The 56,934-nt window shown below is 66.1% G+C and carries 51 protein-coding genes, 1 tRNA gene and 1 pseudogene (1 of these 53 only partly in view); 23 read left to right on the forward strand and 30 right to left on the reverse strand.

Going from position 1 to position 56,934, the window contains the following annotated elements; translation table 11 throughout:
• The 7 genes and pseudogenes from C6W92_RS11800 to C6W92_RS11835 form a co-directional block, all read right to left on the reverse strand.
• Window positions 1–283 (reverse strand): adenosylhomocysteinase (locus tag C6W92_RS11800; protein WP_164989225.1); only part of this gene is annotated, 283 nt, incomplete at its 3' end.
• 27 nt (window positions 284–310) lie between these two features.
• Window positions 311–1,501 (reverse strand): methionine adenosyltransferase, encoded by a 1,191-nt coding sequence (gene metK / locus C6W92_RS11805; RefSeq protein ID WP_129433413.1) that lies wholly within the window; start codon window positions 1,499–1,501, stop codon window positions 311–313.
• 60 nt (window positions 1,502–1,561) lie between these two features.
• Window positions 1,562–5,289, reverse strand: a pseudogene (gene metH / locus C6W92_RS11810) (methionine synthase).
• 11 nt (window positions 5,290–5,300) lie between these two features.
• Window positions 5,301–6,179 (reverse strand): methylenetetrahydrofolate reductase [NAD(P)H], encoded by an 879-nt coding sequence (gene metF, locus C6W92_RS11820; RefSeq protein WP_129433423.1) that lies wholly within the window; start codon window positions 6,177–6,179, stop codon window positions 5,301–5,303.
• A 74-nt stretch (window positions 6,180–6,253) separates the two neighbouring features.
• Complete coding sequence (locus C6W92_RS11825; RefSeq protein ID WP_129433426.1) at window positions 6,254–7,936, reverse strand: methyltransferase domain-containing protein; 1,683 nt, start codon at window positions 7,934–7,936, stop codon at window positions 6,254–6,256.
• 701 nt (window positions 7,937–8,637) lie between these two features.
• Entirely contained in the window at window positions 8,638–11,745 is a 3,108-nt protein-coding gene (locus C6W92_RS11830; protein ID WP_129433429.1) for an efflux RND transporter permease subunit, read from the reverse strand.
• 21 nt (window positions 11,746–11,766) lie between these two features.
• Window positions 11,767–12,843, reverse strand: a complete 1,077-nt coding sequence (locus C6W92_RS11835; protein ID WP_206735527.1) for an efflux RND transporter periplasmic adaptor subunit — start codon at window positions 12,841–12,843, stop codon at window positions 11,767–11,769.
• A 426-nt stretch (window positions 12,844–13,269) separates the two neighbouring features.
• Here C6W92_RS11835 and C6W92_RS11840 point away from each other — a divergent pair, with 426 nt between their 5' ends.
• Window positions 13,270–14,670 carry a hypothetical protein gene (locus C6W92_RS11840; protein ID WP_129433434.1) on the forward strand — a complete coding sequence of 467 codons (1,401 nt, stop codon included), beginning with the start codon at window positions 13,270–13,272 and terminating at the stop codon, window positions 14,668–14,670.
• A gap of 200 nt (window positions 14,671–14,870) precedes the next feature.
• On the opposite strand, the gene C6W92_RS11845 is transcribed toward C6W92_RS11840, so the two are convergent.
• Together C6W92_RS11845 and proS are read right to left on the reverse strand one after the other, a co-directional pair.
• A tRNA-Ala gene (locus C6W92_RS11845) sits at window positions 14,871–14,946 on the reverse strand.
• Between the two features lie 54 nt (window positions 14,947–15,000).
• Entirely contained in the window at window positions 15,001–16,356 is a 1,356-nt protein-coding gene (gene proS / locus C6W92_RS11850; RefSeq protein ID WP_129433437.1) for a proline--tRNA ligase, read from the reverse strand.
• Window positions 16,357–16,723: 367 nt separating this feature from the next.
• On the opposite strand from proS, the gene C6W92_RS11855 reads away from it, so the two are divergent.
• Genes C6W92_RS11855 through C6W92_RS11870 form a run of 4 tightly spaced genes read left to right on the forward strand, consistent with a single transcriptional unit; the run spans window position 16,724 to window position 22,310 of the window.
• Entirely contained in the window at window positions 16,724–17,803 is a 1,080-nt protein-coding gene (locus C6W92_RS11855; protein ID WP_129433440.1) for an AI-2E family transporter, read from the forward strand.
• A complete protein-coding gene (locus tag C6W92_RS11860) occupies window positions 17,800–18,477 on the forward strand; it encodes a DnaA/Hda family protein (protein WP_129433443.1) in 678 nt (225 codons plus the stop codon). Before C6W92_RS11855 ends, C6W92_RS11860 begins: the two co-directional genes overlap by 4 nt.
• 49 nt (window positions 18,478–18,526) lie before the next feature.
• A complete protein-coding gene (locus C6W92_RS11865; protein ID WP_129433446.1) occupies window positions 18,527–20,701 on the forward strand; it encodes an RNA degradosome polyphosphate kinase in 2,175 nt (724 codons plus the stop codon).
• A 58-nt stretch (window positions 20,702–20,759) separates the two neighbouring features.
• Window positions 20,760–22,310 (forward strand): Ppx/GppA family phosphatase, encoded by a 1,551-nt coding sequence (locus C6W92_RS11870; RefSeq protein ID WP_241691148.1) that lies wholly within the window; start codon window positions 20,760–20,762, stop codon window positions 22,308–22,310.
• Window positions 22,311–22,333: 23 nt separating this feature from the next.
• On the opposite strand, the gene C6W92_RS11875 is transcribed toward C6W92_RS11870, so the two are convergent.
• Window positions 22,334–22,993 (reverse strand): Fe2+-dependent dioxygenase, encoded by a 660-nt coding sequence (locus C6W92_RS11875; RefSeq protein WP_129433451.1) that lies wholly within the window; start codon window positions 22,991–22,993, stop codon window positions 22,334–22,336.
• 4 nt (window positions 22,994–22,997) lie between these two features.
• On the reverse strand, window positions 22,998–23,852 hold the full coding sequence (locus C6W92_RS11880) for a hypothetical protein (protein ID WP_129433454.1): 855 nt from the start codon (window positions 23,850–23,852) through the stop codon (window positions 22,998–23,000).
• A 175-nt stretch (window positions 23,853–24,027) separates the two neighbouring features.
• Between C6W92_RS11880 and C6W92_RS11885 the strand changes: the two genes are divergently transcribed.
• Complete coding sequence (locus tag C6W92_RS11885) at window positions 24,028–25,071, forward strand: aldo/keto reductase (protein ID WP_129433457.1); 1,044 nt, start codon at window positions 24,028–24,030, stop codon at window positions 25,069–25,071.
• A 61-nt stretch (window positions 25,072–25,132) separates the two neighbouring features.
• On the opposite strand, the gene C6W92_RS11890 is transcribed toward C6W92_RS11885, so the two are convergent.
• From C6W92_RS11890 to C6W92_RS11905, 4 genes are all read right to left on the reverse strand, one after another.
• Complete coding sequence (locus C6W92_RS11890) at window positions 25,133–25,999, reverse strand: DMT family transporter (protein ID WP_129433460.1); 867 nt, start codon at window positions 25,997–25,999, stop codon at window positions 25,133–25,135.
• A gap of 71 nt (window positions 26,000–26,070) precedes the next feature.
• Window positions 26,071–26,967, reverse strand: coding sequence for a cation diffusion facilitator family transporter (locus tag C6W92_RS11895; protein WP_129433463.1), 897 nt, complete (start codon window positions 26,965–26,967; stop codon window positions 26,071–26,073).
• Window positions 26,968–26,975: 8 nt separating this feature from the next.
• Complete coding sequence (locus C6W92_RS11900) at window positions 26,976–27,392, reverse strand: Fur family transcriptional regulator (protein ID WP_104017391.1); 417 nt, start codon at window positions 27,390–27,392, stop codon at window positions 26,976–26,978.
• A gap of 234 nt (window positions 27,393–27,626) precedes the next feature.
• A complete protein-coding gene (locus C6W92_RS11905; RefSeq protein WP_338066327.1) occupies window positions 27,627–27,965 on the reverse strand; it encodes an SMR family transporter in 339 nt (112 codons plus the stop codon).
• Between the two features lie 110 nt (window positions 27,966–28,075).
• Between C6W92_RS11905 and C6W92_RS11910 the strand changes: the two genes are divergently transcribed.
• The 6 genes from C6W92_RS11910 to C6W92_RS11935 all read left to right on the forward strand — a co-directional run bounded on the left by C6W92_RS11910 (window position 28,076) and on the right by C6W92_RS11935 (window position 35,075).
• On the forward strand, window positions 28,076–28,768 hold the full coding sequence (locus tag C6W92_RS11910; protein WP_129433466.1) for a M48 family metallopeptidase: 693 nt from the start codon (window positions 28,076–28,078) through the stop codon (window positions 28,766–28,768).
• Window positions 28,769–29,028: 260 nt separating this feature from the next.
• Window positions 29,029–30,345 (forward strand): glutamine synthetase family protein, encoded by a 1,317-nt coding sequence (locus C6W92_RS11915; RefSeq protein ID WP_129433469.1) that lies wholly within the window; start codon window positions 29,029–29,031, stop codon window positions 30,343–30,345.
• A gap of 49 nt (window positions 30,346–30,394) precedes the next feature.
• The gene (locus C6W92_RS11920) at window positions 30,395–31,072 is read left to right on the forward strand and encodes a type 1 glutamine amidotransferase (protein WP_129433472.1); all 678 of its coding nucleotides are present in this window, start codon (window positions 30,395–30,397) and stop codon (window positions 31,070–31,072) included.
• Between the two features lies 1 nt (window position 31,073).
• Window positions 31,074–32,441: a glutamine synthetase family protein gene (locus tag C6W92_RS11925; protein ID WP_129433474.1), complete on the forward strand. Its 1,368-nt coding sequence runs from the start codon at window positions 31,074–31,076 to the stop codon at window positions 32,439–32,441.
• Window positions 32,442–32,484: 43 nt separating this feature from the next.
• On the forward strand, window positions 32,485–33,789 hold the full coding sequence (locus C6W92_RS11930) for an FAD-binding oxidoreductase (RefSeq protein ID WP_129433477.1): 1,305 nt from the start codon (window positions 32,485–32,487) through the stop codon (window positions 33,787–33,789).
• Window positions 33,790–33,866: 77 nt separating this feature from the next.
• Window positions 33,867–35,075: an aminotransferase class I/II-fold pyridoxal phosphate-dependent enzyme gene (locus C6W92_RS11935; RefSeq protein WP_129433480.1), complete on the forward strand. Its 1,209-nt coding sequence runs from the start codon at window positions 33,867–33,869 to the stop codon at window positions 35,073–35,075.
• Window positions 35,076–35,140: 65 nt separating this feature from the next.
• Here C6W92_RS11935 and C6W92_RS11940 read toward each other — a convergent pair whose 3' ends face one another.
• The gene (locus C6W92_RS11940; RefSeq protein WP_129433483.1) at window positions 35,141–35,728 is read right to left on the reverse strand and encodes a YceI family protein; all 588 of its coding nucleotides are present in this window, start codon (window positions 35,726–35,728) and stop codon (window positions 35,141–35,143) included.
• Between the two features lie 130 nt (window positions 35,729–35,858).
• Entirely contained in the window at window positions 35,859–36,359 is a 501-nt protein-coding gene (locus C6W92_RS11945) for a hypothetical protein (protein WP_129433486.1), read from the reverse strand.
• Between the two features lie 230 nt (window positions 36,360–36,589).
• Here C6W92_RS11945 and rpsF point away from each other — a divergent pair, with 230 nt between their 5' ends.
• The 5 genes from rpsF (at window position 36,590) to C6W92_RS11970 (ending at window position 39,743) form a co-directional block, all read left to right on the forward strand.
• Window positions 36,590–36,943 carry a 30S ribosomal protein S6 gene (gene rpsF / locus C6W92_RS11950; protein ID WP_129433489.1) on the forward strand — a complete coding sequence of 118 codons (354 nt, stop codon included), beginning with the start codon at window positions 36,590–36,592 and terminating at the stop codon, window positions 36,941–36,943.
• 29 nt (window positions 36,944–36,972) lie between these two features.
• Window positions 36,973–37,200, forward strand: a complete 228-nt coding sequence (gene rpsR / locus C6W92_RS11955; RefSeq protein WP_104017380.1) for a 30S ribosomal protein S18 — start codon at window positions 36,973–36,975, stop codon at window positions 37,198–37,200.
• A gap of 12 nt (window positions 37,201–37,212) precedes the next feature.
• Complete coding sequence (gene rplI, locus C6W92_RS11960; protein ID WP_129433492.1) at window positions 37,213–37,821, forward strand: 50S ribosomal protein L9; 609 nt, start codon at window positions 37,213–37,215, stop codon at window positions 37,819–37,821.
• Window positions 37,822–38,106: 285 nt separating this feature from the next.
• Entirely contained in the window at window positions 38,107–38,829 is a 723-nt protein-coding gene (locus tag C6W92_RS11965; RefSeq protein WP_129433495.1) for an autoinducer binding domain-containing protein, read from the forward strand.
• A gap of 119 nt (window positions 38,830–38,948) precedes the next feature.
• The gene (locus C6W92_RS11970; RefSeq protein ID WP_129433498.1) at window positions 38,949–39,743 is read left to right on the forward strand and encodes an acyl-homoserine-lactone synthase; all 795 of its coding nucleotides are present in this window, start codon (window positions 38,949–38,951) and stop codon (window positions 39,741–39,743) included.
• Between the two features lie 121 nt (window positions 39,744–39,864).
• Here the strand turns inward: C6W92_RS11970 and tig are convergent, their stop codons facing one another.
• Together tig and C6W92_RS11980 are read right to left on the reverse strand one after the other, a co-directional pair.
• Window positions 39,865–41,196, reverse strand: a complete 1,332-nt coding sequence (gene tig / locus C6W92_RS11975) for a trigger factor (RefSeq protein ID WP_129433501.1) — start codon at window positions 41,194–41,196, stop codon at window positions 39,865–39,867.
• Between the two features lie 127 nt (window positions 41,197–41,323).
• A complete protein-coding gene (locus C6W92_RS11980; RefSeq protein WP_129433504.1) occupies window positions 41,324–42,070 on the reverse strand; it encodes a glutathione S-transferase family protein in 747 nt (248 codons plus the stop codon).
• Between the two features lie 292 nt (window positions 42,071–42,362).
• Here C6W92_RS11980 and C6W92_RS11985 point away from each other — a divergent pair, with 292 nt between their 5' ends.
• Entirely contained in the window at window positions 42,363–42,839 is a 477-nt protein-coding gene (locus C6W92_RS11985; RefSeq protein ID WP_164989226.1) for a GNAT family N-acetyltransferase, read from the forward strand.
• 96 nt (window positions 42,840–42,935) lie between these two features.
• Here C6W92_RS11985 and rpsI read toward each other — a convergent pair whose 3' ends face one another.
• Window positions 42,936–43,427 carry a 30S ribosomal protein S9 gene (gene rpsI / locus C6W92_RS11990; RefSeq protein ID WP_104017374.1) on the reverse strand — a complete coding sequence of 164 codons (492 nt, stop codon included), beginning with the start codon at window positions 43,425–43,427 and terminating at the stop codon, window positions 42,936–42,938.
• Window positions 43,427–43,891 (reverse strand): 50S ribosomal protein L13, encoded by a 465-nt coding sequence (gene rplM, locus C6W92_RS11995; RefSeq protein WP_129433510.1) that lies wholly within the window; start codon window positions 43,889–43,891, stop codon window positions 43,427–43,429. The genes rpsI and rplM overlap by 1 nt, the downstream gene beginning before the upstream one ends.
• A gap of 374 nt (window positions 43,892–44,265) precedes the next feature.
• Here rplM and speD point away from each other — a divergent pair, with 374 nt between their 5' ends.
• Together speD and speE are read left to right on the forward strand one after the other, a co-directional pair.
• Complete coding sequence (speD, locus tag C6W92_RS12000; RefSeq protein WP_129433513.1) at window positions 44,266–44,790, forward strand: adenosylmethionine decarboxylase; 525 nt, start codon at window positions 44,266–44,268, stop codon at window positions 44,788–44,790.
• Entirely contained in the window at window positions 44,787–45,632 is an 846-nt protein-coding gene (gene speE, locus C6W92_RS12005; RefSeq protein WP_129433516.1) for a polyamine aminopropyltransferase, read from the forward strand. The genes speD and speE overlap by 4 nt, the downstream gene beginning before the upstream one ends.
• On the opposite strand, the gene C6W92_RS12010 is transcribed toward speE, so the two are convergent.
• The 3 genes from C6W92_RS12010 to C6W92_RS12020 are packed head-to-tail and all read right to left on the reverse strand — an operon-like array spanning window position 45,608 to window position 46,999.
• Window positions 45,608–46,030 (reverse strand): hypothetical protein, encoded by a 423-nt coding sequence (locus tag C6W92_RS12010; protein ID WP_347232798.1) that lies wholly within the window; start codon window positions 46,028–46,030, stop codon window positions 45,608–45,610. The two genes, speE and C6W92_RS12010, sit on opposite strands and share 25 nt — an antisense overlap.
• A gap of 51 nt (window positions 46,031–46,081) precedes the next feature.
• Window positions 46,082–46,336 (reverse strand): hypothetical protein, encoded by a 255-nt coding sequence (locus tag C6W92_RS12015; protein ID WP_129433519.1) that lies wholly within the window; start codon window positions 46,334–46,336, stop codon window positions 46,082–46,084.
• Window positions 46,337–46,345: 9 nt separating this feature from the next.
• The gene (locus C6W92_RS12020; RefSeq protein WP_129433522.1) at window positions 46,346–46,999 is read right to left on the reverse strand and encodes an alpha/beta hydrolase; all 654 of its coding nucleotides are present in this window, start codon (window positions 46,997–46,999) and stop codon (window positions 46,346–46,348) included.
• Window positions 47,000–47,166: 167 nt separating this feature from the next.
• Here C6W92_RS12020 and C6W92_RS12025 point away from each other — a divergent pair, with 167 nt between their 5' ends.
• Window positions 47,167–47,628, forward strand: coding sequence for an Rrf2 family transcriptional regulator (locus C6W92_RS12025; RefSeq protein WP_104017368.1), 462 nt, complete (start codon window positions 47,167–47,169; stop codon window positions 47,626–47,628).
• Window positions 47,629–47,693: 65 nt separating this feature from the next.
• Window positions 47,694–48,251 (forward strand): class I SAM-dependent methyltransferase, encoded by a 558-nt coding sequence (locus C6W92_RS12030; RefSeq protein ID WP_241691149.1) that lies wholly within the window; start codon window positions 47,694–47,696, stop codon window positions 48,249–48,251.
• Between the two features lie 117 nt (window positions 48,252–48,368).
• On the opposite strand, the gene rsmA is transcribed toward C6W92_RS12030, so the two are convergent.
• From rsmA to lptF, 6 genes are read right to left on the reverse strand one after another with little or no spacing between them, the layout of a single operon-like run.
• On the reverse strand, window positions 48,369–49,220 hold the full coding sequence (gene rsmA, locus C6W92_RS12035) for a 16S rRNA (adenine(1518)-N(6)/adenine(1519)-N(6))-dimethyltransferase RsmA (protein ID WP_129433525.1): 852 nt from the start codon (window positions 49,218–49,220) through the stop codon (window positions 48,369–48,371).
• A complete protein-coding gene (gene pdxA / locus C6W92_RS12040) occupies window positions 49,217–50,179 on the reverse strand; it encodes a 4-hydroxythreonine-4-phosphate dehydrogenase PdxA (RefSeq protein ID WP_129433527.1) in 963 nt (320 codons plus the stop codon). Before pdxA ends, rsmA begins: the two co-directional genes overlap by 4 nt.
• The gene (locus tag C6W92_RS12045; RefSeq protein WP_129433530.1) at window positions 50,176–51,426 is read right to left on the reverse strand and encodes a peptidylprolyl isomerase; all 1,251 of its coding nucleotides are present in this window, start codon (window positions 51,424–51,426) and stop codon (window positions 50,176–50,178) included. Before C6W92_RS12045 ends, pdxA begins: the two co-directional genes overlap by 4 nt.
• A gap of 5 nt (window positions 51,427–51,431) precedes the next feature.
• A complete protein-coding gene (gene lptD, locus C6W92_RS12050; protein WP_164989227.1) occupies window positions 51,432–53,615 on the reverse strand; it encodes an LPS assembly protein LptD in 2,184 nt (727 codons plus the stop codon).
• Window positions 53,615–54,766 carry an LPS export ABC transporter permease LptG gene (lptG, locus tag C6W92_RS12055; protein WP_347232797.1) on the reverse strand — a complete coding sequence of 384 codons (1,152 nt, stop codon included), beginning with the start codon at window positions 54,764–54,766 and terminating at the stop codon, window positions 53,615–53,617. Before lptG ends, lptD begins: the two co-directional genes overlap by 1 nt.
• Entirely contained in the window at window positions 54,703–55,839 is a 1,137-nt protein-coding gene (gene lptF / locus C6W92_RS12060) for an LPS export ABC transporter permease LptF (RefSeq protein WP_206735528.1), read from the reverse strand. Before lptF ends, lptG begins: the two co-directional genes overlap by 64 nt.
• Window positions 55,840–55,990: 151 nt before the next feature.
• Here lptF and C6W92_RS12065 point away from each other — a divergent pair, with 151 nt between their 5' ends.
• Window positions 55,991–56,934: the 5' portion of a leucyl aminopeptidase gene (locus tag C6W92_RS12065; protein WP_129433535.1), read on the forward strand. 526 nt of this gene lie beyond the right edge of the window; the window shows 944 of its 1,470 coding nt (coding positions 1–944); its start codon is at window positions 55,991–55,993; its stop codon lies off the right edge, out of view.

The raw sequence follows: 56,934 nt of genomic DNA on the forward strand, positions 1-56,934 counted from the left end.
CCGCGGCGTGATCCTGGGTGGAGAAGATGTTGCACGACGCCCAGCGCACGCTCGCGCCCAGCTCCACCAGCGTCTCGATCAGCACGGCGGTCTGAATGGTCATGTGCAGGCTGCCGGCGATCCGCGCCCCCTTGAGCGGCTTGTCCTCGCCATAGTCCGCGCGGAGCGCCATCAGACCCGGCATCTCGGTTTCGGCGATGTCGAGTTCCTTGCGGCCGTAATCGGCCAGAGAGATGTCGCGGACAGCATAGTCCGCGGCTGCGACGTTTTCTGGTTTGTTCATGGTGTCGTTCCTCGAATTCCGTTTGGGTTACTGCGCGGCCACGGTGGCGCCGAAGCTGCGGGCCAGCTCTTCGGCGAGGTCGGTTTTCTCCCATGAGAAGCCGCCGTCGTCGTCGGGATGCCGTCCGAAGTGACCGTAAGCTGCGCTGCGGGTATAGATGGGTCGCAGGAGTTGCAGGTGATCGCGGATGCCGCGCGGCGTCAGGCGGACCATCTCGCGCAGACGGCGCGACAAGTCGTCTTCCGAGACCTGCCCAGTGCCCAGCGTATCGACATAGAGCGCCACCGGTTCCGGCACGCCAATAGCATAGGCGAGCTGGATCTGGCATTTGTCGGCAAGGCCCGCGGCCACGACGTTCTTGGCGAGATAGCGCGCGACATAGGCTGCGGACCGGTCGACCTTGGTCGGGTCCTTGCCCGAAAACGCGCCGCCGCCGTGGGGCGCCGCGCCGCCGTAGGTGTCCACGATGATCTTGCGGCCGGTCAGCCCTGCGTCACCGTCGGGGCCGCCGATGACGAAGTTGCCGGTGGGGTTCACGATCAGCTTGTCGTCGGCGGGCAGATCCCAGCCTTCATCCTTGAAGACATCGGTGATGTAGGGCCTGACCATCTCGCGCACCTCGGCCTGGCTGAGGCCCTCAGCGTGCTGGGTCGAAACAACGACGGTATCCAGGCCCACGGGCTTGCCGTTCGCGTATTTCAGGGTCACCTGGCTCTTGGCGTCGGGGCCGAAGTTCGGCTGCTTGCCGGATTTCCGATCCTCGGCCATGTGGCGCAGGATGCGATGCGCGAACTGGATCGGCGCGGGCATCAGCTCGGCGGATTCATTGCAGGCATAGCCAAACATGATGCCCTGGTCGCCGGCGCCTTCCTCGCCCTTGTCGCCCTCGTCAACGCCCTGCGCGATGTCGGAGGACTGGGCGTGCAGGCGGCAGATGATCTCGACATTGCGCCAGGAGAACCCGGGCTGGTCGTAGCCGATGTCACGGATCGCATCGCGGGCGATCTCCTCGACATCCTTGAGCACAGCTTCGGGACCGCGCACCTCGCCGGCGATGGTCAGGTGGTCGGTGGTTGCCAGCGTCTCGCAGGCCACCCGGGAATGCGGGTCGGCGGCCAGGTAGGCATCCAGAATGGCGTCCGAAATCCGGTCGCAAGCCTTGTCGGGATGTCCCTCGGACACCGATTCACTGGTGAACAGCCAGGTCTTGTTGCTCATCTCGTTCCTTTCTCCACTGCTGTGGGGGTGGGTCGGTATTGGCAAGTGAACTTGCCGGGGTCAGGCGATCTTGCGATCCGCCCGTGACTTGTCGGGCCGATAGGCCAGACTGGGCGCCAGCCAGGCCTCGACCTCGGCGATCTCCATCTCCTTGCGCGCGGCATAGTCCGAAACCTGGTCCGGTCCGATCCGGCCGATCCCGAAATAGCGCGCCTCGGGGTGCGAAAAGTAGAGACCCGAGACCGCAGAGGCGGGCCACATCGCACAGGAGTCCGTCAGGTTGAGGCCGGTATGCGCGGGCGCATCCAGCAGGTCGAAAAGCGTGCGCTTCTCGGTGTGGTCGGGGCAAGCGGGATAGCCCGGCGCGGGGCGGATGCCGCGATATTGCTCCCGGATCAGCGCCGCGTTGTCGAGCCCCTCGCCCGGGGCGTAGCCCCAGAGGCTGCGGCGCACGCGGGCGTGCAGCGCCTCGGCAAAGGCCTCGGCCAACCGGTCGCCCAGGGCCTGCACCATGATCGAGTCATAGTCATTGCCCTCGGCCTTCAGCCGGTCGGCAATGTCGTGCACCTCCGGCCCGGTGGTGACGGCGAAACCGCCCACCCAGTCCGGCGTACCCTCGGGCGCGACGAAATCGGCCAGGCACATCTGCGTGGCGTCGCGGGTCTTGTTGCGCTGCTGGCGCAACTGCGGCATCCGCGCGCGCAGCTTGCCGCGCGTCTCGTCCGTCCAGACAAGGATGTCGTCGCCCCGGCTGTTGGCGGGCCAGAGCCCGACCACACCGCGCGGGGTGAACCAGCCTTCGGCCTCGATACGATCCAGCATGGCCTGCGCATTGTCGAAAAGTTCGCGCGCCGTCTCGCCCCTGTCGGGATCGTCGAGAATGGCGGGGAAGTTGCCCCTCATTTCCCAGGTGGAAAAGAACGGCGTCCAATCGATGTAGTCGCGCAGCGCGGCCACGTCGGTATCGTCGATCACGGTCAGGCCCGGGGTCTGCGGCGCGGGGGGGCTATAACTGTCCCAACCGCCGTCAAAGGCATCCGCCCGCGCCTGCACCAGCGGCGCGGTGGGCCGCTCGCCGGTGCGATCGTCGCCCGCCCGCATCTTCTCCTGACCTTCCGCGATCTCGGTCAGATACCCCGGCGCCGCCGCTTTCGACAACAGCTTGGACACCACGCCCACGGCCTTGGAGGCATCGTCCACATGGATCACCCCGTTTTCGTACTCCGGCGCGATCTTGAGAGCGGTGTGCTTCTTGGAGGTGGTCGCGCCCCCGATCAGCAGCGGCAGGTCCAGCCCCTGCCGGGTCATCTCTCCCGCCACCTCGACCATGCGGTCGAGCGAGGGGGTGATGAGGCCGGACAGCCCGATGATATCGGCCTTCTCTTCCCTGGCCTTGGCGATGATGTCCTCGGTCGGGACCATCACGCCCATGTCCACCACGTCGTAGTTGTTGCATTGCAGCACGACGCCGACGATGTTCTTGCCGATGTCGTGCACATCGCCCTTTACCGTGGCCATCAGCACCTTGCCCTTGGCTGAGGTGTCCCCCTGCAGGCGCTTTTCCTCTTCCATGTAGGGCAGCAGATGGGCCACGGCGGTCTTCATCACGCGGGCCGATTTCACCACCTGCGGCAGGAACATCTTGCCGGCGCCAAACAGATCGCCCACCACGTTCATTCCGTCCATCAGCGGCCCTTCGATCACATGAAGCGGCTTTTCCGCGCGCAGGCGGCATTCCTCGGTGTCTTCGACCACGAAATCCGTGATCCCGTGGACGAGCGCGTGTTCCAGCCGTTTTTCGACCGGGGCCTCGCGCCACTTCGGGTCTTCCTTCTTCGAGGCCTCGCCGGTGCCCTTGTACTTGTCCGCGATCTCCAGCAGCCGTTCGGTCGCATCGTCGCGGCGGTTGAACAGCACGTCCTCGACCCGCTCGCGCAGTTCCTCGGGAATGTCGTCATAGACAGTGATCTGGCCCGCGTTCACGATGGCCATGTTCATCCCCAGCGGGATCGCGTGATAGAGAAAGGCCGAGTGCATCGCCTCGCGCACCGCGTTGTTGCCACGGAAGCTGAATGAAACGTTCGACAGCCCGCCCGAAATATGGGTGTCCGGCATGTCCGCCTTGATCAGCTTGATCGCGTCGAAAAAGGCGTTGGCGTAGTCGTTGTGATCCTCGATCCCCGTCGCAACGGCAAAGATGTTGGGATCGAAGATGATGTCCCAGGGCTGGAAGTCCGCCTTCTGCGTCAGCAGGTCGTAGGAGCGGCGGCATATCTCGTACTTGTGCTGTGCGGTCTCGGCCTGACCGTTCTCGTCAAAGGCCATGACCACCGCGGCCGCACCGTGGCGGCGGATCGTGCGGGCCTGTTCCAGGAAAGCCGCCTCGCCCTCCTTGAGCGAGATTGAGTTGACCACCGCGCGGCCCTGGACGCATTTCAGCCCGGCCTCGATCACCTCGAACTTGGAACTGTCGAGCATCACCGGCACACGGCTGATGTCGGGCTCGGAGGCGATCAGGTTGAGGAAGGTGACCATCGCCCGTTCCGAATCGAGCAAACCCTCGTCCATGTTCACGTCGATGATCTGGGCGCCGTTCTCGACCTGGCTGCGCGCCACGTCGAGCGCGGTGGCATAGTCGCCCTCCATGATCAGCTTCTTGAACCGGGCCGAGCCGGTGACGTTTGTGCGCTCGCCGATATTGATGAAATTGGCAACACCGCTCATGCTGCATCCTCCTTGCTAGCGCCGGGGGCCTCGAACATCTCCAACCCCGACAGGCGCATCCGCCGCACCGTTTCGGGGACCGCGCGCGGGGCCTTGCCGGCGACGGCCTCGGCGATGGCGCGGATGTGATCGGGCGTGGTGCCGCAGCAACCACCCACAATGTTCACCAGCCCCGCATCGGCCCATTCACCCAGATGCGCAGCCGTTTCCTCGGGCGTCTCGTCATAGCCGCCCATCTCGTTGGGCAGGCCCGCGTTGGGATAGGCGCTGATGCGCGTGTCCGCGACCTCGGAGAGCGTGCGCACGTGCTGGCGCATCTCGCCCGCGCCAAGGGCACAATTGAGCCCGACCGAGAAGGGACGCGCATGGCTCATGGAGACCCAGAACGCCTCGGGCGTCTGGCCCGTCAACGTGCGCCCGGATCGGTCGGTGATGGTGCCGGAGATCATCAGCGGCGGCACGTCCAGCCCTTCGTCTTTCAGGCTGTCTATGGCAAAGAGCGCGGCCTTGGCGTTGAGCGTGTCAAAGATCGTCTCGACCAGCAGCACATCGACCCCCGTCTTGATCAGGGCCCGCGCGGCTTCGCCATAGGCGCGTGCCAGATCGTCAAAGGTCACGGCGCGATAGCCCGGGTCGTTCACGTCCGGGCTGAGGCTGGCGGTCTGGTTGGTCGGGCCGATGCCGCCGGCAACCCAACGCGGGCGGTCGGGTGTGGACATGGCGTCAGCCGCTTCGCGAGCAAGGCGCACGCTCTCGGCGTTCATCTCGGTGACAAGGCTTTCCATACCGTAATCGGCCTGGCTGATCGCATTGGCGCCAAAGGTGTTGGTGCACAGGAGGTCCGCGCCCGCCTCGAGAAAGGCGATGTGAATGTCGCGGATCATCCCGGGCTGGGTCAGGCTCAGCAATTCGCTGTTGCCGCCCACGTCGGTTTTCCAGTCGGCGAAGCGCTCTCCGCGGTAGACGCCCTCGTCGGGCTTGTGCTGCTGGATCATGGTGCCCATGGCACCGTCCAGTACCAAGATGCGGCGGGCGGCATGGGCGACGATGTTGGACTCTGTCATCTCGACTCTCCTCAGGCGGCGCTCTCGGACGGGATCGCCGGCGTAATCCCGAGCGCGCGGCAGACCGCCAGGCTGACCTCGGGTCGATTGAGCGTATAAAAATGGAACTCGGACAGCCCCGCCTCCATCAGAAGGCGGCATTGTTCCGTGGCGACGCTGGTGGCGACCATGGCGCGGGTCTCGGGCGCGTCGTCCAGCCCCTCGAACATCCGCGCCAGCCAGTCCGGCACCGTCGCGCCGCACATCGCCGAGAACCGCTTGAGGCCGGCGAAATTGGTCACCGGCATGATCCCCGGCACGATCGGCGCGGTGATGCCCGCGGCACGGGCCCGATCGACGAAGCGCAGGATCACCTCGGTGTCGAAGGTGTATTGTGTGATCGCCCGGGCCGCACCCGCATCCAGCTTGCGCTTGAGATGGTCAAGATCGGCCGCGACGCTGGCGGCCTCGGGGTGAACCTCCGGGTAGGCGGCCACCGAGATATCGAAATCCGCCACCCGGCGCAGCCCCGCCACCAGCTCGGCGGCGTCACCATAGCCGTCGGGGGCGAGGCGCTGTCCCTCGGGCAGGTCGCCGCGCAGGGCCACGATGCGGGAGACGCCCTCTTCGTGCAGGCCCCGGGCCAGCCGGTCGATCTCGTCCCGGCTCGCACCCACGCAGGTCAGGTGATGGGCCACCGGACGCCCGGTGCGGTCTCTGACCATATCCACCACGCGGGCGGTGCGGTCGCGGGTGCTGCCGCCCGCGCCATAGGTCACCGAGAAATAGGCCGGTTCGGCACTGGCCAGTTGATCGACAACTCGCGTCAACGTCGCTTCGCCAGCGTCGGTCTTTGGCGGGAAAAGCTCGAAGGACACAAAGGCGGGGGGATCGGGATAGGGCCCGGTCATGCAGGCTCTCCAGTTATGAGGGCAGAATGGTGAGGCAGGGGCCGGGGCGCGCGGCGTCGCCCCGGCGCGGCGCATCACGCCGGCTTGCGGAAGTGCTGGACGCCCCAGGCGAGGTGGCCGTCATCGGCGGCCTTCACCCAGTTCTCCAGCCCCACAGCCATCTTGTCGAGATACTCCGCCGAGGCCCCGGCCTCGCGCAGTTTATCGTAGTTCGCCAGCAGTTCCTCGCGAACACGGTAATAGTGCGTGCGCAGGTCGCTGACCGCGTCCTCCTGTTCCACCGTCTCGAAACCGAGCGCCTCGGCCGCCTCTCGGTAGAACTGGGGCGATCCCAGGTCGTTAAGTTGCAGACGGTCATAGACCGGTTGCAGCACTGCGGGATCTGCATCGTCGGCCTGCATCGGATCGGTGAAGATCAGGTGCCCGCCGGGCTTGAGCACGCGCCACGCCTCGGCCAGAACCTTGGCGCGCAGGTCGGAATGCAGGAAGGCGTCCTGGCTCCAGACCACGTCGCAGCTGGCGTCGGCCTCTGGCACGTCCTCGAACACGCCGTGGCGTACCGTGATCTTGCCGGTCAGCTTGGCGGCGCGGATCTTGCCCAGGTTGTACTCGTTCTGCGTCTCGGAAATGTTGAGGCAGACCGCCTCGCAGCCGGTCTTGCGCACAAGCGTGCGCATGGCGCCGCCATAGCCCGAACCCATGTCCAGCACCCGGGCCGACGCATCCAGCGGCGGGAGCCGGTCGATCATCGACTCAATGGTGCGGTCCGAGGCGGTGCGGATGTCAGGCGTTTCAGCATAGCGGCCGATATGCAGGTCCTCGCCGCCCCAGATGGTGGAGTAGAAAGTGTCGGCGTCGTCGCTGTCGTAGTAATCCTCGGTGATGTCGCGGATATCGGTCCCGGCGGTCTCACCACCGCCCCAGCGTGCCAGGTGCAGCGCCGATTTTTCCGCGACATGGATGTAGAAGTCGGGATCGTCCTCGGCATAGGTTTCCTGAAAATCGCCATAGGTGCGGACCCGCTCGAACCCGGCCTCGCGGAACAGGCGGCGCATGTAGTCCTTGCGGATCGGGCAAAGGTTGAGCGTGTATTCCGACCCGTCGGGGAAGGAATAGCGCATCCGCACCAGCCCGTCGTCGATATGGTCAGGCTCGGCCGTCACCTTGTCGCCGCAGTAGTAATACTTGTGCTTGCTCGAAAACCCGTGGTCGAGCATCGCATCATAGTTGCGCTGGTCGAGGATGAGGATGCCGTCGTGCTTGAGCGCGGCGTAGAACTCGGCCAAGGCGCGGCGGCGGTCGGACTCCTCGTAGAGATGGGTGAAGGAGTTGCCCAGACAGACGATCGCGTCGTACTTGCCGTTGATATCGCGGTTGAGCCAGCGCCAGTCGGCCTGTGCGGTCTTGAGGATCAGCCCGCGGCGGCGTCCGTTCTCGAAGGACTTGGCCACCATCGAGGCCGCCCCGTCCGAAGCGGTCACATCAAAGCCCGCCTCGGTCAGCCGGACCGAGTGAAAGCCGGTGCCGCAGGCCACGTCGAGCACCCGTTCCTTGCCCCGGGCGCGCAGGATGTCGATGAAGAACTGTCCCTCGCTCTCGGCGCGGCCCGCCCAGTCGATCAACTCGTCCCACTTGTCGACGAAGGTCCTGACATATTCCTTGCGGTAATGGTCGGTCTCGCGATCGGCCAGCGGATCGTCGCTGTAGACCTGATCGGTCATGGTCAGCTCAGCGTTTTCGGCCATCATGTTGCTCATTTCTGTCTCCGTTCCAAACTGTCCCGTCACCGGCGATGCGAATGCTCGCCGGTCGCGCAATATCACTGCGCGAGCCCCGAAAGGCGGCACTGACTTCTTTGCCCACTTCGATGTTCACCGCGGCCAGCGTGATCGCGCTGCGGGCGGCAATGTGGTCAGGTCCAGGTTCTGCGCGGGTCGGTGCCAAGCGGGTCGCCGGCTCGGCTCCGACACAAGGCGTCAGAGTGCTGCCCGATATGCAACGCGACCTTCACGAACAAATTGCGACCATACAACCCCCATTTGCGACATTTTTTCTAATATGCTGATTCAAATAGGGAAAGACCGATTAGGCGGGATTCTCCGCTGCGAAATGCACCGCCGACGACATCGGGTGCCACGGTCATAATTCACCCATATGAAGGGCGAGGAGAACCGCGGGCTGCGCGCATTGGACCGTTGGGCATGACGAAATGAAATGGACCCGGCTCGTTCAGGCCGCGTCCGTGCCTAACTTGTCCTCAATCGCCGCGGTGGAGACTGGCAGGCTGACCAGTTCGGTCAGCTTAAGGATGCCCCCAATCCCTACAGCAGCGGGCTCGGAGAGCGGCAGCGGTCTGCCCACGGCCCTCGGGGCATCAAGCGCGACATTCACCTTGAGCCAGTGTCCGAACTTCGGCGGATCGCTCACCAATATTCGGATTGACTTGCCCCGCCCTCTCCTAGCTCTTCGTTCCCGTGGCACGTCGAAACAGGCGCGTCACGATCACGAAGAAGAGCGGTACGAAAATCACCCCCAGAACGGTGCCCGAGATCGTCCCGCTAAGCACGCCCGAGCCGATCGCGTTGCGCCCGCCCGAGCCCGCGCCCGAACTGAGCACCAGTGGCAGAACCCCGAGCGAGAAGGCCATCGAGGTCATGATGATCGGGCGGAAACGCTGCCGCGCGGCTGTGGCCACCGCGTCGATAACCCGTTCGCCGGCCTCGTGCCGTTCGCGGGCAAACTCCACGATCAGGATCGCGTTCTTGCCCGTCAGGCCGATGACGGTGAGCAGCCCAACCTGGAAAAACACCCCGTTCTCGAACCCGCCCAGCCACGCGCCGGTGAGCGCGCCGACGATGCCGATGGGCATGGCGAGCATGACGGCAAAGGGGATCGACCAGCTTTCGTAAAGCGCGGCCAGCGACAGGAACACCGCCGCGAGCGACAGCGCATAAAGCAACGGTGCCTGATTGCCCGAATCGCGCTCTTCCAGCGAAAGGCCGGTCCATGCCAGGTCGAACCCGGGGCCCAGCTCTGCGGCGAGCCGCTCCATCTCGGCCATCGCCTCGCCGGTCGAGACGCCGGGGGCGGGAGAGCCCTGCAACTGCACCGCGGGAATGCCGTTGTAGCGATAGAGCCCCTGCGCGCCGTAATCCCACCGACCTTCGGCGAAATTCGAGAACGGGACAAGCCCGCCGCTGGCATTGCGCACGCGCCATTTCTCGATATCGGTTGGGGTGGCGCGCGCCTCGGCCTCACCCTGCACATAGACCCGCTTGATCCGGCCTTGGTCGATGAAATCGTTTACATAGGTTCCGGCCCAGGCGATTTGCAGCAACTCGCCCACATCGGTAGGGGTCAGCCCCATCGCCCCGGCCTTGCGCCAGTCGATATCGAGGTTGAACTGTGCCGCGTCCTGCAGCCCGTTAGGCCGGACCGAGCCGATGAGATCGCTTTGCGCGGCCATGCCGAGCAGCCGGTTGCGCGCCGCCATCAGATCGGCGTGGCTCTGCCCGCCGCGCGCCTGCAGATAGAGATCGAAACCGGAGACGTTGCCCAGCTCGATCACCGAGGGCGGCACGACAGGAAAAACCTGCGCGTCGCGGATCTGACTAAACGCGCCAAAGGCCCGGCCCGCCAGCGCCTGCACGCTCTGCCCCGGTTCCGTCCGCTGGTCCCAGTCCTTGAGCTGCACGAAGGCAAGACCCATGTTCTGGCCGTTTCCAGAGAAGCTGAAACCGACGACGCCAAACATCGAGTCGACCACCTCGGATTCCTGTTCGAGGTAATAATCCTCCACCTTCTTGACCACGTCGAGCGTGCGCTCGGCGGTCGCCCCGGTCGGGGTCTGGATGAGGGTGAAAAGGATGCCCTGATCCTCCTCGGGCAAAAACCCGGTCGGCGTGCGCAAGAACATCAGCGCCATGCCAAGGGCCAGTGCCAGGTAAACGACGAATACCCGCACGGGGCGGCGTACCGACCAGCGCACCGTGCCGGCGTAGCCCGAGATCAGCCCATTGAAACCAGCGTTGAACCACGCGAACGGGCCGCGCCGTGCACCGTGCCCCTTGGGCTTTAGCAGCGAGGCGCATAGCGCGGGCGTCAGCGTGATCGCCACCACGACCGAGAGCGCCATGGCCGACACGATGGTGATCGCGAATTGCTGATAGATCACCCCCGTGGAGCCGGGAAAGAACGCCATCGGCACGAAAACCGCCGACAGCACCATCGCGATCCCCACCAGCGCACCGGTAATCTGGCCCATGGATTTATGCGTGGCCTCGCGCGGGGGCAGGCCCTCTTCCTCCATGATCCGCTCGACGTTTTCGACCACCACGATGGCATCATCCACAAGCAGACCAATGGCCAGCACCATCGCCAGCATTGTCAGTGTGTTGATCGAAAATCCCGCGACCGCCAGCACCCCGAACGTACCTAGAAGAACCACCGGCACCGCCAGCGTCGGGATCAGGGTTGCGCGCAGGTTCTGCAGGAACAGCAGCATCACGAGGAACACCAGACCGATCGCTTCGAACAGCGTCTTGACCACCTCCTTGATCGAGATTTCCACGAACGGCGTGGTGTCATAGGGGATCACGTAATCGACACCCTCGGGAAAGAAGCGGGCGAACTCGGCCATGCGTTTCTTGACCGCACGCGCCGTCTCGAGAGCGTTCGCGCCAGGTGCCAGCGTGATCGCCATGCCCGACGCGGGATCGGTGTTGAACCGCGCGGTCGTGGCATAATTCTGCGCGCCGATCTCGACGCGGGCCACATCGTCAAGCAGCACCAGGCCACCATCCGTTTCCGCGCGCAGCACGATCTGGCGGAAATCCTCGGGCGTATTCAGCAGCGATTGCGCGGTGATCGTGGCATTGAGCTGCTGTCCCTCCACCGTGGGCCGCGCACCGAATGCGCCCGCCGAGATCTGCGCGTTCTGCGCCGAGACCGCCGCCACCACGTCGGAGGGCGACATCCCGAAGGCGGCCAGCCTGGACGGGTCGAGCCAGATCCGCATCGCGTATTCCGAGCCGAACACCCGTACCGAGCCGACCCCCTCGACCCGGCTCAGCTCGTCAACGAGATTGGTGGACATGTAATCCGACAGATCGACCTGGTCGAGCGTGCCATCGGTCGAGATCATGCCCACGACCATCAGGAACCCGGCCGACGATTTCTCGACCGTGATGCCCTGCCGCTGCACGATCTCCGGCAGGAGCGGCGTGGCCTGGCCCAGCTTGTTCTGCACCTGCACCTGCGCGATATCGGCGTCGGTCCCGGTCTCGAAGGTGAGGGTGATCTCGGTATTGCCCTGCGAGGTCGAGCGCGACGAGAAGTAGCGCAGCCCGTCGAGCCCGGTCATCTGCTGCTCGATCATCTGCGTGACGGTATTGGCCACGGTCTCGGCAGAGGCGCCCGGGTAATTGGCGGACACGGTGACCGAGGGCGGCGCGATCTCGGGGTATTGCGCCACCGGCAGGAGCCGGATCGCCAGCACCCCGATCCCCATGATCAGGATCGAAATGACCCAGGCAAAGACCGGGCGGTCGATGAAGAAACGTGCCATGTGCCTGCGTCCCCTGCCCGGTTACTCTGCGCGGTCTTCGGGCGCAACGGTCGCCCCCGGCCCGGTTTTCTGAAAGCCCGCGACGACCAGCCTGTCGCCCGGGTCGAGCCCTTCGTCCACCACCCAGTTGCTGCCTTGGTCCTGCACGATCCCGAGCGGCGTCTCCTCGATCACGTTCTCTTCGTTCACGACCCATGCGGTCGGACGCCCGCGCCGGTCGCGCACCACGGCCTCCTGTGGCACGAGATACACCGCCTCTGCCACCTCGACCGGCATCTCAACCTGCACATACATGCCGGGCAAGAGAAGCAGCTCGGGATTGTCGAACTGCATGCGCAGCGTCACCACGCCGGTCTGCGGATCGACATTCGGTTCGGCGGCTTTCAAATGCCCGGTTTCGGAATACTCCGAGTCGTCGGCCAGAATGAGCCGCACCGTCGCATCAGCCCCGCGCAGCTCCTCTTCCGTCTCGCCGCGCCGCCAGCGGAGCAGATCGGCAGCGGACTGCGTTACATCCACGTAAACCGGGTCGATCCTGCGGATCACTGCCAGCGGCTGCGCCTGGCTTGCAGTGACCAGCGCGCCCTGCGAGGTCTGCGCCAGCCCAATTCGTCCCGAGAGGCGCGCCCGGATCGTGGTGCGCGACAGTTCGATCTCGGCAGAGTTGAGCTGCGCGCGAGCCAGCTCCAGCGCCGCATCGGCACTATCTCGTGTCGCCGTGGCCTCGTCGAGCGCCTGCTCGCTAGCCACGTTGCGTGCCCGCAATTCGACCAGACGCCGCTCCTCGCGTTCGGCAGCGCGCAACTGCGCCTCGGCCTGTGCCACGCTCGCGCGTGCCTGACGGACCGTTGCTTCGTAGGTCGCCCGGTCGATCTGATAGAGTGGATCACCTTCCGTCACATCCGCGCCCTCGTCAAACAGGCGTTCGGTGATGATGCCGTTGACCTGCGGGCGCACCTCGGCTTCGGCAGAGGCGGCGACACGGCCCGGCAGAAGCGAGGTTAGCGTCACGTCTTGTGGCGCAACAGTTATCACGGTGACCGGCACTGTTCCCTGCTGCGCCTGCGCGGCACTCGTCAGGGTGCACATGCTGGCCATGAGGATCAGAAGGAACCTTCGGAGAGAGGCCATCGCAAGCCCTTTCACTGTCAAGATTTGGCGTAATTGCCTCTGTTGAACTGCCAAGGAACGGTGGCGCTCTTTAGATATGTCTCGCCTGGAAATGGCAAGTGCACGGCCGACAGCAAACGGGCGAAAGCCTGCGTCACGCATTCCTGGGATTCCGGTCGTGTCGCAGCTTGAAATTTGAAATTGAAGGGGGCAACGCTGGCCACTCCGGATTACCCGAATGCTCCAACCTCCGAACAGAATAGGTCAACATCAACACGACATGGAACAAGCAACTGCGATCCTCTTCGCGGATATCATCGTGCGATGGCGCGACCTCTGCGATTGCCCATGCGTATTGCCGCCTGACAGCGCAGCAGGCACAAGTGTCTGGCAACTTGTGGGACGATTTCGGAAATGACCAATGGAAATCGAGAGAAGATCGACCTTCTAACCGGTCTCCTGCTGATCGCGATCACCTGTCTTGTCATCTTTCACGAATGGCATGTCGCGGCGTGGATGGCGCCCGCGAAACCTGTGCTTGTGGTGATGGTCGCCTGCATCTTCGCGGCGCAGGTGCGGTTTTCGCGCAAGGCATTTGTCGCGGTGGCGCTCGGCCTGACGCTGGCGCTGGCGGTCAGCACGGCGGACTGGCAGGGCACGGTTCTGGACGGGCTGGGTTCGGCGGCGTTCATCGCGGCCTTCTTCTCGGCGCTCTCGACCCTGCGCAATGTCGCACAGACCTCGCCCGCGGTGCAGGCGGCGGGCCGGTTTCTCTCGGGCCAGCGACCGGGTCGGCGCTATGCCGCGCTGACCGTGGGCGGCCAGGGATTCGCGTTGCTGCTCAATTACGGTGCCATCCAGCTCTTGGGCGCCTTGGCGCTCGCAAATGCCGGATCCGAGCCAAACGCAGAGGTGCGCGGCCACCGTATCCGGCGGATGCTCCTGGCCATTCAACGGGCCTTCGTGTCGACGCTTCCGTGGTCGCCCCTTTCCTTTGCGATGGCGATCTCGGTTAGCGTCGTGCCAGGGGCAAGCTGGTCACAGGCGATGGTCCCGGGGCTGGTTTCGTCCGCGCTTCTGGCCGGGGTCGGCTGGGGGCTGGATACCGCGTTCAAGCCAAGGCTGAGCGTAACACCTCGACGCCCCGAACCGAGCGGCTCCTGGGCCTCCATGTTGCCGATGGTCGCGCTGCTCGGGGTCCTGGTGGTCAGCGTCATCACCCTGTCTGCCGTCACGGACGTGCGGATCGTCGGGCTGGTGGTGGTTATCGTGCCGGTGATCGCGCTTGTCTGGATGCTCATCCAGCACTGGGCACATGCGCCCGTCCGGTCGGTGGCGATGCGGGTCGGTGATTACGTGACCAAGGAACTGCCGGGGTATCGCGGCGAACTCACACTGCTGATGATGGCGGGGTATATCGGCACCGTCGGCTCGGCCCTGCTGGGGCCCTTGATGCAGCATGCCGGGCTCGACCTTTCGGTGCTGCCCCCGTGGGTCATCCTCGTAAGCTTTGTCTGGCTCATCCCGCTGGCCGGGCAGGTCGGGATGAACCCGATCCTGGCCGTGACGCTGATCGCGCCGCTCATCCCCGGGGCGGACAGTCTCGGCGTGGCCCCGCCCGCCATCGTCGTGGCACTGGCAGCAGGCTGGGCGCTGAGCGGGGCCAGCTCGCCGTTCACCGCGACGACGCTGTTGATCGGATCCTTCGCCGGCATCAGCGCGCTGCGTGTCGGATGGGTGTGGAACGGTGTCTATACGCTAAGCTGCGGCATCGCCCTGTCGATCTGGGTGGTGCTTTACGCCTTCGTCTTGTGATGGCCGAATAGATGGCCGGCGCCGGTATTCAACCGCCTCGGTGTTCTGGCGAATGTTGTTGGCCGTTCGTTCCAAACCCGTGCATCTGAACCAACGTCAGGGCAACACCCTCGCAGCGTTCGCGGGACGCGGTTTCCGAACTGGTGATATCGCCTGTCCGTTCAAGGTCTTGGCCGACATCTCGACGATCAAGCAAGAAATGGTGGAGCCGAGGGGAATCGAACCCCTGACCTCGTCATTGCGAACGACGCGCTCTCCCAACTGAGCTACGGCCCCGGTGGGCGCTGATTTGCGCAATTTGCCTGCCAAGGTCAAGGGACAAAGCGCCGCTCAGAAGCACGGGCGCAGCACGTGCCCTGCATAGATATCGGCGAGCCGTTGCACCGCATCCTCGGGCGGCAGTTCCTCGTTCTCGCCGGTGCGCCGCGAGGTGAGTTCGACCACGCCGTTCTTGAGCCCCCGCGGCCCCACGGTGATCCGCCACGGCAGGCCGATCAGGTCCATCGTGGCAAACTTGCCGCCCGCGCGTTCGTCGCGATCGTCGTAGAGCGGCTCGAGCCCCAGCGCCGTCATCGCGGCATAGAGCGCCTCGCAGGCGGCATCGGCCTCGGCGTCGCCCTGCTTGAGGTTTACGATACCCGCGTGGAATGGGGTCACGCCCTCGGGCCAGATAATGCCCCGCTCGTCATGGCTCGCCTCGATGATCGCGCCCACGAGGCGGCTCACACCGATCCCGTGGCTGCCCATGTGCACCGGCACGGGTTTGCCGTCGGGGCCCTGCACGGTGGCACCCATCGGCTCGGAATACTTTGTTCCGAAATAGAAAATCTGTCCCACCTCGATGCCACGGGCGACGCGGCGGCGGTCCTCAGGGATCTCGTTGAACAGCGCCTCGTCATGGGTCTCGTCGGTGCGGGCATAGCGCGAGGTGAATTCCTCAAGCACCGCGCGGCACTGCGCCGGGTCGTCATAGTCGATCTCGCGGTCGCCGAATTTCAGGTCGGTGATGGCGCTGTCGTAGAACACCTCGGACTCGCCGGTTTCGGCCAGCACGAGGAATTCGTGGGTGTCGTCGCCGCCGATGGGGCCGGAATCCGCCCGCATCGGGATCGCCTGAAGGCCCATCCGCTCGTAGGTGCGCAGGTAGCTCACGAGGTGGCGATTATAGGCGTGCAGCGCATCTTCTTTTGTCAAATCAAAGTTGTAGCCGTCCTTCATCAGGAACTCGCGGCCGCGCATGACGCCGAACCGGGGGCGGACCTCGTCGCGGAATTTCCACTGTATCTGGTAGAGGGTGAGGGGCAGGTCCTTGTAACTGCCTACGTGGGAACGAAAAATATCTGTTACCAGTTCCTCGGCCGTGGGGGTATAGAGCAGGTCGCGCCCGTGCCGGTCCTTCATGCGCAGCATTTCCGCGCCGTAATCGTCGTAGCGGCCGCTCTCGCGCCACAGGTCAGCCGATTGCAGGATCGGCATCTGGATCGGGTTGTGACCCGCGCGCGCCTGTTCCTCATGGACGATATTCTCGATCTTTCTCAAGACCTTGAAGCCCAGAGGCAGCCACGAATAGATGCCCGCCGTCGCCTGCTTGATCATGCCCGCACGCAGCATCAGCCGGTGGCTGGCGATCTGCGCCTCGGCGGGCGTCTCCTTGAGGACGGGCAGGAAATAGCGGCTCAGACGCATGGGCGGGCCTCGTGGCTTGGGGGCGGATGTCGCGGCGGTTCTAGGCGAGAAGCCGAAGCGGGGCAAGACGCCGCGCGCGCCGCCCCGGCACCCCCGAACCTGCAGGTTCAGCGCACGAACCGCACGGTTCGCGGGGTGCGGCGGGCGGTGGGGCGACGCGACGTTAACGGATGGCGGCGGCGCGCGCTGTTCGCTAGCGCTGCCATCCCTGGATAGAGGCGCGGTTTGCGGGGCTTTGCATGGGGGGGGGCGATTGAGGAATGAGGTCCTCGGTCAAGCCCGAGGATGACGGGGATGACGTGCTGGGCGCTCTTGAAACCCCCGGCGTCACAAGCGATGTTGCGCACACGCAGCCGAAGGAACGCCGATGGCCCTGCCGGTCCGGGATCAGATCAAATACTGGGGCATCGCGACCGTCGCGGTGCTGGGGGTGCTATGGGTGCTGGGGGACGTGATCCTGCCCTTCGTGCTGGGCGCGGCGGTGGCGTATTTCCTCGACCCCGTCGCCGACCGGCTGGAGCGGCTGGGGATGAGCCGCATCTTCGCCGTGGCGACGATCACCGCGGTGGCGGTGCTGGTACTGGTCATCATGGCGCTGCTCATCATCCCGTCGATCGTGGCGCAGGCGATCGCCCTCTTCGACACCGCGCCGCAGCTTGCGCGCGATTTGCAGGGCTTTCTCGGCAAGCACCTGCCGTCGCTCTACGAGCCGGACTCGACGCTGCAGCAGGCGCTGCAATCGCTGGGCGAGACGGTGCGCGAGCGCGGCGGGCAGCTTTTGCAGACCGCGCTCAGCTCTGCCGCGTCGCTGGTCAACGTGGTGGTGCTGCTGGTGGTGGCACCGGTGGTCGCCGTCTACCTGCTCTATGACTGGGATCACATGGTGGAGCGGATCGACCACCTGCTGCCGCGCGATCACGCGCCGATCATCCGGCGGCTGGCGGGCGAGATCGACGCCACGCTGGCGAGTTTCGTGCGGGGCATGGGCACGGTCTCGGTGATCCTCGGCACCTATTACGCGGTGGCGCTGATGCTGGTGGGGCTGCAATTCGGCCTCGTCGTCGGGGCGGCGGCGGGGCTGGTGACGTTCATTCCTTATGTCGGCGCGATCTTTGGCGGCACGCTGGCGCTGGGACTGGCGCTGTTCCAGTTCTGGGGCGACTGGCTGAGCATCGGGCTGGTGGCCGCCATCTTCGTATCGGGGCAGGTGATCGAGGGCAACCTGTTGACCCCGCGCCTTGTCGGTTCCTCGGTGGGGCTGCACCCGGTATGGCTGATCTTTGCGCTGTCGGCCTTCGGCACGCTGTTTGGCTTCGTCGGCATGCTGGTGGCGGTGCCGGTGGCCGCCGCGCTGGGGGTGATCGCGCGGTTCGCCGTGGCGGAGTACCAGAAAGGCAGGCTCTATCGCGGGTTGGACGGGCGCGGCGAGGATCGGGGCGACGGATGACATCCCGGCAACTGGTCTTTGATCTGCCCGCGCGCACGGCGCTGGGGCGCGAGGATTTCTTCGTCTCGCCGGCCAACGCGCAGGCGGTGGCGCTGATCGAGGGCTGGCGCGACTGGCCGGCGCGAAAACTGGTACTGGCGGGGCCGCGCGGCGCGGGCAAGACGCACCTGGTGCATGTATGGGCGGCGCTGACGGGTGCGCCGATCGTGGCCGCGGGGGACCTGGGCGGTGCCGATATCGACGCGCTGGCCGCCGGGCCGGTGGCGGTGGAGGATGCCGATGGCATCGCCGGGCACGCGGAGGCCGAGGCGGCGCTGTTTCACCTGCACAACCTGGTGCTGGCGGAGGGTCACACGCTGCTGGTGAGCGCGGCCGTGCCGCCGCGGCACTGGGGCCTTGCCCTGCCCGACCTGGCGAGCCGGATGGAGGCCATGCTGCTCGCGCGGCTGGGGCCGCCCGACGACGCGCTGCTGGCGGCGGTGCTGGCCAAGCTCTTTGCCGACCGGCAGCTTGCCCCCGCGCCCGATTGCGTGCCCTACCTCGCGCGGCGCATCGAGCGCACGTTCGACGCCGCCCGCGCCACCGTCGCCGAGATCGACGCGCGGGCGCTGGCCACGGGGCGGGCGATCACGCGGCAGCTCGCCGCCGAGGTGCTGGACAATCGCGGTCACTGACGCCATCATCCGTCACCCGAGTGTTACACTCCGCCACCATAAGGCCCGCATGACTCAGGCTGATTTTCTCAGGAACCCCGCCCCCGAACCGGTCACGCCCGAGGGGCTGGACATTGCCGGGCCGGGCCGGTTCTTTAACCGCGAGCTGAGCTGGCTCGGGTTCAACTGGCGGGTTCTGGAAGAGGCGGAAAACCCGCGCGTGCCGCTGCTGGAGCGTCTGCGCTTCCTGTCGATCTCGGCCACCAACCTGGACGAGTTCTACAACGTGCGCGTGGCGGGCCTGCGTGAATTGGCCAAGGCGGGCAGCACCACGCCCGCCGCCGACGGGCTGACGCCCGCCGAACAGCTCGTGCTGATCAACGAGAACGCCCGCAGGCTGCTGCAAGCGCAGCAACAGGCGTTCGAGACGCTGCGCACGGAGATGGAGGGCGAGCGTATCTCGATCCTCACCCATGACGTGCTCGACGATACGGACCGCGAGTACCTGGCCGAGATGTTCCTGCACCGGGTGTTTCCGGTGCTGTCGCCGCTGGCCATCGACCCGGCGCACCCGTTCCCGTTCATTCCCAATCTCGGCTACGTGCTGGCGTTGCAGATGTCGCGCATCTCGGACAAGCGCCCGCTTCAGGCGCTGCTGCCGATCCCGCAGCAGATCGACCGGTTCGTGGCGCTGCCCGCACCCGAGGGAGCGCACCGATTCCTGCCGCTGGAGGAATTGCTGCTGTTGCATCTCGACAGTCTGTTCCCCGGCTACCGTTACAAGGGGCATTGCGCATTCCGCGTGTTGCGCGACAGCGATCTCGAGGTCGAGGAAGAGGCCGAAGACCTGGTGCGCGAGTTCGAGGTGGCGCTGAAGCGCCGCCGCCGCGGCGAGGTGGTGCGGATGAAGATCACCTCGGGCGCGCCCGAGGCGCTGCGCGAGGTCATCATGCAGGAGCTGCACGTCATCCCCGACGAGGTGGTGGAGGTGGACGGCATGATCGGGCTCGCCGATCTGAAAGAGCTGGTGCTCGATGCGCGGCACGACCTCTTGTGGCCGCCGTTCACGCCGCGCGTGCCCGAGCGGGTGCAGGATCACGGCGGCGACATGTTCGCCGCGATCCGGCAGAAGGACATGCTGTTGCACCACCCCTACGAGACATTCGACATGGTGGTGCGGTTCCTGCAACAGGCCGCGCGCGACCCCGACGTGCTCGCCATCAAGCAGACGCTCTACCGCACCTCGCGCAACTCGCCCATTGTCGAGGCGCTATGCGAGGCCGCCGAGGATGGCAAATCCGTCACCGCGCTGGTGGAGCTCAAGGCGCGGTTCGACGAGGCCGCCAACATCCGGCAGTCGCGGCGGCTGGAACGGTCGGGCGCGCATGTCGTCTACGGCTTCGTCGACTGGAAGACCCACGCCAAGATTTCCACCGTGGTGCGGCGCGAGGGCGACACCCTCGTGACCTATACCCATTACGGCACCGGCAATTATCACCCGATCACCGCGCGCATCTATACCGACCTGAGCTTTTTCACCTGCGACGCCAAGCTGGGGCGGGACGCGACCAAGGTGTTCAACTACCTGTCGGGCTATGCCGAGCCGGAGGGGCTGGAGAACATCTCGATCTCGCCCAAATCGCTGAAGCCAAGGCTGCTCGACATGATCGGGCGCGAGGCCGAGCACGCCCGCGCGGGCAAGCCGGCGGCAATCTGGGCCAAGATGAACTCGCTGATCGAGCCGGACGTGATCGACGCGCTTTATGCCGCGTCGGAGGCGGGGGTGAAGATCGACCTCGTGGTACGCGGCATCTGCGGGCTCAGGCCGGGCATCGCGGGGCTGTCGTCGAATATCCGCGTGAAATCCATCGTCGGGCGGTTTCTCGAGCATTCGCGCATCGTCTGTTTCGGCAACGGCGCCGGGCTGCCGTCAAAGAAGGCACGGGTGTTCATCTCTTCCGCCGACTGGATGGGCCGCAACCTCAACCGCCGGGTCGAGACGCTGGTGGAAACCACCAACCCCACAGTCAAGGCACAGATTGTCAGCCAGATCATGGCCGCCAACATGGCCGACGTGGCGCAAAGCTGGGTCATGGCGCCCGATGGCAGCTTCGTGCGCGAACCGACCCCCGAGGGGGAATTCGCGTTCAACTGTCACCGCTTCTTCATGGAGAACCCGTCGCTGTCGGGGCGCGGCTCGGCGGGGGCGTCGGACGTGCCGACGCTGACCCACACCGACGATTGACCCGCGCGCGCCCGCGGCCTAGACACGTCAGGGACCGACAAGGCAGACGATGGACGGCGTGAACGATCCCGCAGCGCACCGCGACCGCCCCTTCGGGCGTCCGCTCTTCGACAGCCCAGAGGCGCGCGCGCTATCCCGCGTGGGTGTGGTGGACGTGGGCTCCAACTCGGTGCGCCTCGTGGTGTTCGACGGTGCCGCGCGCAGCCCGGCCTATTTCTTCAACGAGAAGGTGATGTGCGGCCTTGGCGCGGGTATGGCCGAGACCGGGCGGCTGGATCCGCAGGGCCGCGCACGCGCGCTCGACGCGCTCAGGCGCTTTGCGCATGTGGCCGAAGGGCTGGGCACCGGCCCGCTCAACGCGGTGGCGACGGCGGCGGTGCGCGAGGCCGAGGACGGCGCCGATTTCGTCGCCGAGGTGGAGCGCGAGACAGGCATCCAACTCTTTGTCATCGACGGCCCCGAAGAGGCGCGGCTCTCGGCGCAGGGGGTGCTGCTGGGCTGGCCGGGGGCCTATGGCCTGGTGTGCGACATGGGCGGCTCGTCCATGGAACTGGGCGAGATCGACGGCGGCCGCGTGGGCCGCTGCGTCAGTGCCAAGCTCGGCCCGCTCAAGCTGCGCGATCTCAAGGGTGGCAAGAAGGCGCGCAAGGCGCTGATCCGCGAAACGGTAGAGCGGCTGCGTGACGGGCTCGGTGAACAGAAGAACCGGCTGTTCCTGGTGGGGGGCTCGTGGCGCGCGATCGCCCGCGTCGACATGGCGCGGCGCGGCTATCCGCTGCACGTTCTGCACGAATACCGCATGACCGCCGCCGACCTGCGCGCCACCATCAAGCATATCGCCAAGCACGACGCGGACGCGTTGCGCGCGCAATCGGGCGTGTCGGCGGCACGCATCGCGCTGGTGCCCTTTGCCGCCGAGGTGCTGCGCGAGGTGGTGCGCAGCTTTCGCCCGCATGACATCGCGGTGTCGAGCTACGGTATCCGCGAGGGGCTTCTCTATGAACAGATGCCGGAATCGCTGCGCGTGCGCGACCCGCTGATCGAGGCATGCCGCTTTTCCGAGGCCAAGGACGCGCGCCTGCCCGGTTTTGGCCAAGTGATCTATCGCTTCATCGCGCCGCTCTACAAATCCGCACGGCCCGAACGGCTGCGGCTGGTCAAGGCGGCCTGCCTGCTGCACGATGTGAGCTGGCGGGCGCATCCCGATTACCGCGCCGAGGATTGTTTCGACAACGCCACCCGCGCCAATCTCGGGGGGCTGAAGCATTCCGAGCGGGTGTTTCTCGGGCTGGCACTGCTGCACCGCTATTCCAACAAGCGCGCGGGCACGCGGTTCGACACGCTGGAAGAGCTGATTTCCGAGCGCGACCGCAACGAGGCCGAGATCCTCGGGCGCGCGCTGCGGCTCGCGGCGATGCTGTGGCTGACCGACGAGACCGATATCGCGCGGATGCGCTGGCACCCGCGGCGCAAGGTGCTGAGGCTCGATCTCGCCTCGGACGCCTCGGCGCTGTTCGGCGAGGTGGCGCAGGCGCGCTTCAAGGCGCTGGCCGGGGCGCTGGGGGCCGTGCCGGAGGTCCGCATAGGCAGGAAGAGGGTTTCGGTCTGAGCGCCGCGGGGCGCGGGCGGCGTTCAGTCCTCGGCCCACATGCGGTAGAGATTGCTCTTGGCCTTGAACAGCCGGTCGAAGGCCGGGGTCTTGCCCTGCGCGTCAAAGACCTCGCGCGTGGCCACGTCGAGATCGTAGAGCACCTCGCGCCGCGCCGTATCGCGCACGCGGCTGGTGATCCAGCCGACCACGGCAAGCCGCTCACCGTCCAACACCGGCTCGACCCGGTGCAGCGCCGATGTGGAGTAGAGCACCGCGTCGCCGGCAGCCGGCTGGATCACCCGTTCCTCGATCCCGTCGTCGATGCACAGCCCGCCGCCCTCGTAGTCGTCGGGGTCCGAGAGCGGCAGGGTAAAGGACAGGTCCGTGCGGCTGCCGTTCATGATCGGGTCATCGACGTGGAGGCCGTATTCCATGCCGGTGCGATAGCGCGACAGCAGCAGCCGGGCAAAGCGCTTGGGCCGCGCGGCGGCGAGAAACACCTCGTGGCGCATGAGCGCGCGGCGGACCTTTTGGAAAATCGCCTCGCGCCCTTTCGAGGGCTGCGCTTGCAGGTTGGCCTTCACGTCGCGGGCATAGCGCCCCGCGGTGGTCTTGCCATCGCCGAATTCGAGGCGGGCGGCGGCGTCCCGCAACGCCGCCACCTCGCCCGCATCGAGCACGTCACCGATGACGAGGATCATCCGCTCAGCCCAGCCCGAAGCCGGTGAGTTCGATCCGCGCCGCGGCCCCCATCAGGATCGAGGGGGCCATTTCGAAATCGCCCTCGCCCTGAAGATCGCCGAAGGCGGCGTTGGTGGCCTTTAGATGGTCGAGGATTTCCAGCCCCGCCGCCTTGATGGCGGGATCTTCGCTCTCGGCCATCTGCCGCGCCTCGCTCTCGACCACGCGCAGGAAACCCCATGCGTCCTGGTATTCGTGCAGGTTCGACACCTCGCCGCCCGCGACGGCGACGGTGTATTCCTCGCCCGCCACGCGGGTCAGCGCGGCCAGCCCCATGACCTGATCGGCGGGGGACATGGTGGCGCGCACCTCTTCCATCATGGCGCGGGCGGCCTCGAAAGCGGCGCGCACCTCGTCGAGCGGCGCGCCCGTTTCGGCGGCCTCGGCAATGGCCCCGATCCGGTCCTTCAGCGCGCCCTTGTCCATCGCCGCGAGCGGGGCCGCGACGGCGTCGTATTTCTCCTTGATCGGGTGGCCCATATGGGTGCGCGCGGCCTCTAGATCGCCCGCCTCGTACAGCGCGAGACCGGCGCGCAGGTGGCCCTCCATGAAGCTCAGATCGCGCTGCAGGCGCTGTTCGGGATCGGCAACACCGGCGTTGCCTTCGCCTTCGCCTTCGCCTTCACCTTCGCCCTCGGCGGCGCTGCCCTCGCCCTCGCCTTCGGCCTGCGCGAGGATGATGCCGGATTGTTCGGTCTCGACAGGGGTATAGCCGTCCTCGGACGCCGCGGCGCCGGTCGCGGTCATGCCCGCGAGAACGGTGCCGAGGGTCAGGGTGCGGCGCACGGTGACGCTGCGTGGTTTGGTCCGGTCGGTCATGAGTATCCCCCTGTTTCGCGTTAAATCCGACAAATTCTGTTGGAATTGATAGCTCCCCGACGGCATGGGGTCAAGAAGCCCGATTGCTTTGGCCAGTTTTCTCATCTGCCACACCACTTGCCACCGTGAGACGGGGGCAATAGGCTCCGTGCGAAACGGGACAGGACCATCCGACATGCACAAAAGACCGCTGGGCCGCACCGGCATCGAGGTGAGCGCGCTGTGCCTCGGCTCGATGACCTGGGGCGCGCAGAACACCGCCGAAGAGGGCCACGCGCAGATCGACCGGGCGCTGGACCGGGGCGTGAATTTCATCGACACCGCCGAGATGTATCCCACCGCGCCCGTCCGGGCCGAAACTACCGGGCGCACCGAGGAGATCATCGGCGATTGGCTCGCACGGACGGGGCGGCGGGATGAGGTGGTGCTGGCCACCAAGCATTCCGGCGCGGGTTTTTCGCACGCCCGCGGTGGCGCACCGATCTCGGCGGCGACCATACCCGAGGCGGTGGAGGGGTCGCTGCGGCGGCTGCGCACCGACTACATCGACCTGTATCAATTCCACTGGCCCAACCGGGGCAGCTACATGTTCCGGCAGAACTGGCGTTATGACCCCTCGGGGCAGGATCGCGACGCGACGCTCGCCCACATGGAAGAGGCGCTGGAAGCCCTGCAACGCGAGGTCGACAAGGGCCGCATCCGCGCCTTTGGCCTGTCGAACGAGAGCGCGTGGGGCACGGCGCAGTGGCTGCGGCTGGCCGAGGCGGGGCGCGGGCCCCGCGTGGCCTCGATTCAGAACGAGTATTCGCTGATGTGCCGCCTCTACGACACCGACCTGGCGGAGTTGAGCGTCAACGAGGATGTCGGCCTGCTGGCGTTCTCGCCGCTGGCGGCGGGGATGCTGACGGGCAAGTACCAGGACGGCGCGCTGCCCCCAGGGTCACGCATGACGATCAACACCGATCTCGGCGGGCGCCGCGTGCCGCGCGCCTTTGCCGCCGTGGACGCCTACCTGGAGGTGGCGCGCAAGCACGGGCTCGACCCGGTGCAGATGGCGCTGGCGTGGTGCCTGACGCGGCCCTTCATGTGTTCGGCAATCTTCGGCGCGACGCGCATGGATCAGCTCGACCGGGCGCTGGGCGCGGCGGACGTGACGCTGGGCGACGAGGTGCTGGCCGATCTCGACGCGACGCACAGGGCGCACCCGATGCCGTTCTGAGGGGGCAGTTCATCGAGGCGCGCGCCGCGCGCAGCATGCCGCTTCGGGCCAGGCCTCTCCCCTATCGCCGCCGCCCCATCCGTGCCTCGCGCATCAGAGTGTAGAGCCCCGAGGCCACGATCACCGCCGCGCCGATCAGCGTCCACGTATCGGGCCGCTCGGCAAAGACCAGCATCCCGATCCCCAGCGCGAACACCAGCCGCGTGTAGCGAAACGGCGTCACCACCGCCACCTCGCCCACCCGCATCGCCGCGACGATGGCGTAATAGGCCCCCACGCCGCAGGCCAGCGCCAGCCCGAGGTCACGCATCTGCACGCCCCCCGGCACCACCGGCCCGTCCCCGAACGCCAGAAGGATCGCGCCCGTCGGCACCAGCGTGGCAAAGGCATAGGCCGAGAGCTGTATCGACGAGATCGCCGCCGGCACCGCCCGTGTCGCCAGGTCCCGCGCCGCCAGCCCGACCACCGCCCCCACGGCAAAGAGCGAGGCGGGCGCAAAGCCTTCGAGCCCCGGGCGCACCACCATCAGCACGCCCGCAAACCCCACGAGGATCGCCGACCACCGCCGCCAGCCCACCGGCTCGCCCAGGAACAGCGCCGCACCCAGCGTGACGGCGAGCGGCGTCGCCTGAAGAATCGCCGAGGCCGATGACAAGGGCGTCAGCGCGATCGCGGTGACGAAACACATGGTGCCCGCCATCTCTCCGGTGTTGCGCAGGATCACCGGCCGCGCCAGCAAATCCCGCGAGAACAGCCGCCGCCCCTGCCCCAGGCAGATCGCGGCGAATATCACCGCGCCGCCCAGCCCCAGCACCATGATGATCTGCCCCACCGGCATGGCCCCGGCCAGCCGCTTGATGAACATGTCCTCCAGCGCGAAGCCGGCCATCGCCAGCACCATCAGCACGCTGCCGCGCAGGTTTTCCATTCTCGGGGGCCTTTCCTCGGGGGCGATCACCCCCTATTCGCACAGCCCGCGACGAGGCGAAAGCCACTGCCCTACGACAACACGACGATGCCGCTGTGCTTGGCCTTGTGCTCGGGTTCGACATGGATCGTCACCCGCGCATCGGGCAGCGCGCCCATCAGCGCCGCCTCGATCCGGTCGCACAGCGCGTGGGCGGCCTCTACCGTGGTCTCGCCCGGCACCACGAGGTGAAACTCGATGAACGTCACCGGACCGGCGTGGCGCGTGCGCAAATCATGCGCCTCCAGCGCGGTTTCGCCCTCGGCGCTCTCGGCGATGATGCGGCGGATGCGCACCAGCTCGTCATCCGACACCGCCTCGTCCATCAGCCCGCTCAGAGAGCCGCGGATCACGCTCCAGCCCGACCACAGGATGTTGAGTGCAACCAGCACCGCGAGCGCGGGGTCGAGCACCCACCACCCCGTCGCCACTGCCAGCGCCACGCCACCCAGCACCCCCACCGACGAGACCACGTCGGTCATCAGGTGCCGCCCGTCGGCGGCGAGTGCCGGCGAGCGGTGCCGCCGCCCCTCGCGGATCAGCAGCCACGCCCATACCGCGTTGATGAGCCCCGCCCCGGCATTGACCGCCAGCCCCAGCCACGGCGCATCGATCGCGCGCGGGCTCGCCAGCCCGTCCCACGCCTCGCGCAGGATGAACACCGCCGCCAGCACGATCAGCACGCCCTCCAGCACCGCGGCGAAGAACTCGGCCTTGTGATGGCCGAACGGGTGGTTGGCATCCGCCGGACGCCGCGCCAACCGCAAGGCGGCGATCACCGCCAGCGCCGTGGCCACGTTGACCACGCTTTCGAGCGCGTCGGACATGAGCGCCACCGAGCCGGTCACGCGCCACGCCACCACCTTGAGCGAGAGCACCGCAAGCCCCACCAGCACGCTGCCCAGCGCCAGCCGCATCACCCGGTCCATGTTCCGCGCTACTCCTTGTCCTTGCGCGGCACGCCGTAAAGCTCCAGCCGGTGCCCCACAAGCCGATAGCCCAGCTTCTCGGCGATGCGCTCCTGCAGGGCCTCGATATCGGGATCGACGAACTCGATCACGTCGCCGGAATTGACGTCGATGAGATGATCGTGATGGGCGCGCTCGGCATCCTCGTAGCGCGCGCGCCCGTCGCCGAACTCCAGCTTGTCGAGGATACCCGCCTCCTCCAGCAGCTTGACCGTGCGATACACCGTGGCGATGGAGATCTTCGGGTCGCGGGCGGTGGCGCGGGCGTGCAGTTCCTCAACATCGGGGTGATCGTCGGAAATCTCCAGCACGCGGGCGATCACGCGCCGCTGCCCGGTCATCCTCAGCCCCCTGGCCGCGCAGCGCTCGGTGATGGTGTCGCGCATCGCACGCCTCCGCATCGGTTACGCAAGCCGGGATAGCGCCCCAAGCGGCGCATTTCCACCCTTTTCAGGACCGCCGAGCGACCCCGGTCACTCCTGGATCGGCGTTATGGCGGTGGCGGGACATGGGGGACTCGCGTCAATGCGCGGATCAAGACATGCCTGCACGCCCCGGCTGCCGGTCGAAGCGTGGCACACTCCGACCACCGTTCCTGCCGGCAGCGCGACAACCACCCGTCAATGCGGCGCCACCTTGGAGAAGAGCTGGATCACCACGATCCCGGCGAGAATCATCGCGGTGCCGATCATCGCGGGCGCGTCCAGCTTCTGCCCGAAGATCACGTAGCCGATGGCGGCGATGAACACGATGCCCAGCCCCGACCAGATGGCGTAGACCACGCCCACCGGCATGTATTTGAGCGTCAGCGCAAGGAGGTAGAAACTGATCGCGTAGGCGACCACCACCAGCACCGACGGCCACAGCCGGGTGAATTGCTGGCTGGCCTGCAACGCCGTGGTGCCCGCCGTCTCGGCGAGGATCGCCAGCGCGAGAAAGATATAGACCTGGACGCTCATGGCAGACGCTCCTTGGATGGGATGTGGCCCCTCGTTACGCGAGCACCCTCGCGCGGTCCAGCCCGTCCCGCCGCTTGCCAGCGGCGCCCCGCTGCCCCATATCTCGGGTCATGTTGAAATTCACGCCGATCCTTCTGGCGCTTCTCTACGCGCTCGCGATGTATCGCTTCTCGGTCTGGCGCACCACGCGCGAGCTTGACGCGCGCTCGACCGAGTTGGCCGACCCGCGACTCAAGTCGGTGTTCGACCGCCTCGCCCGCGCGCTCGACCTGCCGCGCGTGCGCGTGCATCTCTACGAGATCGACCCGGTGAACGGGCTCGCCGCCCCCGACGGGCGCATCTTCATCACCCGCGGTTTTTACCGCAAGTTCCAGACCGGCGAGGTCTCGGCCGAGGAAATGGCCAGCGTGATCGCGCACGAGCTTGGCCACGTCGCCTTGGGCCACGCGCGGCGGCGGATGATCGACTTTTCCGGGCAGAACGCGCTGCGCACCGCGCTTGCCATGATCCTGTCGCGCTTCCTGCCCGGCATTGGCGTGTGGATCGCCAACGGCCTCACCACCCTGCTGGCGGCGCGGCTGTCTCGCGGCGACGAATACGAGGCCGACGCCTACGCCGCAGCACTCCTGACCAAGGCGGAGATCGGCACCGAGCCACAGAAATCGCTGTTTCAGAAGCTCGAGGCCCTGACCTCGGGGGCGGGCGGCCCGATGCCCGCCTGGCTGATGAGCCACCCCAAGACCGCCGACCGCATCGCCGCCATCGAGAAGCTCGAGAACCGCTGGCAGCGTTCGCTGCGTTAACGTCGTCCTCGGGCTTGACCCGAGGATCTCTTGACCGGGAGGTCCTCGGGTCAAGCCCGAGGATGACATCTCCACACCCATTGCGTTGCGCAAATCCCTTCCCACCTTCCACCGTGCGCTGCCCGGCGCGAACCTTGCGGTTCACCTCTCGAGCCTACAGGTTCGCCACGGTGCCGCTTGGCATTTTTTTGATCAAATTATCCTTGGCAAGCCCCCTGCCCCGCGATAGGCTCGCCAAAACCCCGTTCAGGACCTCCCCGATGGACCTCTCACAGTTCCAGACCTTCCGCGTGGCCGCGTGCGACCTCAACGGCAGGATGCGCGGCAAGCGCCTGCCCGCAAGCTTTGCCGACAAGCTCGACGACGGTAGCCTGCGTATGCCGCTAAGCGCCTTGAATCTAGATATTTTCGGTGCCGATATCGAGGGCTCTCCGCTGGTTTTCGACAGCGGCGACATTGACGGGCGACTGTTCGCGACCGACCGTGGTGCCGTGCCTCTGCCCTGGTTGGAAGAGCCGCAGGCGCTCGTGCCGATGGTGATGCACTACGAGGACGGCACGCCCTTCGCGGGCGACCCGCGCCACGCGCTCTCGGCTGTTCTGGCGCGTTATGCCGCCCGCGGATGGGAAGTGTTCGCCGCCACCGAGCTTGAGTTCACGCTTGTCGATCCATCCGGCAAGTCATTGAAAACAATTCGCGATCCACGCTCCGGACGGCGCATGAAGGCGCCTGGCATCCTCAGTTTGGGGCAGATGGACGCGTTCGACGAATTCCTATCTGCGCTTTATGCGGCGGGCGACGCAATGGGCATCCCGGTGGAATCGGCGATCTCGGAGGCCGGGATCGGACAGTTCGAATTGACCCTCCACCACCAATCCGCGCTGCGAGCCGCCGACGATACCTGGCTGTTCAAGACCCTCATCACCGGGCTTGCGCGACGGCACGGCTATGTCGCCACGTTCATGGCCAAGCCCTTCGACGCCGATAGCGGCAACGGCATGCACATGCATTTCTCGGTGCTCGATACCGAGGGACACAACGTGTTCGACGACGGCACGCCGCGCGGCACCGATGTGCTGCGCAGCGCGGTGGCAGGGTGCCTCGCGGCGATGCCCGCCTCGACGCTGATCTTTGCCCCGCACGCCAACAGCTACGCCCGCCTCGTGCCCGGCGCGCATGCACCCACCGGCGCGGGCTGGGGGTATGAGAACCGCACCGCCGCGCTGCGCATCCCCGGCGGCGCGGGCGCCGCACGCCGGATCGAGCACCGCGTGGCGGGTGGCGACATCAACCCCTACCTGACCTTTGCCGCCATACTGGGTGCTGCAATCACCGGCATCGACGACGCGATGACGCCCCCCGACCCGATCACCGGCAACGCCTACGAGGCGGACCTGCCGCAGCTTGCCGCCGACTGGCAGAGCGCCATCGACCTGTTCGAGGCCGATCCGCTGATCGCCCGCATCTTCCCCGCCGATCTGATCGCCAACCTGGTGATGACCAAGCGCCAGGAACACGCGCGCATTGACCAGATGGCCGCAGAGGATCACTGGAAGGTCTATCTCGAAACGGTGTAGGGTCCGGGAAAGCCCGCCGCCAAGATTTGATCAAACAACGGACACCCAAATGAAGATCGGCATCCTGAAAACCGGCCACGCCCCCGACATCGTGCTGGGTGAACTGGGCGATTACGACGCCATGTTCGCGCGGCTGCTGGAGGGGCACGGATTCGACTTCGAACCTTATAACGTGGTCGATGAAGAATTCCCTGACGGACCGCACGCCGCCGACGGCTGGCTCGTCACCGGATCAAAACACGGCGTCTACGAGGATCATCCCTGGCTGCCGCCGCTGGAGCAACTCATCCGCGACATCCGCGCGGCGGATCTGCCGCTCGTGGGTGTGTGCTTCGGCCACCAGGTGATCGCTCAGGCGCTGGGCGGCAAGGTGGTCAAGCACCCCGACGGCTGGCGCGTGGGCGCCACGACCTACGAGATCGACGGCCGCCCCTACACCCTCAACGCCTGGCACCAGGACCAGATAATCGCGGCCCCGCCGGGCTCGGAGGTGGTGGGCCGCGCCGAAGGCTGCGACATCGCCGCGCTGCGATACGGTCCGCGCATCTTCAGCGTTCAGCCGCACCCCGAGTTCAATGCCACCATGATGGACCGTCTGATCGAGCACCGCGCCATCGGCGTGGTTCCCGATCCGTTGCGCGATCATGCGCGCGCCCGGCTCGACACACCGACCGACACGGACGCGATGGCGCAGACCATCGCCGACATTTTCACGAAAGGCGGCTGAGATGGCTGATTTGAAAGAGTTCGTCAAAGGGCTTCCCGAGGCGGCGCAAGCCTATCTGGAGAACCGCCGCCTCGACGAAGTTGAATGCATCATCTCGGACCTGCCCGGCATCGCCCGCGGCAAGGCCGTTCCGGCGACGAAATTCGCCCGGCAAGACTATTTCCACCTGCCAGATTCGATCTTTTACCAGACCATCACCGGCGACTGGGGCGAAGCCGCGGGCGACGAAGGTTTTATCGAGCGCGACATGATCCTGCGCCCCGACATGTCCACCGCGTCGGCCGCGCCGTGGACGGCGGACTGGACGATACAGGTGATCCACGATGCGTTTGACCGCGAGGGCGCGCCGATCCCGTTCAGCCCGCGCAACGTGCTGCGCCGTGTGGTCGAGATGTATCACGCGCGCGGTTGGAAGCCCGTGGTCGCGCCCGAGATGGAATTCTTCCTCGTGGCGCGCAACCTCGACCCCGCCCAGGCGATCAAGCCGATGATGGGCCGCTCCGGTCGCCCGGCGGCGGCACGACAGGCCTATTCGATGACCGCCGTCGATGAATTCGGCCCGGTGATCGACGACATCTACGATTTCGCCGAGGCGCAGGGCTTCGAGATCGACGGCATCACGCAGGAGGGCGGTGCCGGGCAACTCGAGATCAACCTGCGGCACGGCGATCCGATCAAGCTCGCCGACGAGGTGTTCTACTTCAAGCGGTTGATTCGCGAGGCGGCACTCAAGCACGACTGCTTTGCCACCTTCATGGCCAAGCCGATCGAGGACGAGCCGGGCAGCGCCATGCATGTCCACCACTCGATCCTCGATATAGAGACCGGGCGCAACCTCTTTGCCGGGCCGCAGGGCGGTGAGACCGACCTGTTCTTTCACTTCATCGGCGGCTTGCAGAAACACCTGCCTTCGGCCATCGCGGTGCTGGCACCTTACGTCAATTCCTATCGCCGCTACGTCAAGGATCATGCCGCGCCCATCAACCTCGCCTGGGGCCGCGACAACCGCACCACCGGGATCCGCGTGCCGCTGTCGGGCCCCGACGCGCGGCGGGTCGAGAACCGAATGGCCGGGATGGACTGCAACCCCTATCTTGGCATCGCCGCGAGCCTTTCCTGCGGCCTGCTGGGCATCCTGAACGAGGAGTGGCCCGACAAGCAGTTCAAGGGCGATGCCTATTCCGGCGAGTCCGACATTCCCAACGTGATGGGCGAGGCGCTGACCCTCTTCGAGGAGGCCACAGCACTGCACGACATCCTCGGGCCAGAGTTTGTCCGTGTCTACGCCATCGTGAAACGCACAGAGTACGAGGAATTCCTGCAAGTCATCAGCCCGTGGGAACGCGAGCACCTGCTGCTCAACGTCTGAGCCCCGGGGCGCGGAAGGAGAGTATTTCGGGAGAGATGAAGCCATGAACCTGCTCCATGCCAATGACCGGCGGGGGGAGTATCCGCCAAGCTGGTACGCCGCCACGACCGAGCCGCTGCCGCCGTTCCCGCCCCTGCGCGGCGCGGCGCGGGCCGATGTCTGCGTTGTGGGCGCGGGCTATACCGGGCTGTCTGCGGCGTTGCACCTGGCCGAGGCAGGGCACGACGTGGTGCTGCTCGAGGCGCAGCGCGTGGGCTTTGGCGCGTCGGGGCGCAATGGCGGACAATTGGGCAGCGGGCAGCGGATGGAGCAGACCGCGCTGGAGCGGCTGGTGGGCGCGGATGACGCGAGCCATCTGTGGCGACTGGGTGAAGAGGCCAAGGACCTCGTCAAGGGGCTGGTGGCGCGCCACGGCATCGCCTGTCACCTCAAGCCGGGCGTGGCGCACGCCTGTTTCACCCCGCGCGAGATGGACGAGGAGCACGCCTATGCCGCCCATCTCGCCGCGCGCTACGGCTATGAGCAGATCGAGACGCTGGACCGCGAGGCGATGCACGCGCTCTGCCCCTCGCCTGCCTATCACGGCGGCACGCTGGACATGGGCGCCGCGCATCTGCACCCGCTGGCCTTTGCCTTGGGGCTGGCGCGGGCGGCGCAGGCGGCGGGGGTGCGTATCCATGAGGGCGCGCAGGTGCACGACATCCGGCGCGGGGCCAAGGCCCGCGTGGCCACGGACGCGGGCCATGTCGAGGCGGATCACGTGGTGCTGGCCTGCAACGGCTATCTCGGCGGGCTGGACCGGCGGGTGGCCACGCGCGTCATGCCGATCAACAATTTTATCATCGCGACCAAACCGCTGGGAGAGGACGCCGCGCGCGTACTGACCCGCGACGTGGCGGTGGCGGACACGAAATTCGTGGTGAACTATTTCCGTCTCAGCCATGACAAGCGGCTTCTGTTTGGCGGTGGCGAGAGCTATGGCTACCGCTTTCCGCGCGACATCCGCGCCACGGTGCGGCGGCCCATGCTCGAGATATTTCCGCATCTGGCGGAGGTGCCGCTCGACTACGCCTGGGGTGGGACGCTGGCCATCACCATGAAGCGCTTGCCGTATCTGGCAAGGGTCGCGCCCAATATCCTGTCGGCCTCGGGCTATTCGGGCCACGGGGTGGGCATGGCGACGCTCGCGGGGCGGCTGATGGCCGAGGCGGTGCGCGGGCAATCGGATGGATTCGACTGCATGACGCGCGTGCCCTGCCCCGCCTTTCCCGGCGGCACGGCACTGCGCAGCCCGCTCCTGGTGCTGGCGATGAGCTGGTTCGCGCTGCGCGACCGGCTTGGGCTCTGACGGGCTTTGACAAACCGTCACAATTCGGGCCTATATGTTCGGGAAAGCCGAAAGTCACTTTCAGGAAAGCCGAACACATGACGCAAGCCCCGAATGTCCACGACGCCGAGCCGATCCCCGAAGCCGCGCGCGCCGAGATCGAGCGGCTGCTCCTCTCCGGCGACCTGTTTCGCTACACCGCTCCGCTAAACGCGCCGGTGACACTGCTCGAGCACGAATTCGCGGAGATGATGGGCACATCCTATGCGCTCGCCGTGTCGTCGTGCTCGGCGGCGCTGTTCCTGTCGCTCAAGGCGCTGGGGCTGCCCCGGGGGGCAAGGGTGCTGATCCCCGGTTTCACCTTTGCCGCGGTGCCCTCCTCGGTGGTCCATGCCGATTGCGTGCCGGTGCTGTGCGAGGTGGGCGAGGATTACCGGGTCGACATCGCCGATTTCGAGGCGCGGCTCGAGGGTGTCCAGGCGGTGATCGTCAGCCACATGCGCGGCCACACCTCCGACATGGACGCGATCATGGCGCTGGCAGAGGCGCGCGGCGTGCCGGTGATCGAGGACGCGGCGCATTCGCTGGGCACGCTGTGGCGCGGGCGAAAGATCGGCACGATAGGACGGGTAGGCTGTTTCAGCTTTCAGTCCTACAAGCTGGTGAACGCGGGCGAGGGCGGCATTCTGGTCACCGACGATGCCGACCTCGTGGCGCGCGCGGTGATCATGTCCGGCGCCTACGAACACAATTGGGCCAAGCACATGGACGGCCCCGATGAAGCGCTCGACGCGGCCTTTGCCCGCTGGCAGAACCGGCTGCCGCTCTACAACCTGCGCCTGTCGAACCTGTCGGCGGCGATCATCCGCGCGCAACTGCCCGAGGTCCCGCGCCGCGTTCAGGCGGGCCGCGCCAACCACGATCACGTGGCCGGGCGGCTCGACTCGTCGCCGCACCTGTCGGTACCTGCCCCGCTCGACGGCGAGGTGCGTGCGCCCGATTCGATCCAGTTCAACCTCGTCGGGCTGAGCGACGCGGAAACCCGCGATTTTGCCGAGAATGCCGCTGCGCGCGGTGTCAAGGTGCAGGTGTTCGGGCAGAGCACGGACAACGCGCGCGCCTTCTGGAACTGGGGTTTTCTGCCCGGACCCGCGCCCGACCTGCCGCGCACGCGGGCGATGCTGATGCGGGCCTGCGACGTGCGCCTGCCCGCGCGGCTGACACGACAGGACTGCGATACCGTGGCCGATATCCTGCTCGAGGCGGTGGCAGAGGTGACGGGTGCGCGTCGTGCCTACGGCACCTGACAAACGCAAAGGGGCCGCCCGCGATGCGGACGGCCCGGCATTCGTGTGAGCGGTGAGCGCAAGGGTTATTCCGGCTTGCCCGCCTCGATCGAGATCTCGACCTGCACCTCGTCGCTGACATAGGGCGCGAACTTGCCGAGCCCGAAATCGGTGCGCGTGAGCGTGGTCGTGGCGTCGAACCCGACCCAGGGGCGGTTCTCCATCGGGTGGGCGTCGGCCTTTTGATTCATCACCGTGTCGAGATCAACCGATTTGGTGACGCCGTTCATGGTCAGATCACCGGTGATGATCGCGGTATTCTCGCCCGTCACTTCGATACCGGTCGAAGTGAAGGTGACCATGTCGCCCGCCTCCGCGCCGAAGAAGTCATCGGACATGAAATGCTCCTCGCGTGCTTCCCAGCCGGTGAACATCGACATCACCGGCATGGAAACGCTGACCGAGGAATTGGCCGGGTCGTCCTCGTCGAACTGGATTTCACCCTCGAAACCCGAGAACATCCCCGTGGTCGTCGAGAAGCCAAGGTGGTTGTAGGTGAACACGACCTGGCTGTGGGCGGGGTCGAGTTCGTAGGTCTCGGGCGCGGCATGGGCCACGGAGGCGGCAAGTGCGAACGCGGCCGAGGTAGCGGCGGCGAAGAGAGTCGGTCTCATGTGCAAAAAACTCCAATCCTGCAATCGTCAAGCGATACGCAGGAAATTGGATCATTCACGGCAGAGAACAATTGCACAGTTTCAAACAACCCCTGTGGACAGGCGAACACTCGCCGCGGCCTGCCAACGGTCAGCGTGCGGCGGCGAGCGCCTCGCGCAGGAGCCGTTCGCGGTACCTGCCCGCCACATGGAGCGACACGACAAGCCGCCCACTGCGGTCGCGCGCGCTCAGCAACCCGTCACGCAGGGACAGTTCGGGCAGATCGTCGAGCGGGTGCACCGACACGTGATGTACGCCGCCGTGACCCCGGGTCAGCACACGCAACTCGCGCGCGGTACGGTCGATTTGCACCTCGGGGCGCCTGTCGGGCAGGCGCGCGGCGTGGAGACAGAGCGCCCCGAACCAGAAAAGACCTATCGAGAACAAAAGCTTGATAAGCATCATAGCGGGATCGGCGCCGTGCGTCGGCAGCACCCAGAGCCCAAGCGCGGCCGCGATGAGCCCCGCGCCCGCCAAACGCAGCACGAACCGCACCAGACCGCGCCCCCCGTCACGAACGGGAATGCCGGGATCGCCGCCGCGCAGGGGCGGACCTGCGAGATCGCAATCGAAATCGGAATGCGCAACCATGATCCTCTCCTTCCCTCGACAGACCCATTCTGCGCGGAAATCGTGCCCGGAATTGGGCAACCCGGGGGCCAAGGCCGGATCCGGCGCGATCGCCCTTGCAGGCGCGGATGCAGCACGGTATACGCCGCCAACCTTTCGCAAACGTTATGGACCGCGCAGACTCTCGTGGACGGGCAGCGAAAGGGTATCGCCCGCCCTATGAAATGCGCCTTGACAGAAGTGGAGACGACATGCCGCTTTACGAGCATGTGATGATCGCGCGCCAGGATCTTTCCAACGCGCAGGCAGAGGGGCTCATCGAGCATTTCAGCACCATTCTCGCCGATAACGGGGGCAAGGCCCTCGATACCGAGTACTGGGGCGTCAAGACGATGGCCTACAAGATCAACAAGAACCGCAAGGGCCACTACGCCTATCTCAGGACCGACGCACCGGCCGCCGCCGTGCAGGAAATGGAGCGCCTGATGCGTCTGCACGACGACGTGATGCGCGTGCTGACCATCAAGGTCGATGCCCACGAAGAAGGGCCGTCGGTGCAGATGCAAAAGCGCGAGGAACGCGGCGAGCGCCGCGAGCGCCGTTGATCCACCACCTGAGAAAAGGACGATAAGTAATGGCTACGAAACCGTTTTTCCGCCGCCGCAAGGTCTGCCCCTTCTCGGGCGAGAACGCGCCGAAGATCGACTACAAGGACACCCGCCTGCTTCAGCGCTACATTTCCGAGCGCGGCAAGATCGTGCCGTCGCGCATCACCGCCGTGTCGGCCAAGAAGCAGCGCGAGCTGTCGCGTGCGATCAAGCGCGCGCGCTTCCTCGCGCTTCTTCCCTACGCCGTGAAATAAGGAGGCGAGACCATGCAAGTGATCCTTCTGGAACGCGTCGCCAAGCTTGGCCAGATGGGCGATGTCGTCGAGGTCAAACCCGGCTTCGCACGCAACTACCTGCTGCCGCAGGGCAAGGCGCTGTCGGCGTCCGAGCGCAACATCGCCGATTTCGAGGAGCGCAAGGCGCAACTCGAAGCGCAGAACCTCGAGACCCGCAAGGAAGCCGAGTCGCTCTCCGAGAAGCTCGACGGCCAGCGCTTCATCGTGATTCGCCAGGCCTCGGACGGCGGCAACCTTTACGGCTCGGTCAGCACCCGTGACGTGGCCGATGTCGCCATTGCCGAGGGCTTTACCATCGACCGCAAGCAGGCGATCATCCGCCAGCCGATCAAGACACTCGGCCTGCACGAGGTCGAGATTCACCTCCACCCCGAGGTGATGGCGACGATCACGCTCAACGTGGCGCGTTCGCCCGAGGAAGCCGAGCTTCAGGCCTCGGGACGGACGATCCAGGACGCTGCCGCCGAGGAAGAGGCCGCAGCGGATTTCGAAATCGCGGAACTGTTCGACGATATCGGTGGTGCCGCCTCGGACGACGACGCCCCCGGAGCCGCCACCTCGGAAGACGAGAGCGCCTGATCGGCCACCGGCACGCAGACGTCAAGACGCACCGCGCGGCCAGCCCGCGCGGTGCGTTTGTCATTTTGGCGGATCGCTCGACACGCGCCTTCATCCCATGCTAGCGTTGGAAATGTTCGTATGTGCTCGCTTTTATCTTGACATTACCTGGCAGGGCACAACCATGGGATTACCTCGGGCGGGGCACGATCATGTGTCATGGCCCAGTACGGTTGACGCGGTGGCGTGTTTCCAGGGAGAGAACGGTTCTGAGAAGCGGCGCGCGCCGCGGCGGGAGGCACCATGATGGGTGACGCATTCGACCAGGCCGGGCTTATCGACCTCGCCGAATTGCCCGATGCCGCGCAGGATTTCGACGCCTTTCTGCACGAGATACGCGACCGGTTCGGTGTCGATCACGTCGCCTATGCCGGAATGAACCCGATCAATCGCTCGGTTATTGGTCACGTCACCTACGGCAAGGATTGGCAAGAGCATTACGCCACCCAGGGCTTTCACCGCATCGACCCTACCCTGCACAGCGCGCGCCGCTCGATCGCACCGGTGGACTGGTCGCGGCTGGAGCGCGATCTCGACTATCTCACGGTGTTTCGCTCCGCCCATGATTTCGGCATCTCCGACCAGGGCGTCACGATCCCGGTGCGTGGCCCCTATGGCGACATCGGCGGGCTGAGCCTGACCTGCGGTGGCTCCAAGACGGAGTGGAAGGCGCTTTGCCGCGAGAACCTGCACGTCTGGCAGGCGCTTTCGGTACATGTGCACGACCTTGTGATTAGTTCGGACAGTTTCTCGAGCCTGTTGCGCGGCCCGTCGATGTCAATGCGCGAACGCGAGATCCTGCAATGGACGGCTGAGGGCAAGTCGCAGCAGGATATCGCTGATATCCTTAAGATTTCTCACCGCACGGTCGAGGTTCACCTGCGCTCGGCGCGCCACAAGCTATACGCGCTCACCACGGCACAAGCGGTCGGTCGCGCGATCTCGATGGGGCTCATTTACCCCGGCTGAGGCGATTCCATACGGGATTTCCCCAATAGCGTTCCCCACAGCTTCCCCTAATCTCAAGGCTGCAGCCGCGTCACTCACGTTCGCGACTTTCATACGGCCAACTCAAGGGGATGAACACTATGATACTGATCGTTGACGCACTCAACAAGCATAAGTTTCCGATGGTTCTCGACCAGATGTTCCGATTGCGCGCCCGGGTCTTTGCCGGGCGGCTGGGATGGGACGTGACCATTACAGACGGGCGCGAGGAAGATCAGTTCGACGCGCTCGATCCAGCCTATGTCATCGGGCTCGACGAGGCAGGCAATGTCGTGGCGTGCGTGCGCGCGCTGCAAACCACAGGGCCGCACATGCTGTCGGACGTGTTCCACGCGATCCTAGACGGCGAGCCGCCGCTACGCAGCGCAACCTTGTGGGAATCCACGCGCTTTTGCGTCGATACAGAGCGGCTCGGGCGCGGGCGGTCTCGTGGCTCGGTCACCTACGCCACGTCCGAGTTGATGCTGGGCGCGGTGGAATACGCCATGCGTTCGGGCATCAGCGACGTGGTCACGGTGATCGACCCGGTGATGGACCGGGTGCTCAAGCGCTCGGGCAACGCGCCCTACGACTACGTCGGCAAGACCGTGCAGATGGGCAAGGCTGCGGCGCTGGCCGGGCTTCTTGACTGCACGGAAGAGCGGGCCGCAAGCATCCGCGAGGTGGCGGGGATCGAGGGCGAGGTATTCCTCACCGACGACGAGGCGCTCGCCCTGCCCGCGATCGCTGCGCACGTACCGCGCAAGTCCGCGCTCGAGATCTATTGCGACGAGCAGATCGCCGCGGCACGCAACGTTGACGAACGCATCGCCGCGCTGAAGCTCAAGGCGGCGCTCGCCGACAAGATTCGTTCTCACTCGCAAGTCGGTGCCTGACCCCCATCGGGCCTGGCCCGCCCGGCGCAGGCGCCGGGCCGGGTGATCGAACGAAGAGGGCCGCCCCAATCTCCCCGGGGCGGCCCTTTGATCGCTTGGCGACGGTCTTGCCCTATAGGGCTTACTCGTCGTTCATCTCCTCGATCGCCTTCTCGAGGTCTTCCTTGGACACTTCCTTGTCAGAGACATCGGCCAGTTCGACCACGTAGTCGATCACCTTGTCTTCGAAGATCGGTGCGCGCATCTGCTGGCGCATCTGCGGGTTGTTCTGCACGAATTCAAAGAATTCCCGCTCCTGGCCGGGGTACTGGCGCGCCTGGTTCATCACCGCCTGCGTCATCTCGGCATCGGTCACCTCGACCTCGGCCTTCTGACCCAGTTCAGCCAGCAGAAGCCCGAGCCGCACGCGCCGCTCAGCGAGCTTCGTATGCTCCTCGGTCGGTTCGATATCGGGATGGTCGTGGCCTTCGTGCTCGGGGTTTTCCTCGTGCCAGAGCTGGTGCGCGATCTGCTTGGCCTCTGTCTCGACCATCGTCGGCGGCAACTCGAAGGTCACCTTCTCGTCAAGCGCGTCGAGCACGTTACGCTTGAGGATCGCGCGCGCGGCTCCGGCATATTCCTGCTCGAGCCGTTCGCCGATCTGCTGCTTGAGTCCGGCAAGGTCCTCGGCGCCGTATTTCTGCGCCAGTTCGTCGTCGATCTCGGCGGCGACGGGCTCCTTCACGGCCTTTACCGTGCAGTCGAACACCGCTTCCTTGCCCGCCAGATGCTCGGCCTGGTACTCCTCGGGGAAGGTCACCGTTACGGCCTTCTCCTCGCCCACCTTGACGCCGACGAGCTGCTCCTCGAAGCCGGGGATGAAGCTGCCCGAGCCGAGCGTGAGCGGATAATCCTCCGCGGCCCCGCCCTCGAACGGCTCGCCATCGACCTTGCCGACGAAATCGACCACCACCTGGTCACCGTCCTTGGCCTTGGTGCCCTTCTTGCGGTCCTTGAAGTCCTGCGCGCTCTCGGCAAGGTTCTTTAGGGCCTCGTCCACGGCCGCGTCGTCGGCCTTGACGACCATCCGTTCGAGCTTGAGCGTGCCGAGATCGACCTCCGGGATTTCCGGCAGCGCCTCGTAGGTCATCTCGATCTCGACGTCGTCGCCTTCTTTCCACTCTTCGTTGGCCATCTTCACGTCGGGCTCAAAGGCCGGGCGCTCGCCTTTCTCGGCGAAATGCGCCTTCATCGCGTCATCGACGCTTTCCTGCATCGCCTCGCCGAGGACCCGCTGGCCGAACTGCTTTTTCAAAAGCGGCAGCGGCACCTTGCCCTTGCGGAACCCCTTGAGTTCGATCTCGGGTTGCGCTTCCTTGAGCTTGGAGGTGACCTTGTCTTCGAGAGCCTGCGCCGATAGCACCATCTTGTAGCTGCGCTTGAGACCTTCGTTGAGGGTTTCGGTGACCTGCATGTTCGTCCTTTCCTATGCATCGGGCCGCGGAGGCGTCCGCGGCGGTCAAGATCGCGGCCCTTCTATGGGTGGGCACGGGCACACGCAAGGAGAAACCGGCCCGCGCGACGCCTGCCGCGTGCGGGCTTCAGCCCGGCAGGCCGGGCTTGACGGCGGTGCCCTTGGCGAGCGAGGTGCGGCGAGTCATGGGGATCATGTGCCCGGCCTGGCGCATCGCGCCCACCTCCATGATCATGCCGCTCACGGCCTTGGCGTGCGGTCGCTCCTGTAGCCGCTCGAACCAGGTGCGGATGCGGGGAAAGCGTGCCCACTCCTCCGCCGGGATGATCGCGCCGGCCTCGTGCGAGACGAATTCGTGAAACGCCAGCAAATCGGCAAAGCTGATCTCGTCGCCGCAGAGGTGGGTGTGGCGCTCCAGCCAAGTCTCAACGATCGGCATGGATTGTGCCAGCATGTAGCGGCCCATGGCGATCTCTGGGGAATAGTCGCGCGGACCCCAGATGCATTCTGCGAAGCGCGTGTAGAAAAACGCCCCCGCCCCGCGCCGCAGCATGGTGGAGTGGAAATGCGTGTATTGCTGGATCAAGGCCCGCTGCCGCGTGTCGCGGCCCAGCCAGTTGCCCGGAAGGTCGAACCGTTCGGAGAGGTAGAAGCCGATGGCGGCGCTTTCCCACAGGGTGAAATCGCCATCCACGAGGATCGGCACCTGCCCGGTGGGGTTGTAGGTGGTCTTGAAGTCGTCGGTCTCGTTCTCGCCATCCATCAGGTTGACGATCACCTCCTCGAAGGGAACGCCCGTCTCCAGCATGAGCTGATGCACCGCCCGGCAGGGCTGCGACGTGGGATGGTGCAGGAATTTGACGGTGCCGGTCATGGTTTCTCCTCACGCCCGCTCCTCTCCGCGGGATCGAGCCCTGGGGCCGGAGTATGCACCGGCATCACGGTGAGTGAACCTAAATCGCACCTGTTGACGAAGCCGTGAACGGCCCCCTGACCCGTCCCGGCGGCCAGCTATTGGCGTTTCGCGGTGCATGCTCGCGCGGCGGCCCTCGCGACTACGAAACCATGTCGAACAGAGGCTTTCGAAAAATCTTCGGGATTGGCGGACATTACTGCGGTTGCTAGAGCCCGCTACAAAGACGACGACGCCGGTAAGAGAGGAAGATATGGGCAATCGTGTAGACATCAGGCCCTTGGTCGTTGGGGATTATCGTGCTGTTGGTCGCATCTTCTTCTGCGCGGTCCATGAAGGCACAAGAGGAGCCTACAACTACGAACAGCGGCTCGCGTGGGGCGGAGAGACGATTCATCTTGATCGCTGGAAAAAACGACTGGAGACCCTGACGGGGTTCGTCGCGGAGATGGATGACGAGCCGGTCGGATTCTTCACTGTCGACCCAACGGGCTACATCGAAATCGCATTCGTTCTGCCATCAGCAACCGGGATAGGCGTGGGGCGCGCACTCCTGCGTGAAGCAGAACGGTGGGCCAAAGACCGTGGCGCAAAGCGACTTACAACCGAGGCTAGTTTAGTTGCCCGCCCCTTCTTCCTGAAGAGCGGTTGGCACGTGGTGATGGAGGAGCGGGTCGAGCGAAGAGGCGTGATCCTGACGCGCTGCAAGATGCACAAGGCGCTGGGCTGAGGCGTTTACCGCGCGTAGCTAACCTCGTCCGCACCACGAAATGCAAAGGGCCGCCCCTGGAGGCGGCCCTTCCATTGATCTGGCAGTTGCCGACGATCAGCGCTTGGAGAACTGGAAGCTCTTGCGCGCCTTGGCCTTGCCGTATTTCTTGCGCTCGACCACGCGGCTGTCGCGGGTGAGGAAGCCGGCAGCCTTGAGCGCACCGCGCAGGGACGGATCGTAAAGCTGGAGCGCCTTGGATACGCCATGCTTGACGGCGCCCGCCTGGCCAGACAGGCCGCCGCCCTTGACCGTCGCCATCACGTCGAACTGGTCCTCGGTGCCCGACACGGTGAACGGCTGCTTGAGGATCATCTGGAGCACGGGGCGTGCAAAATAATCGTTGATCGGCTTGCCATTGACGACAACCTTGCCCGAGCCGGGCTTGATCCAGACGCGGGCCACGGCGTCCTTGCGCTTGCCCGTGGCGTAGGAGCGACCGAGCGCGTCGCGCACCGGCTCGCGCGGCGTCTCAACGGCCTCGGGGGACGCGGTCACCTCGCCTGCGACGGCTTCGAGACCTTCGAGGGATTTGATTTCTTCAGCCATCAGTAAGCCACCCGCGTATTCTTGGAGTTCATGTTCTTGACGTCCAGAACCTCGGGGTTCTGGGCTTCATGGGGATGCTCGGTGCCGGCATAGACGCGCAGATGGGTCATCTGACGGCGGCTCAGCCGGTTGCCAGGCAGCATCCGCTTGACGGCCTGCATCACCACACGCTCGGGATACTTGCCCTCGAGGATTTCGCCGGTGGTGCGGCTCTTGATCCCACCGGGGTGGCCGGTGTGCCAATAGTTGGGCTTGTTGCGCTTGTTGCCGGTGAGCTGCACCTTGTCGGCATTGATGACAATCACGTTGTCACCCATGTCCATGTGCGGGGTAAAGCTCGGCTTGTGCTTGCCTCGCAGGCGCATGGCGATGATCGAGGCGAGGCGGCCCAGAACGACGCCCTCTGCGTCGATCACGATCCAGCTCTTCTCGATATCTGCCGGTTTTGCGGAAAACGTCTTCATTTCGGGCAGAACCTTGCTGTTATTCCAGTGATGTCCGGACCTCGGGCATGGCCGGGCCGGTCGATGGGCGGGTTATACGCGGGTTTTGCGCCACGTCAATGGCCCGCGCTCTTAATTAAATACTATATTTCAATCTGTTACAATTACGGTATTAATTTACCCCATCGCTCTTCCAAGTCTCGCCCCCGCGCGGCATGGGCCACGGGGCCGCAGGTCAAATTTATTTCGCACACTTGGCAGAAATGGCTTGCACGACTCAAGGCGCACCCCTATGTGCCCCTCACTTGATCGGGACCGATCCCAACTTCGGATGTCTTCCGGGGGGGCGCTAAGGGACCGACTGGATTCAATCTACTGGTAAGAAGGGGAGCGCCATGAAAGACGCCAACCTCTTCCAACTGGGGATCGGTCTGGAGACAGGCGCCCAAGAGGAAGACACCGCCCGCGGGATCACCCCCGCGAACGATCACACCATTTTCGCCCGCGACGTGCTGGACGAGGACCGCGAGGATCACTTCATCCGGCGCGATGGCACCGTGTTTGCGGGAACGCATCTCATCATCGAGGTGGTGAACGGCCACGGACTCGACGACGAGGGCCGCATCCAGCAGGCGTTCCGTGACTGCGTGGACACCTGCGGGGCAACGCTCTTGCACATCCATACCCACAAGTTCTCGCCGCAGGGCGTCTCGGGCGTGGCGGTGCTGGCCGAAAGCCACATCTCGGTGCACACTTGGCCCGAGATCGGCTATGGCGCGTTCGACGTGTTCATGTGCGGCGACGCCCGGCCGTGGCTGGCCGTGGACGTGCTGAAATCGGCCTTCGGCACCGCCGATGTCCGCGTGCGCGAACTCAAGCGTGGTGAGGGTCTCGTAAGCGAGGCCGGTGTCGCGGCATGAGCGACTGGACGCGCGAGAACCTGCATCCCGACTACGCGCAATCCCTGCGCGTGGACGAGATGCTGTATGACAGCAAGACCGACCATCAGCGGCTGAAGGTGTTCATGAACGGCACCTTTGGTCGCGTGCTGACGCTCGACGACGTGGTGCAGACCACCGAGGGCGACAATTTCATCTACCACGAAATGCTGACCCATGTGCCAATCCTCGCCCACGGGGGGGCGCGGCGCGTGCTCATCATCGGCGGCGGTGATGGCGGCATGGCGCGCGAGGTGCTGCGGCACGACAGCGTCGAACATGTCACGATGGTCGAGATCGATGCGGGCGTGGTGGATTTTTCCAAGGAATACCTGCCGATGCTGAGCGCGGGCGCCTTTGACGACCCGCGGCTGGAATTGGTGATCGCCGACGGGGCCGAGTTCATCCGGCAGACCAAGGGCGGCTATGACGTCATCATCGTCGATTCCACCGATCCCATCGGGCCGGGCGAGGTGCTCTTTACCGAGACGTTCTACGGCCACGCGAAACGCGCGCTCGCCGAGGACGGTATCCTCGTGACGCAGAACGGCGTGCCCTTCCTGCAGGGCGAGGAGCTGACCAACACCATGCGCGCCTTTCGCGCGCTCTTTGCCGACGCGACCTGTTACCTGGCCACAATCCCCACCTATGCGGGCGGGCCGATGGCCTTTGGCTGGGGCACCGACGGTACCGCGCGCGACACGCCGCTCGACGTGTTACAGGGGCGGCTCGATGCTGCCGGGTTCGCGCCGGACTACTACACCCCCGAGGTGCACAAGGCGGCCTTTGCCCTGCCCGGCTATGTTCGGCGGTTGATCCCCTGACCGGGAGCGCGGCGCGCCGCCAGCGCGCGCCGTTCGACGTCGAGCTTGCGGCGATAGCGTGACTGCACAATCTCGACCACGAACAGCACCACCACCGACAAATAGAAGGTGGTCTTGGACATCGACACCACCTCGTAGCCGAAGAACCTGAGCGCAAGGGTATCGTCATGCGTGGCATGCGCCGCCGCCTGCGCCGCCTCGCTCAACAAGACCCCCCCGACGATCAGCAGGATGAACAGGCCCAGCACCTCGTACATGCGGTTCTTCTGAAGGAAGGCGGAGACGTTGTCGGCCAAGAGCAGCATCGCCGGCCCCGACGGCAGGATCGCGCTGGCCAGCACCGCGAACACGTCGGTGATCGCCAGCGCCGAGAGCACCGAGCCAAAGGAAAAGATCAGGGATGCGAGGGACGCGCCAGACCGCTATTGGCCGATGTTCCGAAAGCCGGGCTAGCCGCCCGCCCCGGTATCGGTCGCAGCGTCTTTCTCGGCCTTGAAGCGACGCAGCCGCTCCATCAGGATCGCGCGGGCCTTGAGGTTGGCGCGGCGCACGCGCAATGCGGTGAGGAAGGCCTCTTCGGCGGTCTGCGAGGACGCGCCGAGCACCTTGGTGATCTCGCCCACGAGATCCTCGTCGCCGGTGGCATCGATCGCCTTGATGACGTCGCGGGCCAGTTCGTCAGCAAGGTCTTCTGTCACGCCCATGATGCGGCCTCAGCGGGTGGTTTCGGTCAGGCGGCGCTTGACGTAGTCGGTAACGCTGTCGACCATCGTGTCCATGTAGGGATCGCGGAAGAAATGGTCCGCGCCCTCGATTTCCTCATGGGTGATGGTGATGCCCTGCTGCTCCTTGAGCTTGGCAACGAGATGGGTGGTATCGGCGGGCGGGGCCACGCGGTCGGCGGTGCCGTTGATGACGAGGCCCGACGCTGGGCAGGGCGCGAGGAAGGAGAAATCGTACATGTTGGCGGGGGGCGCCACAGAGACGAAGCCGGTGATCTCGGGCCGCCGCATCAGCAATTGCATCCCGATCCACGCGCCGAAGGAAAAGCCCGCGACCCAGCAATGCTTGGAATTGGCGTTCATGGATTGCAGGTAGTCGAGCGCCGAGGCGGCATCGCTAAGCTCGCCCACGCCCTGATCGTACTCACCCTGGCTGCGTCCGACACCCCGAAAGTTGAAGCGCATGACGGTAAAGCCCATCTTGTAAAAGGCGTAATGCAGGTTGTAGACGACCTTGTTGTTCATCGTGCCGCCGAATTGCGGGTGCGGGTGCAGGACGATGGCAATAGGCGCATCGCGGTCGCGCTGCGGGTGATACCGGCCTTCGAGACGGCCCTCGGGGCCGGGAAAGATTACCTCGGGCATTTATGCTCTCTTTTTATGTCACTGTCCTGCGCAGGCGAATTTCTTGACGGAACCGACGCCGCGCTCTAGGCAAGCGGGATCATCGACACCGATGCGGCTGAAGGCCGAGATAAGCCCTGCGCCGTCCAAGGTCAATCTGTGTCGCTCCGTATCGAGGAGGAAGGGCCATGAAACTCAGCACCAAGGGGCGCTACGCGATGGTTGCGCTGGTCGATATCGCGCTTCAGCCCGAGGGTGAGGTGGTCACGCTGGGCGAAGTATCGCGGCGACAGGATATCTCGTTGCCCTATCTCGAACAGCTCTTCGTCAAGCTGCGCCGCGCGGGGCTGGTTGAATCGGTGCGTGGCCCCGGCGGCGGCTACCGGCTGGCGCGCCCGACCTCGGAAATTCGCGTGGCCGAGGTGCTGGCGGCGGTGGACGAGACGGTCGACGCGCTGCACAAGGGGGCGGGTGCGTCGGGCGGGGCGAGCGGCAGCCGCGCACAATCGCTGTCGAACCGGCTCTGGGAGGGGCTAAGCGCTCATGTCTACGTGTTCCTGCACCAGGCGCGGCTGAGCGACGTGGTGGGCAACGCGCTGGCGCCCTGCCCGGCGGTGCCGCATCTCTTCTCGGTGGTGGATGACGAGTAGCGGCTTGCGCGCTGTGCATGGCTCGGGCAGGGTAAACGCCCGGACCCCGTAAGGAGCCCCGCCGCGTGGCCAGTCTGAACCGCATCGTCATGCAGAAAGCCACCCGCCGCTGGATCGAGGCGCTGGAGCCGGAAACACTCGATGCCGCCGAGATTTCGGGCAAGTTCGGGCGGCGCTTCGCCTTTCGCAGCTACACGCGCTTTCGCTATCCGCGCCACGACATCTGCGAGGGCGCGTTTCATGATGCCGCCGGCGCAGTGCAGCAATTCGACCTGATCCTCGCCAACCAGGTGTGGGAGCACCTCGACCGGCCCTATGCCGCCACGCGCCACGTGCGCGAGATGCTGCGCGAGGAAGGCTGGTTCTGGCTCGCCGTGCCGTTCTTCATCCCGTATCACGGTGATCCGGTGGATTGCTCGCGCTGGAGCGCGCGGGGGTTGAAGAACCTGCTCATCGAGGCCGGATTCGACGCGCGCAGGATCACCGCCCGGCAATGGGGCAACCGCGCCGCCGCGCTGCGCAACCTCGAAGGTCCGTGGCCGCCACCCTACGACCCCGAAACCGACGACCTGACCGACGAGCCGGATTTTCCGATTTGCGCCTGGGCGCTGGCACAGAAATAGGGCGCGGCAGCCCTTGCGGCGTCTTGCGTTCAATCGCCTTCACGCGGCACGCTTCAACCCCTTGATTTCGCGTGTTCGAGGAGCTCAAAACCGGTTCCCGCTCTTGAGCAACATGCTCTACTCGGGCTTTGCCCCCGGCATCAACCGGGCCAGAGCGCAGAACCGTTCGAGATCAACTGTCTCGGCTCGATCTGTGGGCGAGATACCGGCGGCCAGGAGCCGATCCTCGATATCGGGGGCCGCCCCCTTGAGCGCCGCGCGCAGCATCTTGCGCCGCTGGTTGAAGGCGCGCGCCACCAGGCGTTCGAGGATGCGCGCATCCGCAGGATAGCGCGGCGTGGGCAACGCAGTGAGGTGCACCACCGCGCTCGACACCTTGGGCGGCGGGATGAAGGCGCTGGGCGGCAGGTGCATGACGATCCGCGCATCCGTGCGCCACTGTGCCAGCAGCGCCAGCCGTCCATAGGCCTTGGACCCCGGCGCGGCGACGATCCGCTGGGCGACCTCGCGCTGGAACATGAGGGTCAGCGTCTCCCACACGGGCGGCCATTCCGTGGGCGTGAGCCAGCGCACCAGCAACTCGGTGCCCACATTGTAGGGCAGGTTCGCGACCACGCGGATGGGCGGCGTGAGATGCGCCAACGGATCGATGTCAAGCGCGTCTCCCTCCAGCACGGTAAGCCGACCTGGCGCGGCCTCGGCAATCTGGGCCAGCGCAGGCAGGCAGCGCGGGTCTTTTTCCACCGCGAGGACGTGGCGCGCGCCCTCCATCAAAAGGCCACGAGTGAGCCCGCCGGGGCCGGGCCCCACCTCGAGCACGTCGCAGGCGCTGAGGTCACCCGCCTGGCGGGCGATCTTGGACGTCAGGTTGAGATCGAGCAGGAAGTTCTGCCCGAGAGATTTGCGCGCCGAGAGGCCATGCGCCGCGATCACCTGCGACAGCGGCGGTAGCGCATCCAATCCGCTCATGCCGCGCGCGCCCGCGCCAGCCGGTCGGCCATTTCCAGCGCCGCGACGAGCGAGGTAGGATCGGCCACCCCCTGCCCGGCGATGTCGAGCGCGGTGCCGTGATCGGGAGAGGTCCGCACGAACGGCAGGCCCAACGTCACGTTCACGCCGCGGTCGAAATCCAGCGTCTTGATGGGAATGAGTGCCTGATCGTGATACATGGCAATGGCCGCGTCATAGCGCGCCCGCGCCGCCGCGTGGAACATCGTGTCGGCGGACATGGGGCCGCGCAAATCCATGCCTTCGGCGCGCAGCCGGTCGAGCAAGGGCGCGATCATCTCGATTTCCTCGCGGCCCATACGCCCGCCCTCGCCGGCATGCGGATTGAGCCCCGCCACGGCGAGCCGCGGCTCCGGGATACCGAAATCGCGGATGAGCGCGGCGTGCGTGATGCGGATCGCCTCTTCGAGCCGGTCGGCGGTGAGCGCGCCTGGCACCTCTGCAAGGGGAATATGGATGGTCGCGGGCACCACGCGAAGGCTGGGCCCCGCGAGCATCATCGCCACCCGGGCGCCCCCTGCGAGATGGGCAAGATACTCGGTATGACCCGGGAAACCGAACCCCGCCCCCTCTAGCAACGCCTGCTTGTGGATAGGCGCGGTGCAGAGCGCCGATGCCGCGCCTGCCTGCACCAGATCAACGCCGCGGGCGATCACGTCGATGACGGCCTGCGCCTGCGCTGGTTGCGGCACCCCCGGCACGCGCGGCCCGGCGAAGGGATGGGGCAGTACCGGCAGCGCGTCACCGCAGGCACGCGCGGCGTCCCCCGGCGCGTCGATCACCGCAAGCGGAGTGTCCTCGGGCAGGTGCGCCGGGTCGCCGATCAGGAAAAACGGCACGCGCCCGCGCAGCTTTTCCCAAGCGCCTGCGGCGATCTCGGGGCCGATGCCCGCGGGCTCTCCGCAGGTGAGCGCGATCACGGCTCGACGATCCGCGCCTCGGCCAAGAGCTGTTGGAGATAGCCATCGGCCAGCGACTGGATGCGCTGGTTGCGGATGAAGTTGGTCAGGTTCTCGATCGAGGGTTGCTCGTCATCGAGCTTGGGCGTGCGCCCGCACAGCATCAGGAACATCAACGTCTGCCCGTTCGAACGGGTCAGCCGCGTCGAGCTTTCGCCGGGGTCGAGCAGCGCAAGTTCGGCGGCGATGTCGGCGGGGATCTCTTCCGGCGCCTTGCTCACGCGGTCGAGAACCTCGGGGGGCTGATCCTGCGCCACGCCGTAGAGATCGTCGCAGGTATCGACCCGGGCGCGCACGCCGGCCGCGTGCGACAGCGCCTGTTCGCTGCGCCCGCCGGGGATGTAATAGCTGGCGTACTCGATCGCGGAATATTCCGGCTTTGGTGCCGAGCCCTCGCGGATGTCGCGCATGTAGATAAGCGCCAGCCCGCCCTCGACGGGGAGCGGCTCGGACACCTCGCCGGGCGCGAGGCCGAGCGCCACCTGCCGGAGCGCCTGCGGCAGGTCAGACACCGTCTGCCAGCCGAGCCGCCCCCCGCGCCCCGCGGTCAGTGCCGCCGAATGCTGACGGGCAAACCGGGCGAAGGCCCCTTCGCTATTGGCGGTGGCGATGCGCGCGGCAAGCCGCTGCTTGTCCTCGGCGTCCTCGACGCTGGTTACCGGCAGCACGATCTCGGACAACAGCACCCGCACGGACGCGCCGCCCGACAGCGCCCGTGTGGCGCGGTCGATCTCTTCCTGGCTGACCGAGACGCGCCCCGCAAAGCGCGCGGCGGTGACCTCGCGCCAGGTGACACCCGCGCGCACGAATTCGGTCAGCGACTGCTCCGACACGCCCGATTGTGCCAGCGCGGCGATCAGTTGCTCGGCGTTCATCCCGGCACGGCCGGCGAATTCCTCTATGCCCGTGCGCAGCGCATCCTCGCTCAGGGAGATGCCCATGCCATTCGCGACTTCGAGCTTGATACGCTCCTCGATAAGCTGCTCGCGGGCGAGCTGCGCCGGGTCGCCGGGCGCGCGGAACAGCGTCAGCATGCGCGCGCGCTGCTGAAGCTCGTAGCGGGTGATGGCGCTGTCATTGACGAGAATGACCGGCGCGAAAAGGTTCTGCGCCCGGGCCGGACCGGATGGCAGTAGCCCCACCGCGACCAGCACGGCAAGGCACAGCGCGGCGAGGAGGAAGGGCGCGGGGCGGTGGCTCGGGGTCATTCTCATCATTTCCTGCATGTGCGAGTGAAACTCTTGTCGCGCGAAGCGGCGGAAAAACCCCGCAGCCCCACGATAAAACCGATGTTGGTCTCGGGTTCAAGGATAGTCGAGGAGGTGAAGCGGCGCGAGACCGAAAGGGTGATGTCCACGCATTCGTTGGTGTAGGTGATCCCCGCCCCCGCCTGGATGCTGCGATCGGTGGCCGCGTCATAACGCCACTCGGCGCTGGCCGTCCAGTTATCGGCAAAGCGGTGGTGCCCGTCGAAGGACCACTCCGACACGGTCGAGGGGCGTTGCTCGGCGGGATCGGAGGGCAGCCATGTATAGGTCGCGCCAAGATCGGTGCGGGCATTCTGCCAACTGACCCGTGCCTCGGCCTTGGTGGTGTCGAACACGTCGTCAAAGAGGCTACGCCCGGTCACGACAAGCCCCGACTGATTGCGGTACTGCGCGGCCACGAGCAGATCCGACCGGCGGTCGCGCAGGCCCGAGGAGCGGGTGAAGCTGGGTGCGCCCGTGGGCTCGAGCAGGCGCTCGTCGCGGATCACGTGGCCTAACGCCAGCCGCCCTTCCCAGCCGTCGGGCGACACCCGCGCATAGCTCAGCCCGACAGCGCCGCTCACCCCGCGCTCGCGGCGACCGGACGATGGAAATCGTGAGATGTTGAACAGGTTGCCCTCGTCGAACTCGACCGCGGTGCTTTCCTCGAAGGGAATGTCCGGGTTCGAGCCGCCCGACCAGGCAAGCTGGGCCACCGGCTCGATCACGTGAGCCACGCCTCCGCGCGTCGTCTTCATCAGCGGCCAGCGCAGGCGAACGGCAGCGCTCGGCGTGATCTCGGTGGCCTGGCTGCGTGCCGTCACCCCGATCTGGGCAATCTCGAAATGATCGAGCGCGAGCCCCGTCTCGACCGTGGCAAGCACCCCCGAGGACAGTGCCCATTGCCGCTGCCAATTGGCCTCGGTGGTAAAACGGGTCACGTCGTGACCGTCGGCGAAGATGTCGAAATCCGGGCCGTCGGTGCGCAGGCTGGACGTGCGGTAATGGCTGTGCGCGAGCGCCGTGAGGCTCAGCTCGCCCCCCAGCCGCGACGGAAATATGCGCCGGGTATATTCGCCGTCAGCGACGATGCTGGGCAAGGTGGAATCGCTCTCGTTTACGCGCAGGCTCTGGAAATGGTCGAGCGCGAGGCGGGTGTACTCGTCGCGCCGCGCGCGCTCGATCGAGACGCCGCTTCGCAGGCGGTTCTTGGTGGAGAATCCGTGATCGAGCAGAAAGGTATCGTCGCTCGCCAGTTCAAGATCGAAGCGGAGAAAGAAATCGCGCGGCAGCCCGAACCGACCGGTAGCAAACAGGTAGCCGCGGGTCGAGCGCGGGTTGAAATCGTCGTCGGAAAGCGCGGTATTGATCTCGATATCGCCGTTTCGGAACGCCTGCCGGTAACGCAGCTCTATCCGGCGCGAGTCGGTTGCCCAGAACGGGGCCACGGTCAGGTCGCGGTGATCGTCCAGAACGATGAAATAGGGAACCCGCACGCCGCTACCAAGCAGGGTGGAGTTGACGAACTCGGGCGTGAGAAACCCGGTGGCGCGATCCACCGAGCCGTCGGGCATCCGCAGCCGCGGCAGGTAGAGGACCGGCGTGTCGAGCACGCGCAGTTGCGCGTCGTAGAAATAGAGCCGCCGCTTCTCGCTGTCGTGGATCATCCGCCGGGCGCGGATCTGCCACAGCGGCGGGCGCCCGGTCTCGCAGATCCGGCAGGACGTGACTGAAGCCTTGTAAAGCTCGGTGACGCGCGCGTCCGTGCGCCGCATCCGATGCGCGGCGAGCTGGAGCTGGTCCTGCATCACCATTCGGGCGCCGCGCAGGATGCCATTGACGAGGTCGCGGTCGAGCGATGCGCTGTCGGCGACCACCACCGTCTCACCCTCGTCCTCGGTAAGTGACAGCGGCCCGGTGATCTCGAGCCGATCCGTTGCGCGGTCGTAGACGATCTCCCGCGCGGTGAGCCGCCGCCCGTCGTGGAACGCCTCGACATTGCCTCGCGCGATGAGCCGGTTGTCGGTGTCCAGCATCACATCATCGGCCACCAGCATCGCCGGATCGGGTGGCAGGTCCTGCGCGGCGAACGGCTCCGCCCCGGTGAGGAGCGCGCCCACGAGCGCGAGGATCAGCCGCAGCGCCCGCATCAGCCATCCTCCAGGTGCAGGATCAGGCCGACCGCCAGGAACAGCGCCGCCACCGGCGGCACCCACGCCGCCAGCGCCACCGGTATCTGCCCGTTCTCACCCAGTATCTGCGCGAAATTGCGCACGTAATGCAGCCCGAACCCGACAATGACCGCGGTCAGCACCCGCAACCCGACATTGGCACCGCGCACATGGCCGATGGTGAACGCCGCCGACATCAACACCAGCGCCACCAGAAAGACCGGGCGTGCCAGTTCGCTCTGGAACCAGACCGCGTAGCGCCGCGCCGAGAAGCCCGCCGCCTCGAGCTGCGCGATAAAGCCGGGGAGATCCCAGACCGGGATGTAGCGGGGCCGTCCGAAGCTGTCGAGAATGCGGTCCTGCGTGAGATCCGAGGGCAGCTCGAGCGCCGACATGCGTTGCGCTTCGGCCTCGGGGTTGCTGCCACGATCCAGCGTCCAGATCTTTACGTCCTCCAGGTGCCAGGCACCCGCGCCCAGCCGGGCGCTTGCCGCGCTGATACGGCGCGCAGGCGCGCCATCCGGCGCGAACTCGACAAATGTTGGCGCGTGCAGCGTGCCAAGGTCGGCGCTCGCGCGCTCGGCAAAGATCACCGTTTGCCCGTCGGCGTCGCCCTGCCGAAGCCACAGGCCCTCGGCCGCGACCGCGAGTGCCGCAGTCTCGATCCCGCGATAACGGTTCGAGAGATCGTGATCGCGCTTGGAGGTCGCAGCGACGATCGGGTTGCCCACCGCTACCGCCAGCAGCCCCAGCACCAGCGTGACCGCCACCGGCGCCATCAGCCCGCCAAGCGCCGAGCGCCCCGAGGCGCGCAGCACCACCAGCTCGGACGAGCGCGCGAGCCGCAGGAACAGCGCCACCGAAGCAAGGATCACGACCAGCGGCAGAATTTCATAGTTGGCCCAGGGCATCTTGAGCGCCACCAACCCCAGCACATCGCCGACGGGCCGGTCGGGAAAATCGCCCAGCTTGTCGATCAGTTCGATCAGGGCGAGCACCACCCCCAGTGACAGCGCCACCCCGGCGAAATTCGTCACGAAGCGTCGCGCGAGATAGGCGTGCAGGATCATGCGCCCGCCCCCCTCGCCCGCCGCCACCACGGCCAGATCGCGTTCGCGATCCGCCGCCATACACCGGGGCGCTGCGCCAGCCATAAAATCCCCACTGCCAGTGCCAGCCCCCCCAGCGACGGCAGGTAGAGCAGCGGCCAGAGTGCCGCGGTCACCAGCACCGGTGCCAGCACCGCGCTCTCGATCAGCTTGAGTCCCACCAGCAGGCCGAAGGCCACCAGCACCTGCCGCCACACGCCGAAGCGGCTGAATGCGCCAACCAGCAGTGTGGCGAATCCGACAAGCGCCGCCACGAGGCACATCAGCGCCGCCGTGAAACGCCCGTGGAGTTCTGCCATGACCGCGCCGGGTGCTGCCCCCGTGCGCGCCGCCACCGCCTGCGGGTCGCGCAGCAGCTCGGGCGTTCCGGCAAAGGCCAGCTTGTTGAGGTTAATCGCGTCACGGCTGACAAGGCTGCTGATATCGTGAGAGAAATCCTCGAAATGCGTGGTAAAGAGCTTTTGGCCCGACTGCTGCATGTTTTGTGCCAGCCCCGCCACCATCACCAGCCGCGTGCCCGCCGGATCCTGCACCAGGTAGGCGCGGGACGAGGTGTAGGTCACCGCGCTACCGGGATTGCGCCGATCCGACAGGAACACGTCGCGCAACTCGCCCTCCGGCGTGATCTCGCGGGTATAGAAGGTAACACCCGGCGCCGGGTGCAGGAACTCGCCCGCGGTCAGAAGCTGGGCGGTCACATTGCGGGACACCTCGTCCTCGCGCATGCGCAGCTGGCTCAGGCTGTTGGGAATGAGCAGGTGGGCGAGTATTGACATCATCAGCGCCACGATCAGCCCGAACACCACAACCGCCCGCGCCAGCCGCCACGGCGAATAACCGGTGGCCTGCACCACCGCGAGCTCGCTGTCGGCGGAAAGACGGTGCACCACGTAGACGGCTGCGGCAAAGGCGGCGATGGGCAGCATGCTGCCGATCACCGCCGGCAGGGTAAGCGCGGTGAACTCGAAGAAGACCCATGCGGGCTGGCCATCCCCGATGAGCTTGTCGAACATGCGCACCGCCTTGTTGATCCAGAAGATCGACACCAGAACGAGCGCGAAGAAACCGAACAACACCATCAATTGCGACAGCATGTATCTGTCGAATCTGGTCACTTCTCCCCCCCCGCGACAGCAGTCTTGCCGGGCAACCTAGCGGAATTGGTGACGGGGGAAAACTGCTAACTGGCCATCGGCGGCAGAGCGCGCTAGGTCTGGCGTGAACCGTGAAAAGGAGCCCCGCCGAATGACCTCTCCCGCCTCTGTCCGCTTTGTCGAGACCGACCTTGATGCCATCGCCACCGCCGAGGGCCGCGTGGCCGTCATCGTGACCCCGGATGGCAAGCTCGATCCCGGCGGGCGGCGGGTCAATCGTCTGACGCGGGGCGCACTCGCGCGGCTGATCGAGGGCGGCGCGCTCGACGGCAAGGAAGCGGGCGATGTGCTCACCCTCGACTGGCCCTCCGGGCTGGCGGCGCGGGCGCTCGACGTGGTGGTGCTGCCGCGCAACGCCGATGCCGAGACGAGCCGCCGCGCGGGTGTGGCGCTTGGTCGTGCCAAGGGCGACAAGCCGCTCACCCTGCTGGGCGGCACCCTCAAGCGGCCTGCGGAGGTGGCGCTCGGCGCGGTGCTGCGGGCCTATGATTTCGCCGCGCACAAGACCGGCGACATCGCGGTGCAGGAAGACATCATCGTCATGGTCCGCGACCCAGGGGCCGCCGAGGCAGCATTCTCGCCGCTGCGGGAGGTGGCGGAGGGCGTGTTCCTCACCCGCGACCTGGTGAACGCCCCGGCCAACCACCTGACCACCACCGCCTTTGTCGCCGAGATCGAGGCGCTGTCGGCGCTGGGGGTCAAGGTGACCGTGCTGGACGAGGCAGAGATGGAGCGGCTCGGGATGGGCGCGCTTCTGTGCGTGGGACAAGGCAGCGCGAGCCCCTCGCACCTGGCGGTGATGGAGTGGCAGGGCGGCGGCGACGCGGCACCGCTCGCGCTGGTCGGCAAGGGGGTGGTGTTCGACACCGGCGGCATCTCGATCAAGCCGGCGGCGGGCATGGAGGACATGACCATGGACATGGGCGGCGCGGGCGTCGTCACCGGCGTCATGCGCGCGCTGGCCGGACGCGGTGCCAAGGCCAATGTCGTCGGCCTCGTGGGGCTGGTGGAAAACATGCCCTCGGGCAACGCGGT

Origin of the sequence: Roseovarius sp. A46, assembly GCF_004126395.1 — a bacterium.
GTDB classification, from domain to species: domain Bacteria; phylum Pseudomonadota; class Alphaproteobacteria; order Rhodobacterales; family Rhodobacteraceae; genus Roseovarius; species Roseovarius nitratireducens.

Coding starts and splice junctions, on each gene's coding strand:
- metK (WP_129433413.1), bottom strand. CDS start 1,501: ATGAGCAACAAGACCTGGCTGTTCACCAGTGAATCGGTGTCCGAGGGA.
- metF (WP_129433423.1), bottom strand. CDS start 6,179: ATGACCGGGCCCTATCCCGATCCCCCCGCCTTTGTGTCCTTCGAGCTT.
- C6W92_RS11825 (WP_129433426.1), bottom strand. CDS start 7,936: ATGAGCAACATGATGGCCGAAAACGCTGAGCTGACCATGACCGATCAG.
- C6W92_RS11830 (WP_129433429.1), bottom strand. CDS start 11,745: ATGGCACGTTTCTTCATCGACCGCCCGGTCTTTGCCTGGGTCATTTCG.
- C6W92_RS11835 (WP_206735527.1), bottom strand. CDS start 12,843: ATGGCCAGCATGTGCACCCTGACGAGTGCCGCGCAGGCGCAGCAGGGA.
- C6W92_RS11840 (WP_129433434.1), top strand. CDS start 13,270: ATGACCAATGGAAATCGAGAGAAGATCGACCTTCTAACCGGTCTCCTG.
- proS (WP_129433437.1), bottom strand. CDS start 16,356: ATGCGTCTGAGCCGCTATTTCCTGCCCGTCCTCAAGGAGACGCCCGCC.
- C6W92_RS11855 (WP_129433440.1), top strand. CDS start 16,724: ATGGCCCTGCCGGTCCGGGATCAGATCAAATACTGGGGCATCGCGACC.
- C6W92_RS11860 (WP_129433443.1), top strand. CDS start 17,800: ATGACATCCCGGCAACTGGTCTTTGATCTGCCCGCGCGCACGGCGCTG.
- C6W92_RS11865 (WP_129433446.1), top strand. CDS start 18,527: ATGACTCAGGCTGATTTTCTCAGGAACCCCGCCCCCGAACCGGTCACG.
- C6W92_RS11875 (WP_129433451.1), bottom strand. CDS start 22,993: ATGATCCTCGTCATCGGTGACGTGCTCGATGCGGGCGAGGTGGCGGCG.
- C6W92_RS11880 (WP_129433454.1), bottom strand. CDS start 23,852: ATGACCGACCGGACCAAACCACGCAGCGTCACCGTGCGCCGCACCCTG.
- C6W92_RS11885 (WP_129433457.1), top strand. CDS start 24,028: ATGCACAAAAGACCGCTGGGCCGCACCGGCATCGAGGTGAGCGCGCTG.
- C6W92_RS11890 (WP_129433460.1), bottom strand. CDS start 25,999: ATGGAAAACCTGCGCGGCAGCGTGCTGATGGTGCTGGCGATGGCCGGC.
- C6W92_RS11895 (WP_129433463.1), bottom strand. CDS start 26,967: ATGGACCGGGTGATGCGGCTGGCGCTGGGCAGCGTGCTGGTGGGGCTT.
- C6W92_RS11900 (WP_104017391.1), bottom strand. CDS start 27,392: ATGCGCGACACCATCACCGAGCGCTGCGCGGCCAGGGGGCTGAGGATG.
- C6W92_RS11905 (WP_338066327.1), bottom strand. CDS start 27,965: ATGAGCGTCCAGGTCTATATCTTTCTCGCGCTGGCGATCCTCGCCGAG.
- C6W92_RS11910 (WP_129433466.1), top strand. CDS start 28,076: ATGTTGAAATTCACGCCGATCCTTCTGGCGCTTCTCTACGCGCTCGCG.
- C6W92_RS11915 (WP_129433469.1), top strand. CDS start 29,029: ATGGACCTCTCACAGTTCCAGACCTTCCGCGTGGCCGCGTGCGACCTC.
- C6W92_RS11920 (WP_129433472.1), top strand. CDS start 30,395: ATGAAGATCGGCATCCTGAAAACCGGCCACGCCCCCGACATCGTGCTG.
- C6W92_RS11925 (WP_129433474.1), top strand. CDS start 31,074: ATGGCTGATTTGAAAGAGTTCGTCAAAGGGCTTCCCGAGGCGGCGCAA.
- C6W92_RS11930 (WP_129433477.1), top strand. CDS start 32,485: ATGAACCTGCTCCATGCCAATGACCGGCGGGGGGAGTATCCGCCAAGC.
- C6W92_RS11935 (WP_129433480.1), top strand. CDS start 33,867: ATGACGCAAGCCCCGAATGTCCACGACGCCGAGCCGATCCCCGAAGCC.
- C6W92_RS11940 (WP_129433483.1), bottom strand. CDS start 35,728: ATGAGACCGACTCTCTTCGCCGCCGCTACCTCGGCCGCGTTCGCACTT.
- C6W92_RS11945 (WP_129433486.1), bottom strand. CDS start 36,359: ATGGTTGCGCATTCCGATTTCGATTGCGATCTCGCAGGTCCGCCCCTG.
- rpsF (WP_129433489.1), top strand. CDS start 36,590: ATGCCGCTTTACGAGCATGTGATGATCGCGCGCCAGGATCTTTCCAAC.
- rpsR (WP_104017380.1), top strand. CDS start 36,973: ATGGCTACGAAACCGTTTTTCCGCCGCCGCAAGGTCTGCCCCTTCTCG.
- rplI (WP_129433492.1), top strand. CDS start 37,213: ATGCAAGTGATCCTTCTGGAACGCGTCGCCAAGCTTGGCCAGATGGGC.
- C6W92_RS11965 (WP_129433495.1), top strand. CDS start 38,107: ATGGGTGACGCATTCGACCAGGCCGGGCTTATCGACCTCGCCGAATTG.
- C6W92_RS11970 (WP_129433498.1), top strand. CDS start 38,949: ATGATACTGATCGTTGACGCACTCAACAAGCATAAGTTTCCGATGGTT.
- tig (WP_129433501.1), bottom strand. CDS start 41,196: ATGCAGGTCACCGAAACCCTCAACGAAGGTCTCAAGCGCAGCTACAAG.
- C6W92_RS11980 (WP_129433504.1), bottom strand. CDS start 42,070: ATGACCGGCACCGTCAAATTCCTGCACCATCCCACGTCGCAGCCCTGC.
- C6W92_RS11985 (WP_164989226.1), top strand. CDS start 42,363: ATGGGCAATCGTGTAGACATCAGGCCCTTGGTCGTTGGGGATTATCGT.
- rpsI (WP_104017374.1), bottom strand. CDS start 43,427: ATGGCTGAAGAAATCAAATCCCTCGAAGGTCTCGAAGCCGTCGCAGGC.
- rplM (WP_129433510.1), bottom strand. CDS start 43,891: ATGAAGACGTTTTCCGCAAAACCGGCAGATATCGAGAAGAGCTGGATC.
- speD (WP_129433513.1), top strand. CDS start 44,266: ATGAAAGACGCCAACCTCTTCCAACTGGGGATCGGTCTGGAGACAGGC.
- speE (WP_129433516.1), top strand. CDS start 44,787: ATGAGCGACTGGACGCGCGAGAACCTGCATCCCGACTACGCGCAATCC.
- C6W92_RS12015 (WP_129433519.1), bottom strand. CDS start 46,336: ATGGGCGTGACAGAAGACCTTGCTGACGAACTGGCCCGCGACGTCATC.
- C6W92_RS12020 (WP_129433522.1), bottom strand. CDS start 46,999: ATGCCCGAGGTAATCTTTCCCGGCCCCGAGGGCCGTCTCGAAGGCCGG.
- C6W92_RS12025 (WP_104017368.1), top strand. CDS start 47,167: ATGAAACTCAGCACCAAGGGGCGCTACGCGATGGTTGCGCTGGTCGAT.
- rsmA (WP_129433525.1), bottom strand. CDS start 49,220: ATGAGCGGATTGGATGCGCTACCGCCGCTGTCGCAGGTGATCGCGGCG.
- C6W92_RS12045 (WP_129433530.1), bottom strand. CDS start 51,426: ATGACCCCGAGCCACCGCCCCGCGCCCTTCCTCCTCGCCGCGCTGTGC.
- lptD (WP_164989227.1), bottom strand. CDS start 53,615: ATGCGGGCGCTGCGGCTGATCCTCGCGCTCGTGGGCGCGCTCCTCACC.
- lptG (WP_347232797.1), bottom strand. CDS start 54,766: ATGGCGGCGGATCGCGAACGCGATCTGGCCGTGGTGGCGGCGGGCGAG.
- lptF (WP_206735528.1), bottom strand. CDS start 55,839: ATGCTGTCGCAATTGATGGTGTTGTTCGGTTTCTTCGCGCTCGTTCTG.